Below are 57,241 nucleotides of genomic sequence, written 5' to 3'. Positions count from 1 at the left end.
CGGTCAGCGTTAGCACCGTACTGGTTATAATGGCGACGACTTTGCCATCATCGCGCGATATTTCACATCGGTAATGACTGATCGTTTTGCCGCGATGTTCCGCCTGCGCGGTAGCTAACAATCGCGAACGCCACACAGGGCGGACAAAAGAGGTCTTAATATCGATTGTTGTAAAACTTTCATCCTTTTTCATTAAGGTAGAATGCGCGGTGCCAATAGCTGCGTCTGCCAGTTCACATAATAGCCCTCCGTGGACGGTACCCTGCTGATTTCCATGGAGTGCGGGATCGGCATCCAGCGCGAGTGTAGCCGTCGCCTCACCGACATCCACAATGCTGATACCCAGCAGTCGTGAGATGGCTGTGGGATAATTCATATGTGTTGTCATTGTCTCGTCCAGCGTTCCTTGCAACTGGCGCTGCAAAAACTCCAGTACGGGGATATAAACCGATTTTTCTTTCATATTAATCCTCTGTACGCATAAATACCGTAGGGTAGAAATAGAGCAGGATATTTGTCATTCCTCCGGGAATAACCAGATGTGTTTTATGGTTATTTGCTGGTGGAAACTTTCGCTAATAGATTTATATTCTCTGTCAATGATATGTCCGTAAGTTGCAAAACGATTTGCCTCCTTATCCCTGGAGGCATTTAAAACATTATCGCAACGGCCAAAAAATACTGGCTCTGTCTGGCGGGAGGTTATTTTACTTTCGCACCGCGACTATCATTTCCAGCTCAACAGGCGCGCCTCGCGGTAATTCAGCTACACCTACCGACGTACGGGTATGTGTGCCCCTTGTGCCAAGCCTTGCGACGAGTTGATCGGATGCCCCGTTCATCACCTGGCTCTGCTGGGTAAAACCAGGAGCAGAAGCAATATACCCTACTACTTTAATCACCTGGATAATATTATCTTCGCCTCCGACCGCCTCACTCACTGCCGCAATGCAGAGGTCGGCACAAAAAGCCGCAGCCTGTTGGGCCGCAGGGAGATCAATGTCCATTCCCACTTTTCCTGCGTAAAGCAGCGTTTCACCTTTGCGCGGAAGCTGTCCGCTCACATAAGCCAGCCCGTCATGGATGATGACAGGAACATAATTCCCACCCGGCTTATTAGTTATATGTTCAGTCATAGTCTCACCTCTATTTTTCCGTTCCTGCATTCGGGATAATTTACTCACAACCTGACCAGAATATACGCTGACAGCCAAACAGGAGCCGGAATTATTTTCATATTCCGTACGCTAATATCCCTGACTCGGACAAATTCAGTCAGGTATCACGAGGGGGCCACAATTGCTGTCGGTAATAAATGTTGCCAGTAATTCGGCAGGTTCACTCTTACTGACGTTTTCGGCAAAAAGATGTAATGCGCCGGGCGGTTCGAACCATGTCTGTCCGGCTGTATAATTTGCAGCCGCACTTCCTTCCATTTGGGAGCGTAAAGTGCCTTTCAGGACAAAAGCAGACACTGAACCCGGATGACGATGGCTTGGTGTATACGCGTCTGGTGGGAAGTCAATCACCGCGACGGTAAGGGATTTGCCGGGAATGCCGGGCAAAGGCTCACAGGAAACGGGCCTGATATTTGTCTGAGGTCGCGTGGTCTCTATGGGGCCGGACATCTGCATGTTCATAGAATGCCGGTCAGAATGATGCCTGTCTGGCGTTGACGCAGCCGGATAAGAGACCGAATGGACAATATAACCCCCGATGAACAAGGCCGCGCCGACAGTAGCCATAATGCTGAGCCGCCTGAAAGGCAAGGGGCTCTTCTCCAGGGCGAAGGTTGAGTCATGTTGTGTAATCACGGGAACCTCTTTTTCTGACGAAATACCGAAACAAAAAGCATTGAATTGCGCTACAGGCGGAAATCAGCAGACCATCCCAGTGTCTGGATAGCTTTTTGGGAAGTCACAGCAAACCCGGCGTCAGCAATATTGTATATACCGTGAGCTCCTGCTTTTATGGCGAGTAGTGCGGCACAGGCTGCGGCATCAACGTGGACTGTCGGTGACGTTCCGGGCTTGTCCACACCGGTTCCCGGACCATAGAGATGACCGTAGCGCAGAACAATCCCCGTTACAGACTGAGGATGAGCTAACACGGCAGACTCAAGGGCTACAGCACCGCAAACGCTGGTAAGGCGAGGTTCGGGAGCCAGCAGATCGAGCGGCATTTCTTCATCGTAAGGTTCGTGTCCGGGCGCATAAGTCCAGGCGATACTTTGTGCAATCACGCGCTCTACGCCTGCCGCAATAGCCGCCTGCATCAGACTGGCCGTGCCTTCACGCCGCATGCGTGCGTTACGCGCTGCAAAATCTGCGGCATTTGTCGGGTCGATAGTGCGGGGCAGGTCGGTAAGTTGATGGATAACGGTATCGGGTTTTGCCAGTCTGACAGCATGAGCCAGTTTTTCGGTATCAAAAACGTCGACAACAACCGGATGGACGCCTGCTGACTCAAGGCTGCGCGCTTTTTCTTCGGAGCGTGTTGTGCCGAAAACGTTGTAACCTGCCCTCAGTAACAAGGGCACAAGACGCCGGCCAATGGCGCCCGTCGCGCCTGCCAGGAAAATTGTTGCGGACATAAAATCACCTCTTAAAGCTTGCATTCCATACCTCATCGCGTCCCGGTCAGCTAAATGCCCTCACGCAGGATATGGCTGGGGTTATCGCATCAACGGCCAGGTTGCAGAAAGTGTCTGTTCACTTTCAGACGACACCATTTGCCCCGGTGTTAAGGCTGAAATATATCGCCGCAATGACCCATGCCACAGGGCCAGGAATTAACAAAAACACCAGGACATTAACGATTAGGGAAAAGTATTAACATCGAACCCGCCTGTGCTAATGCGAATACAGACTGGCAGATGCAGGCCATCCGAGATTATTTGGTGAGTTAACGCGCTGTTCAGAAGGTGCTGGTATGAAGTGAAGATGATTTCCCCGGCAAAGGTGATTCTGGCATGACTGGCGCCAGCCCCACTGAGGAAGAAGGCGTCGCCCATGCCGGGCAGAGTCTGGCAGCGCATGCATATTTTGCGGTTTAACGCCTTCATACCAGAGCGGTAATCGGGCGTTGCCCTGCGATTAACGCGTCTGCGTCTTTTGCGCGCGGGCCGCTGCAGCGACCTGGTCCAGCGCGGCAGAAACCGTGCTTTGCTCATCGGTACTGAACTGGCTCAGGAAAAGTTCTGCGACCGCACTTTCATAAACTTTCCACATCTTCTTGCGTAGTGCTCGCCCTTCCTTCGTGATGGTGGCATATGCAGCACGGCCATCTTCTGGCGAACGCATGCGCTGGACCAGCCCTTCCTGCTCCAGGCGGTCTACCAGACGCGTGAGGTTGTACCTTTCTATCGCCAGCGCATCGGCCAGTTCATGCATTCTTCTGGTGCCGTTTTGCCCGCTTTCCAGCCCCCAAAGTACGTCGTACCAGGCATAGGCGGGCAGTTTCGCGGCTGCCAGACGGCTCTCCACTTCACGAATCATCAACCGGTGAGCGCGTACAAACGAAAACCAGAGATCCGTTTGATTCTTCTCCATACCAGGCTCCTTTCATTTTTTTTAGTTGCAATTGCAATTGTACCTGACTTAGCATGGCGAACGCCAGAATTGCATTTGCAATTCATTAATCGGGCTTAATGACTGCACATCATTCACTTGATGTTTCAGAGAGTGGCAGTTTCTCAACGCCCTATTTTTAAGGGAGATTTTCCATGAGTTTACACCCTGAACGGGTTGATATTGACCCGCTGGAAACGCGAGAGTGGCTGGAAGCGCTGGAGGCAATCATGACCATTGAAGGCCGTTCACGCGCACACTACTTGATCGACAGCCTTACCGATTTTGATGCGACCCGGAACGGTGATTTCTATGGACGCGTCACCACCCCCTATGTCAATACGATTGATAAGGATCGGCAACCCGCCTATCCCGGCAATCTCGACATTGAGCAGCGCTTAAATGCGTACATACGCTGGAATGCGATGGTCATGGTGCTGCGTGCCGGTAAACACTCCAATGTCGGCGGACATATTGCGACTTACCAGTCAGCGGCCGTGCTTTATGATGTGGGTTTCAGTCACTTTTTCCGTGGTCGCACCGGGACATTTGGCGGCGATATGATTTACATCCAGGGCCATTCCGCGCCAGGTATTTACGGGCGCGCCTATCTGGAAGGGCGTATCAGCGAATCGCAACTGGACAATTTCCGTCGTGAAGCCGGACGTGATGGGCTCTCTTCCTATCCACACCCACGTTTGATGCCTGACTTCTGGCAATTCCCTACGGTATCCATGGGACTTGGACCGTTGACTGCGGTCTATCAGGCACGGTTCATGCGCTATCTTGAGTACCGTGGAATGCTGGAGCATCAGGGACGTAAAGTGTGGGCTTTCCTGGGTGATGGCGAAATGGATCAACCGGAATCACTGGCGGCCATCTCAGTCGCAGGGCGAGAACGCCTCGACAATGTCATCTTTGTCGTCAACTGCAATCTCCAGCGCCTTGACGGCCCGGTTCGGGGTAATAGCAAGATTGTTCAGGAGCTTGAAGGTACTTTCAGGGCGGCAGGCTGGAATGTCATCAAGGTGCTGTGGGGCAGCGGCTGGGATGATCTGCTCAAGCGCGATACCAGCGGACTGTTACGCCAGCGCATGATGGAGTGCATCGATGGGGAATACCAGACCTTCAAGTCGCAAAATGGTGCCTATGTGCGCGAACATTTCTTCGGTAAATATCCCGAGCTGCTGAAGCTGGTGGCGCATCTGTCTGACGATGAGATTTGGGCGCTGACACGTGGCGGTCATGATCCGCAAAAGGTCTATGCCGCCTACGCAAAGGCGGTCAGTACAGAAGGTCGTCCCACCGTCATTCTTGCCAAGACGGTTAAAGGTTTTGGCATGGGGGAGGCTGGCGAAGGCCAGAATATCAACCATCAGTTGAAAAAGATGAGTGCGGATGCGGTGCGTGCATTCCGCGATCGCTTTTCCCTCCCGGTGCGCGACGACCAGCTTGAAGAGATGCCTTACCTCAAGCCCGAACCCGACAGCGAAGAGGCTCGTTACTTCGCGCAGCGCAGAGCGACGCTCGGCGGCTATATTCCATCGCGTTCCCGACAGGTTGCCTCGCTCCCGATCCCGCCGCTCAGTACTTTCGATTCGCAACTCAAAGGGAGTGGTGAGCGTGAAATCTCAACGACTATCTCTTTCGTACGCATTTTGACCACGCTGCTCAAAGATCCCACCCTGGGCAAGCTCGTCATCCCCATTGTGCCAGACGAATCTCGGACCTTTGGCATGGAGGGGCTGTTTCGCCAGATAGGCATCCACTCTTTTATGGGGCAACTTTATACCCCGCAGGATGCCGGACAGCTGAGCTACTACAAAGAGGCGAAGGACGGTCAAATTCTGCAGGAAGGTATCAATGAATCCGGCGCAATGGCGTCATGGATCGCGGCCGGAACGGCTTATAGTAATCACGGCCTGCCGACAATTCCTTTTTATATCTTCTACTCCATGTTCGGCTTACAGCGCGTTGGTGATTTGGCCTGGGCCGCAGGCGATGCGCGCACGCGAGGCTTTCTGCTGGGAGCCACATCAGGCCGCACCACGCTGATGGGGGAAGGATTGCAGCACGATGATGGCCACAGCCATGTGCTATCGTCAGTCATCCCCAATTGTCTCTCGTATGACCCCACCTTTGCTTATGAACTGGCGGTTATCATTCAGGATGGCCTGCGTCGCATGTACGCGGATCAGGAAGATATCTACTACTACATTACCCTGCTCAACGAGAACTATCCGAACCCTGCCATGCCGCAGGGAAGTGAGGAGGGCATTCTCAGGGGACTCTACTTGTTGCGCGAGAGCCAGCAACAGCAATCCCTGTCGGGGCAGAGCACCACACCACATCTGCAACTGCTCGGCAGTGGCGCGATCCTGCGAGAAGTCATTGCCGCCAGTGAGCTTCTGGCACAGGATTTCGGTATTTCAAGTGATGTATGGAGTGCGACAAGCCTTACTGAATTGCGCCGTGACGGGCTGGCGGCGGAGCGCTGGAATATGCTGCACTCCGAACAGGAACCACGTATCCCGTATGTTCAGCAATGCTTGCAAGACCATGCAGGCCCGGTCGTTGTGGCGACCGACTATATGAAGATCTTTGGCGACCAGATACGTCCTTTTATTAATGATCGACGATTTATCAGCCTCGGTACAGATGGCTTCGGGCGTTCAGATACACGCCAGTCGCTGCGCGAATTTTTTGAAGTTGATCGCCATTTTATTGCTCTTGCCGCGATAAAAGCGCTGGCTGATGAAGGATACCTGCCTCGCCAAAAAATCCAGGAAGCGATGCTTCGTTACAACATCGATCCGGAAAAAATTGACCCGACAGCTATCCAGGTGCCCGGTCGATGACAAAAGAAAACGTGTTGAGAACTATCGATTCTCCCGCAGACCTGAGACGCCTGCATCGTAGTGAATTACCGCAACTTACCCGCGAGTTGCGTACGTTCCTGCTTGATAGCGTTTCCCGGACGGGAGGGCATCTGTCTTCAAACCTGGGCGTGGTTGAACTGACCGTTGCTTTGCATTACGTATTCGACACGCCTGCGGACAGGATTGTCTGGGATGTGGGCCATCAGGCCTACCCACACAAGATCCTGACAGGTCGGAGAGAGCGGATGCGAACATTGCGACAGAACGGGGGGATTTCCGGCTTTCCCGTTCGAACTGAGTCACAGTACGACGCGTTTGGCACCGCTCACTCAAGCACGTCCATCTCGGCCGCACTGGGCATGGCTGTCGCCGCGAAACTACAAAAAGTGAAACGCTATTCGATTGCCGTCATCGGCGATGGTGCGATGAGCGCGGGAATGGCATTCGAAGCGATGAATAATGTTGGCGCTGCGGAAAACATGCCATTCCTTGTCATTTTAAATGACAACGGAATGTCGATTTCGCCACCCGTCGGTGCGTTGAACGCCTGTCTTGCCCGCCTCACCTCAGGCCGCGATTTTGCACAGACATCGACAGAGGCAGAATACGCATGCGCCAGCACATCTGAGGCACACGCAAAAGGGCCGAATGTCCCTGATACCTTATTCGGGGAGTTTGGATTTCACTATATCGGGCCAATAGACGGCCATAACCTGAACGCGCTCATTAGCGCTTTAAAAGAGATAAAGCAGCAACCCGGGCCCCATTTTCTGCATGTCGTGACAAAAAAGGGCAAAGGGTATTCCTTCGCCGAGCAAGATCCCGTGCGTTATCACCACAGCAAAGAAGCATTCGGTCTGAAAGAAGGTATAAAACCATCGTCAGCGCCCCCTGGGAAATCCTATTCGCAGGTTTTCGGAGAATGGCTGTGTGATGCTGCGGAACTGGACTCGCGGGTCGTGGGCATTACGCCTGCAATGGGTGAAGGGTCGGGAATGGTGAGGTTTGCAGAGCTCTTCCCTCATCGCTACTTTGATGTGGGTATCGGAGAACAGCATGCCGTGACCTTTGCTGCCGGTCTTGCGGCCGATGGCCTTAAGCCCGTTGTCGCTATCTATTCAACCTTCCTGCAGCGCGCATACGATCAGCTTATCCATGATGTTGCGCTACAGAATCTGCCTGTCATCTTTGCTATTGATCGGGCTGGGGTTGTGGGTGGCGATGGCGCAACACATCTTGGTAGCTATGACCTGGCATTCCTGCGTTGTATTCCCAATATGATCGTTATGGCGGCGTCGAATGAAAACGAGTGCCGGCAAATGCTTTACACCGCCCTGCAACAAACATCGCCCACCGCGGTGCGCTATCCCCGGGGCGGGGGGACAGGTGTCGAAACGGAGAGAAAGATGACAGCGATTCCCATTGGCAAAGGGGAAGTGCTCCGACATGCTACCGGCGTGTCAAAGATACGCATCGCGATTCTCGCGTTTGGCTCTATGGTCGCGCCGGCACTGGGTGCGGCGAATTTAATCGACGCAACGGTAGCAAACATGCGTTTCATCAAGCCACTCGATACCGATCTGATTTACCGCTTAGCCACAACACATGATGCCATCGTGACGGTTGAGGAAGGGTGCGTGATGGGAGGTGCGGGCTCCGCATGCGCAGAGGCTTTATCGGCGTTGTGTGTGAGCTTACCTGTCTTACATCTCGGCTTACCGGATCACCTTATCGACCACGGCGACCCTGTAAAACTACTGGCCGATTGCGGACTTGATATACCCGGTATCGCGGCATCGATTCGAACGCGTTTTCAGCTTCCCTTATCTGAGACGCAGTGAAATCCTCAGCTGCGACAGCGCCCCGTATCAGGTGTTGGCAAGCCGGGCTGGTTATCCTCCTTCATGTCATGGATGGCAACCTCCTGTAATGTAATAAGTGAATGTTAAACGCTAACCCGCTGCAATTGCGCTTGACAGGATGTCAGTAATCAGTAATCTCATTTGTGGGAATAAATTCTCTAATATGAGATTTGCCATGAACAATGAAGATTACAGAGTACGATTAGCAGCACGTCTGGCTGCGCTGCGCTTACAACAGAACTGGTCGCTTGAGGAGCTTTCCGCAGCATCAGGCATCAGCAGGGCATCCTTGTCACGAATTGAACGCAGTGAAGTCAGCCCGACAGCGGAGGTTCTTAACCAACTTTGTATTGTATACGGAATGACCATGTCCCGGCTTATTAGTGAAATTGAACAGGCCGCGGATAATCTGTTCAGGGCTGATCAACACGCCTTATGGCAGGATGAGGTTAATGGATTTGATCGACGTATCTTAATACCACCTTCTAATCAGTTCAGATGCGAGATGGTGGAGGGAAAATTACGTCCGGGTGCTTTCATTGAATATTCAAATCCTCCCGTCCAGGGACTTGAACAATATATATGGTTATATTCCGGCGAATTAACCATAACGATGAACAGTGAGAAATGGACATTGAAAGAAGGTGACAGTCTGCGTTTCCATTTATCAGGTTCTTCATCCTTTAGCGCTCATGAGAGCCTCGGTGCACATTATATTTTGGTGGTATGTAAATCATGATTGAATATGAAATTCTCAGTGCCACACAGGCGCATCAGTGCTTACCCGAATTGGGGGACGTGTTACAGTCTTGTGTAATGGATGGGGCAAGCGTAGGCTTTACTGATCCCAATGATCGTCGGGCAATAGATAACTTCTGGAAAGATAAAATTTATAGCCTTGCCAGTCACGATTGCGAATTATTAATAGCCCGCGATAATGGTTTTTTGGCCGCTACCGTTATAATAAATTATTGCAGGACGCCTAATGGCCGCCATCGTGCTGAAATATCCAAACTGCTCGTTCATCCGCAGGCGCGTCGTCAGGGGATTGCCAGAGAGTTAATGAACCGGGCAGAGGATATGGCCTGGGAAAAAGGGCTCTCTTTGCTTGTGCTTGATACACGCAGTGGAGATGTCGCCAGCGATTTATATCTCTCCCTGGGCTGGCAGATTGCCGGGACAATTCCCTGTTACGCAAGGTCTATCGATAATACACTTCATACCACAACATTTATGTACAAAATTAAGAATCCACATCACTGATTACCGCTACAAATAAAATTCATGGGCAATGACATTGTCTGTATCAGCAGGCGGGCATCATTGCTCGCTCGCGCAATGCCTTACGCCATTGCGTTGGCGTCGTTTTAAATCGCCGTCTGAAATGATGGCGCAGCGTTTCAGGTGAGCCGAACCCGGCCTGCTCTGCAACATCATCGATGCTGAGCCTTTCGCTTTCCAGGAGAGTACAGGCTTTTTCAAGACGAATGCTGAGCATCCACTCTCCCGGTGAGGTGCCGGTGGCTTCATAAAATCGACGTATAAAGGTTCGACGGCTCATGCCCACTTTGCGAGCCAACTGTTCAATCACCATTGGCGTATGGAGGTGATTGCGCAAATCGTCCAGCAATGGCGCGAGGCTTTTGGTCTGACGTTGCGGAACGGGTTGTTGGATTAACTGCGCCTGGTTGCCTTCCCGCAGGTGCGGGGTAATCATTCGGCGTGCGCAGCGATTGGCAACTTCAATACCGTAATCGCGCCGGATAAGATGCAGGCATAAATCGACACCCGCAGCGCCGCCAGCCGAGGTTACGATGCTACCTTCATCGACATAGATCATGCTATGTTCCACCTGCACCTCAGGAAACCTCTGCGCAAGAATTTCTGTGCTGTTCCAGTGGGCAGTCGCGCGTTTGCCGTTCAGTAATCCCGTCTCTGCGAGTATAAAACTTCCGGCACAAATCGCGACAAGCCGTGTGCCTTTCTGGTAGGCCTTTTGTAATGCTGCGATCAGCTTTTCCGGGGCCGCTTCATAGACATTGCGCCAGCCGGGAATGACAATGGTTCCGGCATCTTCCAGTAGTTCCAGCCCGCCATCAACCACCATTCGAACACCACCCTGAGCGCCAAAAACACCGTCTTCTAACGACGCCACTCGCAGGTCATAAAGGGGGTGGCCAAGTACCTCATCAACGCGCCCAAACGCTTCGGCGGCGATACCAAATTCAAAAGTGCAGAGGCATTCATAGGCCAGCAGCACCATGCGCCGATTTTTAGGCGTAAAAGAAGGGCTGTTAAGAGGGGTGGTTATCTGCATAAAAACCTTGTTGCTGAAAATGGCACGATCTTGACGATAACTGACACGGGCATGGATTTCTACTGCCACGCAAATCTTTCATGCTGGCACCCTGTTAACGTTTCACAGGAACTGAGTATGAAGAACATATTAGCGCTGATGGCGGTGTGTCTGGCCGCATTAATGTCGGGACTGGAAATATCCAGTGTTCCGGTTATTTTGCCCGTGCTGGAAAAGCAGATGCAGGCCAATTTTCGCGAGCTGCAGTGGATTATGAATGCCTATACCCTCTCATGCACGGCGGTATTAATGGCGACCGGCACATTAGCGGATAGATATGGGCGTAAACGCATTTTTATTATCAGCATCATTGGCTTTGGCCTGACCTCGGTAATATGTGGCATAGCCGAGAGCGCATTCTGGCTTATCGTTGGGCGTTTCTTGCAGGGATTAAGCGGCGGCGCGATGTTAACCAGCCTGATCGCCATACTGTCATTCCAGTTTCCACAAGGGAAAGCACGTAGCCGGGCGTTTGCCGCCTGGGGGATCACCTTTGGATTTGGGCTTGGATTCGGCCCCATTATTGGCGGGATGTTAGTGGCGTGGTTTAGCTGGCAATGGGTATTTTTGGTGCATGGTGTTATTGCTTTGCTCACCCTGGTTCTGGCGCTGAATAATGTCGTGGAATCACGTGATAACACTACAAAAAAACTCGATGTTGCTGGCTTAAGTACCCTGACGATGAGCGTTGTTGGTGTCACCTGGCTTATTACTCAGGGCGGGAGTATCGGCTGGAGTAGCCTGGAAGTCCGATTAATTTTTCTTGCGACCTTAATCAGTTCTGCACTCTTTGTCATTATTGAGACACGGCATTCACACCCCATGTTTGATTTCTCTGTGTTTCGCATAAGGCCTTTTTCCGGTGCGCTTATGGGGGCGATTGGTATGAATTTCAGCTTCTGGCCGCTGATGATTTATCTACCGGTTTATTATCAGAGCGGGCTTGGGTACAACAGTGTGGCGACCGGCATGGCGCTTCTGGCCTACACGTTGCCGACATTATTAATGCCACCATTGGGGGAAAAATTAGCGCTGCGATTCAACGCTTCGCGCGTCATTCCGCTGGGATTATTTTCTATAGGCCTGGGATTTGCGCTGATGGCGCTGGCAGTCACATATCAGTTCAGTTTGCTGCCTGGAGCACTGCTCTCAGGGATCGCTTTGGGACTGACCAATACGCCAGTCACTAACGCCACTACAGGGTCCGTCGAGCCTGACCGTGTTGGAATGGCATCCGGGATTGATATCAGCGCGCGCTTCATCACGCTTTCCATCAATATTGCCCTCATGGGGAGTCTACTGGTCTCGGGAATAGCAGAAAGTTTGCAAAACCATATGAACACCGTGAGCGACAAGTATGTACTGGCAGAACGCATAGCCGGTGGGGCAGAGGTTTCGCTGAGCCGCGATATCATCTCAGCGGTGCTTACCGAAGGCTTTGCCGGCGTGCTGATATACGGGGCTGTAGGGGTAGGTTGCTTGTCCCTGGCGAGCTATTTACTGTTTAACCTGAAAACGAAAGCGGCGTGCGGACGAGTAACATCGTGCCCTGAGTAATATTCCTTTTACCCGTTCACGTATTCGAAGGTTCCATTTCGCTATGAACGTAAAGGGAACGGAGCCCATCTCCTGGGCCGCTTATTTCCCCTCTTCCTGTAGGGAAGAGGGGAGAGTTATCGCGCATATATTTTAAAAATGTAGTACGGATAAGGTGCCTGCATCGCCATCCGGGAAAACAAGGATGGAGTACCCTTAGCGACTACCGTCTATCCGCGCTGGTGCAGGGTTGGCAGTAATTTTAATGTAATGTTGCAATGCCAGCGGGCGCGAAACGCCGCGTGGATCGCCGGTAAAAGGCAGTCTCACAAAGGGGGCGGTAGGTATTTCAACCCGCCATGTTGTCTCACCAATAAAGCTGAACTCAACGGCATTCGCCGCTACATGCAGGTCTGCAAACGACCCGGTGAGATAAGCACCGCCCAGCGTCAGTATCTCTTTTACCCCATCATTCAGATCAATCAACGCAATATTAAGCATTTCCTCATAGGGAATATCATCAGTGAGAAATAATAACAGCCGTGTTTCATCCACCTGAACAGCAGCCTCCAGTATCTGAACCGGAACGGCAATACCCGTCCCGTTTTCTGCAATCAGAACCTCGTATTTTCCCATCGTTTTTGTTGTTGGCTCTTCTCTGATTCGAAGCGTAACGTTGTCGAGCTGCCTGAACATAGTTAATCCTGATATCCGCTTATTTGCTGTATTACTATTGCGCCGCCAGCATATGCGCCTGTCGCCTCATTATGCAAACACAATGCTACGTTGACATCATTATGCGTCAGGAATAAAACAACGCCGTTTCACCACACCCATTTCCCGGGAGGCTGAGCATAAGGCTGGAGGTAGTGTATTTGTTGCTGAGGTCGGCGGTAATATCACGCACGTTGCGCTGTCATGAACCGGGGCACGCAAATAAAACGATTGCTGCATACATCCTGTATTCTCCTGCTCGCTAGTTCAATTATGTTATTTCACTCTATGGTTAACAGAATGCTTAAATGTGAGCGATATCGCAAAAATAATATGTTAACGTAGTCAGTGCGCTGGAATTAATGCCGGGTTTGTTGGGGATGTTCATCCAATGCAGGTATTCGTCGCGAATTGCCAGTCACCATCGGGGTTGCGCGGCTTGTATAAGTCCTTTGCTCTAATGATCACAGTAGTAAAAAAACATAATTACTTAATACAAAAACGTAATGGATTTTGCGGGCTTACCTGTGTCAGAAAGTATTCCTCATTTATAAAAGAAACCGGAGATGTGATTAAAATGAGTGAAAACTTAATACACAATCGGCATGATGAGTATCATAAGTTAACTCGTGTGGAACGCATTGGTTATGGGATGGGCGACTTTGCCCAAAACCTTGTTTTTGGTACGATAGGTGGTTTCCTTGCGCTTCACATGTTAACTGTGAATACGATCAGTACAGCAACCGCAGGGTTTATATTTCTTTTTGTCCGCATCATCAATGTCATTTGGGACCCGATGGTCGGAACGTATGTTGACAAAAGAAGTTCAAAGGCTGGCAAATATCGTCCCTGGCTTTTAAGAGCAGGCATTCCTCTGGTTATTCTTTCTGCTTTACTTTTTGCCCCAATTCCCGGTGTCAGAGGTTCCGTTCCCTTTGCTTTTATTATTTACCTTGCCCTGGATTTAGTCTATTCAGTTGTAAATATTCCTTATGGTTCTCTTAATGCTTCATTGACAAGAGATCCTGAATCAATTGATAAGCTTACAAGTACACGCATGATGCTGGCAAATAGTGCCAATTTGCTTGTCTACACATTATTTCCCATGTTTGTACAAATGGCTGCGCCAAAAGATCGGAGCCTCAAGGATACTGGTTTTTTCGGTCTTAAGCTCAATATGGGGAATTATACCGATCCCTCAGCGAACTATGCCTGGTTTGGCGTTTACTCAATTTATATGATAATAGGTGCGGTTGCTCTTTTCTTCTGCTACAAATTAACTAAGGAGCGGGTGGTCGCAACTCAAGAACAAACGGCAAATGTAAAAACGACTGACCTCTTCCTTGAACTCAAAAATAACCGTCCGCTTGTTATTCTTGGATTGTTTTTCATGCTGGCCTTTACGTTCATGTTTGTCATGAATACGGCTAATGGCTTTTTCAATCAGTTTGTTGTCGGCCACTCCGAATGGATGGGTGCCATTGGGCTTGTTGCCTCCATCCCGGGTATTTTATTCCCGGTATTTTGGCCAAAACTCAAGAAAATTTTTGGTAAAAAAGGTTTTTTCCATCTCTTCCTGGGAATGTTTATTGTCGGTGAATTTCTGACTTACATTTGGTCACTCGACGGAATGCATGATGCCCTCTGGCTTGCTTATATCGCAACCTTTATTAAACAATGGGGCTTAACGTCTGCTACCGGATTTATGTGGGCGCTTGTTCCCGAAGTTATTGCCTACGGTGAATTAAAATCAGGCAAGCGCAATGCCGCAATTATCAATGCGATTATGGGTATTTTCTTCAAGATAGGTTTTACTATTGGTGGTGCACTTCCATTGTGGTTGCTGGCCGGTTATGGCTTTAACGAGACGAGTGTATATCAGCACGCAAATGCTATTGCCGGAATAAACATGACAGCGATTTGGATTCCGGTAGTGTTAGCGCTTATGTCGATGGTTGCTATTCACTTCTATCCAATTTCAGATGACAATGTTAATGATATCAACCGTCAGCTTGATGAAATACGCGTATAGTTCAATAAACGAGAAATGATAATAAATATAAAATGGAAAATTTAAAAAGGTAAATTATATGTCAGTTATTCAAAACCCTATACTGCCTGGATTTAACCCAGACCCAAGTATTATCCGTGTAGACGACACGTACTATATTGCAAATTCCACCTTTGAGTGGTTCCCTGGCGTTCGTCTACATGAATCAAAAGATCTGGAACACTGGAATCTTCTGCCGGCGCCACTGTCAACAACCACGTTGTTAGATATGAAAGGGAACCCTTCCTCTGGCGGGATTTGGGCACCGGATCTCTCGTATGCTGATGGCAAATTCTGGTTAGTGTATACGGATGTCAAAGTCACAGAAGGTGCCTTTAAAGACATGACAAACTACCTGACCACTGCAACCGATATTCGTGGTCCCTGGACAGATCCCATCAAACTGAATGGCGTCGGTTTTGATGCGTCACTTTTCCATGACGACGATGGCCGTAAATATTTAGTTCAACAAACCTGGGACCATCGGGAATACCATCACCCCTTTGACGGCATCACGTTGACCGAGTTTGATACCCGCACCCTAAAATTAAAACCAGAAACCGCGCGTACGCTTTATCGGGGTACTGCCGTGGCACTTGTTGAGGGGCCACATCTCTACAAAATAAACGGATATTATTATCTTTTCGCCGCTCAGGGGGGCACGGTTTTTACCCACCAGGAGGTCGTTGCGCGTTCGAAAACCCTGGAGGCTCATAGTTTCGAAACAGAGCCTGGCGACGTTTTTTTAACGAATGTCGATACCCCAGACAGCTATATCCAGAAACAGGGGCATGGCGCGTTGGTGTCAACGCCCAAAGGCGAATGGTATTACGCCTCGCTCTGTGCCCGTCCATGGAATCGTGCCGGCGAGTCCGCTTATGATCCTCGCGGTTGGTCTACCCTGGGCAGGGAAACGTCTATCCAGAAAGTGTACTGGGATGAAGATGGCTGGCCACGTATTGAAGGCGGCCACGGCGGAAAAACGTTTGTTGAAGGCCCTGTAGATGCTGTTTACACCGAAAGCGCAAAAGACCACAGCCAGTATGACGATTTTAAAACCGCAACGCTCGATCCCAACTGGAATACCCTGCGTGTCCCGTTCAGCGAAAAAATGGGCACCACGGGGGATGGGAAATTAACGCTGGTCGGGCAAGGTTCTTTGGCAAATACGCATGATCTCTCGTTGATTGCGCGGCGCTGGCAAGCTTTCTATTTTGATGCTCAGGTTAAAGTTAAATTTAACCCTTTTAATTACCAACAGATGGCTGGGTTGACGAATTACTATAATGATCGTCACTGGAGCTTTGTTTTCATCACCTGGAATGAAATTAATGGGTCCGTTATCGAAATAGGTGAGAATAATCGTGGGAAATATACCTCGTATTTGAAAGATGGGGCCATCAAGATCCCCGAAGGGGTTGAGTTTGTCTGGTTCCGCACGAAAGTGCGCAAAGAAAGTTATACCTATGAATACAGTTTTGATGGGGTGAAATTCACTGAAATCCCGGTCAAACTGGATGCCGCCATTCTCTCTGACGATTATGTACTGCAAAGTTATGGTGGGTTCTTTACCGGGGCATTCGTGGGGCTGGCAGTAGTGGATTACTCTGGCTATGGTGCACGCGCAGAGTTTTACCATTTCGCTTATCAGGAACTGGGGGATTCGTTAGTTGCAAGCGACACTTATAGCTGGAAAGCAAGTGAATCACGCTTTGGGTAATGATTAAACACCGATTCAGTTAAATTCCTGCAAGATTTCTGCGGGGTAAAAAAGCAGTAGCGATGACCTTAAAAGGATTACTGGCCGGTAGGGGGCCGGTAATCCTTTTTTTTATCCCGGTCGTCAGACACTAATACAACAGGCTGTGGATAATGCTACGTACCGCGATCCCAACGATCACGCCGGGGATGACATAGCGAAAAAGCCTGACAAATCGGCTGGCGATCCCAAGGAAGATCCCGATACCTGGCAGATCGAATGTCTGGATCAGAAAGCCTGCCGAGGCGTTCACCTGTTCTGGCGTCACCAGCCCTTTTCGCAGAAGCTCTGACATCACCCCGAAGTAGGCTGTCCCTCCCGCCAGACATTTGGTCAGCGTTGGCAGCACATATACATCGGGAAGGCTGAAATAAGCCATTAACGGCGAGAGGAGCCGGGTCAAAACATCTATCGCTCCCGCTTCTTTAAGAATGCCGACGATGGTCAGCGAGAGAAGCAACATGGGTAGCGATCCCAGCGCCAGACGTATCGCATCTGCGCCCGCACCGTTAATGATGCCGATCAGGCTGGATGACGACTTATCGTTAAACGCATCGGCAGGCGCTGCGTTCTGGACGGCGGTGGAGAGCTTTTTACCGAACAGGTGATACGTAACTGCCGCTGCGACCAGCCCACCTAAAATCGAAATGATGATGGCGTTTCCCCAGTGCAGCCCGTAAGGAATCAAAGGGTAAAAGACATTGCCCTGTCCCATCGCAAATAACATCGCCAGCGCTGCAGCAAGCTGGCGCTCTGAGGTGCCTCTTTTTTCCATAATGGCCAGGGCGGCAATGGGCGCGGCAAAGCTGACGAAATTGAGTTGTATCAGGGCGAAGATGGCGATCCCGGAAATACCGAACGGTTTGAGCACTGGCGCGGTCAGCCGAACAACAGCATCGACAACACCTTTTGCTTCCAGGTATTTCATCACGATGAGCATGACAACCATGACGGGAATAAGCGTGTAAAGCGCAACATCAACAGACGCCTTTCCTGCTGACATAATGACATCAATAATATTCATTAAGCTATCCAGTGAAGATCCACTCAAGGCAATCTACACCTCCGGGACAGTAAGTAAAATCCATGTCGTGCTTTTATAATTTAGTCAGATGGAAGTGACTCGCTGTCCCCTGGCTGCCATAAGGACAATGTCTGACGCATTGGGAAATATCATGCCAAATGAGGTAAATGAGTAGATTATTATTTTTGTTATCCCGCTTTGCTTGAAATTTTAATCGTTTAATCCCCTTTAGTGTACTACGTTCAATAGTATCACTCTGATGAGGAGAGCGGATGAAACGACTATCTCTCTTGATGTTTACAAGCCTGACATTAGCGGGATGTGGGGCGAATAATACGCCACCGAAAACTCCCGTTCCTGGTGAAAAAACCTCTGCCCAAATGCGTACCCTTGAAACCGGGGCGCAACTGATTCAGTCCCGTCCGCCAGTCGACGCGATCAGCGCCTACCTTGACGGGTTCCATTTCTATAATGGCGATAAAAATGGTCAGATGGAAGCCCATCACTATGTGACAGTGCTTAACGATGATGTCATGCAGGCAGTGATTTATGACAGTAACACCAAAGATGCCCGGCTGATGGGCGTTGAGTACATCATTAGCGAACGTTTATTTAAAACCCTGCCGCCAGAGGAAAAAAAGCTCTGGCATAGCCACCAGTATGAAGTGAAATCCGGAAGTCTCATTGCCTCTGGTTTACCCGCAGTGGCGGATAAGTCCCTGATGAAAAAGATTGTTAACACGTACGGGAAGACATGGCATACCTGGCATACCGATCGTGATAAGACCTTGCCGCTGGGTATTCCGGCGCTAATGATGGGGTTTACCGGGGAAGGGCAGCTTGATCCCGCGCTACTGGCAGACAGAGATCGTCGGTTTAACGTGCATACGCAGGCCATCAAAGGTGAGCGTGAAGATTTGGTGGCCCATCCTGTTGTTGATGGCGCTAACGCATGGCAACGCGGCGAGGTGATTCAACTCAAGCGGACAACCGGGGGCGGTGAGCATGCACACGGCGAAACCGCCCATTTTGGCTCATCCGAGCAAACCCGGCAGGCAAAGTGACGGCGATCCGGAGGCCTGATGAAAATTCACCACCTCAACTGTGGTTGTATGTGCCCGTTTGGCGGCGCGTTCTATGATGGATTCAGTAAAGGGCTCCATGCCCATCTGGTCTGCCACTGTCTGCTGATTGAAACAGACAGGGACGGGCTGATTCTGGTTGATACGGGGTTTGGTCGTGACGACTTGCGCCACCCCGGCCAGCGTCTGTCGGGCTTTTTCCGCTTCTTAAATAATATTCAACGGCGACAGGAACTGACGGCGCTTGCACGCATAGAAGCGCTCGGTTTCAGCGCGGCGGATGTCCGGCATATTATTTTGACTCATCTGGATTTTGACCATGCGGGGGGACTTACCGATTTCCCTCGTGCCCGCATACATTTGCTACAACAAGAGATTGATACCGCGCAGCAGCGGCATAGCTGGCTTGCGCGTGAACGTTATCGGCCCGGACAGTGGGGCGGTACTTCCGGCTGGGTTGGTTATCAGCCAAAAGGGGAAAACTGGTATGGCTTTGAGGCGGTTACCGCGCTTGAAGGTTTGCCGCCAGATATCCTGCTGGTCCCGCTGGCGGGCCATACGCTGGGGCACGCGGGAATTGCCATCAGCCAGCCGCAAGGGTGGCTGCTGCATGGCGGCGACGCATGGTTTTATCGTGGCGAAATGCGCCAGCCAACGCGCCACTGTACACCGGGGCTGCGTTTTTATCAGTGGATGATGGCAATGGATAATGGCGCCAGACGTCATAACCAGCAGCGGCTTCGGGCGCTTTCCTGTCGACATGGCGAGGAAATTTCTTTTTTCTGCAGCCATGATGCACAGGAGTTGCGGATGTTCGCTGCGCCCGAATAAGAGCGTCGGTGTTGTCGCGACCCCGCTCGGGTCGCGATATCTGGCAGGAAAGGAGAGGTTAAATCAGGTTGAAACGCTTATCCGGTACAGGCAATGGAGGAAGTGGGCTTTGCCCGGTGATATCCATCAGATTGCGCTCGATCGAGGTACAGATAGCGTTCAGCGCCAGGTTATTAGGATGCGTGCCAAACGGATGCTCCATCTCTTCAGCAATAGAATCCCATGACAGGAAAGCGTAAGAGATAAACGCTGAAACAAACGGCGTCATCAGGTGCAGGTCGGACACCAGCGCCAGCGGCAGAAGTGTACAGAACAGGTAGACCGTGCGCTGCAAAATTAACGCGTAAGCAAAGGGGACCGGCGTGTTAGCGATACGCTCACAGCCACCCAGGCAACGCGACAGTTCGTTAAGATTCTCATCAATGTTCTGCCAGACAAAATCGTTGATTTTGCCTTCCCGGCGTAAGCTGGCGTACTCCTTGCCAATAAAAATCAGGATGCGATTACAGGCCGAGGTACTTTTCATCACCTCAGCCGCCGCGTCCGCAGGCAGTAAACGTTGCATATCCCGCGTGGCATCTTGTTGGCGAAGCTGGTGGTTCAGGCACCAGCTGAACGCGGTCAGGTAATGGGAAAGCTTTTGCTGGATGTCAGTATCGTCAGGCAACGCGCTGACGGTTTGTCGCATCAGACTGCGGGTGGTGATTGTCACCGACCCCCAGAGCATTCTTGCTTCGGTGTAGCGGCTGTAACTGGCGTTGTTGCGAAAACCAAGGAAGATGGCGATGGCGATACCCAGCAGGCTAAACGGGGCAACGGTCAGGTGAATATTGAGCTTTTCGTAGTACGGCCAGGCAATGATCGCCACGACAGACATGAACAGGTTCAGTCCAAGCCGGAAGATAATCATGGACAGAACGGAGCCATGCCAGTTAAAGAGCCGGACAAACCAGCTCTGGGGTGGACGTATGATCATACGGATTCCTTGACGGTCTTTTGTTTTATTTTTTGCAGGTGGCCGGGGGAAATCCGGCGCAGGAATTGTAGCCTGATCGGATTTTCCCGCAAGCGGTACGGCCGGTATGCCGCAGAGCTGATGCGATGCGAAGAGAGGAGGGAGAAATGAGGCCCCGGCGCTGCCTCAACCAGGCATTACTCCCCCGCAGACCGGGGCGATAAGTTATGCTCTCAGGTCAGGGCTGTCGGAATCTGTAGCCTATGCCACGAACGTTCAACAATACTTCTGTGATGCCAGCGGATTCGAGTTTCTTACGCAGATTATAGATATGAGTGTCCACGACACGTTCAAGAGCATCGCTTTGCGGAAGGCACTGTTCGAGTAATGAAAGGCGCGACCAGGCGCGAACGGGTGAGCGCATGAGCAGGGTTAATAATGAAAATTCGGTGGGTGTCAGTTCAAGCAAAATCGGTTTTTGATGTTCAACCGTTACCGTAGCGGTCATTGCGGTGGTATCGACTTCCAGACCTTGCCAGCGCAGGATCTCTTGCGATTGAGCCTGATGCTGACAGCGTCTCAATACTGCCTGGACCCGCACAACCACCTCTTTGGGATCGTAGGGTTTGACGATGTAATCATCCGCACCGTAGCGTAGCGCGCCAATTTTATCGGGAAGATCGCCCATGGCCGAAATCATAATCACCGGCGTAAGCCCGTCGCGACGCACTGCTGCCAGCACCTCGCTGCCGTTCATCGACGGCAGCATGATATCAAGCAAAATAAGGTCCGGTTTCCACTGCCGCGCCATCTCAAGCCCGATACGTCCGTCGCCGCAAATGGCAATGTCGAAATTTTCCCGCTTAAGGTAGGCCTCAAGAACGCCTGCCGCATCGGCATCATCTTCAATAATCAGCACCCGACGTTGATTCATCGCCTCTTCCTGTTGCCCGGAACATATTAAGCAGGATGATACCCTGGGTAACGGCTTTGCGATATCAGAGGCGCCAGTGGTTTACTCAACGGAAATCCTTGAGTTTTTTCAATTGTCGGCCCAGACCGTCGAAATTATTCTCCCTCAGCCAGGCTTTAATCGGGATCTCTAAATCGTGCCATTCACTGGCGATGATTGAGAACAGAGCGAGATCTTCCGAATGGCCTTTGGTCACTTTTTTGTCCCGCAACACCCCTTCTTTGCGAAAGCCGATGCGCTCAGCGGCTTTGATCGCGCCGTCATTAAAAATGTTTGTCCGCCATTCGCATCGACGGTAGTGGAGCGCGTCGATAAAATAAGACAACACTAAATAGATCGCTTCGGTGCTGATCCGTGTCTTTTTTAACGCTGGCGTCCAGTTGATATCCGTAAGCTCGAACGTGCCGTGTACAGGGTTAATCCTTGTGATGCAAAAAATACCTTTTACGGTGCCGTCATTTTTATCAATAACCGACATGTGCATACCATTTTTGGCGGCGATAAGCGCGCGAAAATAGTTATAACATTCCTCTTTTGTGGCTGGGCGTTTTCCCGGTAAATAGGTCCAGTCCCGGTCATCGTCAATACTTTGCCATGCATGAAATAAATCTTCTGCATGATCGACGGACAGTGGCGTAACCATACAGTAATTTCCGCTAAGGGAGAATTTTTCAGGGGTGCTTCTGGCCGTCCAGTCTTGCATTTCCTGCCCCAGACACTGGCCGTAGCTGTTTCTGTATTGCATAATGCTCCCCCTTAAATGAATGTAATTCTTACTGAATTAAAGGCCATTTCATCGTAATACTAATTATATCGGGAGTTTCTTACAGATAATACGATCATGATCGTATTTCCCGGTGCTGGAATAATTTCACGACGCAGCAATTTATTATTATGTTCCGGTTCATTCACGCCATCCGGTATTTTTTTAACTATAAGAAAAACAACAGACAATAGAAATTTGGAGATTTGTACGGATAAATATTCTCCTTTAAATCGGTTTTATCACAATTAATGCGTCAGTGTAGTGCCTGTTAACAATGTCGAAAGGGGAGATAAAAGTCTGATCTCAGCGGCTTTCACCGCCGGGATTGAAGAGAGGTATTACTGGCTGGTTAAATTCTGGCATTCCGCGGCGGCATACTGTGCAGCGCTGAGCGGCACATTATCCAGCGCCTTTTTAATGGCAGAAGAGGAGGAGAACTGGCTTACTGCGTCCCTTTGCATAATTTCGAAACTTTTTTGAATATTCGCGGTGATATCGTCGCAATTTGCCCCCTGGTTGAGGCCGCCAATCACAACGTTATTGAGGCGTTCGGACATTTCGGCCCCCATTTTCTGGCCCATTTTGGCCGGGTCCGCTTTGCCTTCTTCCGGCATGGCGCCGGTAAGCAGCGCAGATTTATACAGCGCCTGGCCCAGGGTGACTTTCGCTGCCGCGACCGTCTCTTCGTTCGATGTTGATGCCAGCGCGGATGTTGACGCTGCAAGCAAAAATAAGGTGCTAATGACTGCCAGTCTCATTGAGGAGCTCTTTGTTTATTACAGGTATCACCCAATTAGCCCTGTGCCGGAAAAGGCGGCAACTGGCGGAATGTGTTGACCAGACCTTCCGACCAGGCTTTGCGGATACCGGTAAAATAGGGATCGTTTTCCGTGATGCGCCGCTGTTCGCTGGCATCATAGGTATTCGCGCGATAAATCATGACATCCAGCGGCATACCGACGGAGAGATTACTGCGTAACGTCGAATCGATGGAGATCAAGGCGCAGCACATAGCGTGCTCCAGAGGGGTATCGACCGTCAACACCCTGTCGATAATCGGCTTGCCGTATTTGCTCTCGCCAATCTGAAAGTAGGGGGTGTCATTCGTCGCTTCAATGAAATTGCCTTCGGGATAGATATGAAACAGACGCGGGACCTCATTGCCAATCTGCCCGCCGAGCAGCATATTGCAGCCAAAAATAGTGCTGCTGTTTTGCTGCGCCGCGCTGTCGCGGTGAATCACTTCGCGCACCGTCTCCCCGACCAGCGTGGCGGCGTCATACATCGTCCCCATCTGCATTAGGTTTGGCGTATGCTGGCCTTGTATCCGTTCGTTAAGCAGGCTGACAATGCTCTGTGTTGTGGCCAGGTTCCCCGCAGACTGGATCACCAGCACCCGTTCCCCCTCCTTGCTGAATACATGGAGTTTTTTAAACGTTGCGATGTGATCGACTCCCGCATTGGTGCGGGAGTCGGAAGCAAAAACCAGCCCGTCGGAAAGACGCATGGCCACACAGTAAGTCATTAAAATACCTTTATTGATTCATTGTTGCTGCTGGATCTGTTGTTGTCGCTCAAACAGGCTTACCTCAGCAGCGGAAAACATCTCTTCACAGCCGCCGCCAAAACGGCTACCCCGCACCGGGCAGGCATCCAGATAATCCATCCCGATCGCCAGGCGAAGATGCTGGTTCAGGTCGCGCGTATTATTAGTGATATCGAAATTCTGCCAGCGTCCATCAAGCCAGGCCTCTGCCCAGGCATGCATCGCCACATGCTCGGTATCCTTGCTATAAACATAACCGCTCACGTAACGCGCCGGAATGCGCAGGCTACGGCAACAGGCCAAAAATACGTGGGTATGATCCTGGCACACCCCTTTTCCTTTGGCAAAAGCGACGGCGGCAGTGTCATGTACCTGGGTGGCGCCAGGCGTATACGGCATTTTCAGGCGTAATTCCGCCATCAACTCTTCCAGGCTGCCAGGTGCATCTTCTTCCCGGTAATAACGCCGGGCAAATTCGCGAATCGGCGTGTCCGGGTCGGTTAACGGGGTCGTGCGCAGGAACACCAGTGGAGAGAGCGATTCGCTGGTCTCTTCCTCTTCTTCTGCATTATCGGCGATCTCAACCACACCTTGAGCATGAATGATTATCTCTTGATGAGGGTGATCCAGGGTTAAGACATGCATCAGATTACCGTACGCATCGGTTGTCGCTACCGCCGAGGCGGGCAGCAGCAGATTCCATTCCTTAATATACTGGCGGCCGGAGGTTTGCGGCGTCAGACGCAGATACTGCGTGCTGAATTTCACCTCTTCATCATAGTGATAATGCGTCAGGTGATTAATGGTTAGTTTCATAACGCCTCCAGATAGGTCTGGCGGATACTATCGGCCAGTTCGTTGATTTTGGTGAGAAAACGGTTTAACCACTCCTGAAGGTCGTCGGCCAGCGCATCATCAAGCGAGCCGAAACGCAGCTCCACATGCAACTGGTGGGCAAGACGCAACGGAACGCGTGCCCGCTCGCTGCCAATCATCTCCAGCTGCTGTACCAGGTCGCCGACGCAGGCATGCAGCGAGCGCGGCACGTCATTGCGAAACACCAGTAATTCGGTGACGGTTTCCCGGCTGATCGGCTGGCGATAAATGCTGTGGTAGGCCTCGCGGGCGCTCACCGCACGCAACAGTGTGTCGAGGCGGTAATATTCGCGTACCGGATCCGGATCGTTACTGAGTTGCTGATCTTTTAACGCCAGCAACTGCGCGGTGGCAAACGCGCATTCAATCAGCGTGCCGATACGGATAAAGTATTGGGCGTCGTTACGCAGCAGTGTGCCGAACATGGCGCCACGGAACAGATGCGCGCGCTCTTTCACCCAGTCGAAAAAGGCGTCGATACCAATCTTATCCACCCCCGTCTGGCGCAGATTGCGGATATCGATACGGGTGGTATTGATGCACTCCCACACCTCGGATGAAAGACTACCGCGAACGGCATGGGCGTTATTCCAGGCCATTTCAATACAACTATAGATACTGCTCGGGTTCTGCCCATCAAGGGCAAAGAAATTCAGCAGGTTATTCATACTGAACCGGGCATAACGCTCCTGAAACAGTTCATGCCCGAATGTCAGATTAAGCGGCAGGGCTAAATCATGTTGTTGCTGGCTGTGGCGCGGCATCATTGATAATTTGTAGGTCACATCAAGGACGCGGGCAAAGCTCTCTGCCCGTTCCAGGTAACGGGCCATCCAGTACAGTTCACTGGCGGTGCGGCTTAACATTATTCATCCTCCTCCATTACCCAGGTGTCTTTTGTGCCACCCCCTTGCGAGGAGTTCACCACCAGCGATCCTTCGGTCAGCGCCACGCGGGTCAGCCCGCCTGGCACCAGCCTTATCTCTTCGCCGTAGAGCGCAAACGGGCGCAGGTCAATGTGGCGCGGGGCCAGCCCTTCCTCGACAAAAGTCGGGCAGGTGGAGAGCGCCAGGGTGTTTTGCGCAATGTAATTACCGGGGTTTGCCAGCAGGCGCTGACGGAAGGCATCAATTTGCGCCCGGGTCGAGCGGGGACCGACCAGCATGCCGTAGCCGCCCGCGCCGTGGACCTCTTTCACCACCATCTCATCCAGATGGGCCAGTACGTAACTCAAATCTTCGGCTTTACGGCACTGCCAGGTGGGAATATTGCCGAGGATAGGCTCCTCAGAAAGATAAAAACGGATCATATCCGGCACGTACGGGTAGATGGATTTGTCATCTGCCACGCCGGTGCCAATCGCATTGGCCAGCACCACGCCACCTGAACGATAGACCGACAACAGCCCCGGTACACCCAGCATAGAGTCCGAACGAAACGCCAGCGGGTCGAGGAAGGCATCGTCAATACGGCGATAGATAACATCGACCCGGCACGGGCCTTCGGTGGTGCGCATATAGACACTGCCCTCTTTGACGAACAGGTCGGCGCTTTCTACCAGCTCCACCCCCATCTGCTGAGCAAGAAAACTGTGTTCAAAATAGGCGCTGTTAAAGCGTCCGGGCGTCAGCACTACTACACAGGGGTCATCAACATAAGTGCTTTCACGCAGGGTTTGTAGCAGGTAACTGGGGTAGCGCTCGACCGGTGCGATATGCGAACTGGCGAACAGATCCGGGTAGAGGCGCATCATCATCTTGCGGTTTTCCAGCATATAAGAGACGCCGGATGGGGTGCGCAGATTATCTTCCAGCACATAGTATCCGCCGTCACTGTCGCGGACCATATCGATGCCGGTGATATGGGCATAGATATTATTATGCAGATCGACGCCCTGCATACAGGGTTGATATTGTTCGTTGGCGAGCACTTGCTCACGGGGGACAATACCGGCATTGAGAATATGCTGGTGGTGGTAGATATCGTATAAGAAGGCGTTGAGCGCTTTTACCCGCTGGCGTATGCCTGCGTCAAGCATCCGCCATTCGTGGGCCGGAATGATGCGCGGCACGCTGTCGAATGGAATTAAACGCTCTGTTCCTCCCTCTTCACCGTAAACATTAAACGTAATGCCGACGCGGTGAAACAGCAGTTCTGCCTGCTCTTTCTTCTGGTGAATGGCATGCTGGTCAGTCTGCTGTAACCAGTGCCACCAGGCGTCATAATGCTGGCGTTGCCGACCTTCTGCGGTGAGCATTTCATCGTAGTAAGGCGCGCTCGGAAGCGTCATTTTTATCATTGTCATCCCCTGCATTCCGCTTGATGAAGATAAAGGTAAAATGCAGAAAACATGCCAGCGCACCAAAAGCGCGGCTTATCACGCAATAGCGAGGCGAGGTGCACCTTTATGAGGAGCGGCCGGCGTAAAAACGCACCACGATGACGTTCAGGCGGCAGAAAAAGAGGGAAGTTGGTGCAAGTGTAAAGATGGCTGCACCAGCCGGAAAAGCGGTAATAGCTGTTCGCCTGTCCCTTTTAAAAGGGTAAACTAAATGCGTCTTTGAAGGGGGCCATGATGACGGGAAAACGCATTAGCCGTGAAAAACTGACCATTCGCCATATGATTGCGCTTTACCGGCAGCACTGTCCGCAGGCTGTGGCGGATGAAGCGCACTATCAGGCGTTGAATGATTTCGCGGATAAGCGGCTGGATAAATGTATATTTGGTGAAGAAAAACCAGCCTGTAAACAATGCCCTGTGCACTGCTACCCGCCTGCCAGACGTGAAGAGATGAAACAGATTATGCGTTGGGCAGGGCCGAGGATGCTGTGGCGACACCCTGTTTTGACCCTCCGCCATCTGATGGATGACAAACGTCCTGTTCCCGAACTGCCGGAAAAATACCGCCCTAAAAAATAACGCCGTGGCGGGCACGGCGTTACGTTTCCTCAGGCCCGGGTGGCAATAAGAATGGATGATGCTTTAATCAGGGCAATGACGCGTTTCCCCGGTGCAAGTTGTAGCGCTTCGCAGCTTTCGTTGGTCACCACCGCCACTATTTCAAAACCGGCGTCAGTGGCGACATGTACGGTCGCGTTTATGGCCCCTTCGGTCACGACGCTTACCGCACCGGCAAACTGATTGCGCGCAGAGAATTTCAGCCCGCACTCTTCGGTTGCAAGCGTAACCCACGGCGCTTTGATCAGCGCGATAGCTTCTGTACCTGGGGTCAATCCCAGTGCTTCCTTACTGCTGGATGTGACGATAGCGACAAGCTTCGCGCCGCCGGCGAGGGTTAATTCCACTTCATCGTTAACGGCACCGTGCGCAGTTGCGCTGACTTTACCGACGAGTTGGTTACGAGCTGAAACGGCCATGTTGCCTCCGGGGTGATGAGAAAGAGTCAGTTATCTCAGGTCATTGCCTGTTGATCCATACCCATTTTCTTATCATGGGTATAGATGTGCAGACCAATGCTGGCAACATGGCGTTTTCACGCAGACAAAACGTCAGCAAATCCGGGGCAGGGGCTCGGCGTGAGGTAAGTCGAGAATGCGTTTCACGCCATATAAGCCTGCCAGTCGCACCCCTTTACGCTCTACCACTTCACCGATGATCGCGGCATCCTGGCCCAGCGGGTGAGCGCGTAACTGAGCAAGCACCCGCTCGGCCGACTGGCGCTGTACGGCAATTACCAGTTTGCCTTCATTGGCGAAATTCAGCGCTTCCAGCCCCAGGAGCTCGCACACGCCGCGCACGGCGGTTTTCACCGGCAGGTCGCGTTCGTTAAGTTCGATACCATAACCGCAGGCGGCGGCGAATTCATGCACCACGGCATTGACGCCGCCGCGCGTCGCATCACGCAACGCTTTCACGCCAGGAATATCACGCAACTGCTGAATCAACGGGGTTAACACCGCGCAGTCGCTGGTCAGTTCTCCGTCCAGCCCCAGTTGTTCGCGCAAATTGAGGATGGTCGCTCCGTGATCGCCAAGCGTGCCGCTGACCAGCAGCACGTCCCCGGCTTCAAGGGTGCTGGCGCCCCAGCGAATATTGGCTGGAATGGCGCCAATACCTGCCGTATTGATAAACAGCTTATCTGCCGCCCCGCGCTGTACCACCTTGGTATCACCGGTAACAATGGCGATATCCGCACGGCGGGCCGTTTCCGCCATGCTGGTGACCACGGCTTTCAGGGTCTCCATCGGCAGACCTTCTTCGAGAATAAAACCGCAGGAGAGATAGCGGGGAATCGCGCCGCTTACCGCAACATCGTTCGCCGTGCCGCAAACAGAGAGTTTGCCGATATCGCCTCCCGGGAAGAACAGCGGGTCGATAACGTAGCTGTCAGTGGAAAAGGCCAGTCGATCACCGCTGGCGGCGAGGGTCGCAAGATCGAGACGTGCCTGATCTTCCTGTTCACTGAGCCACGGATTAGCGAAGGCGTCGATAAAAAGCTGGCTGATGAGCTGTTGCATCGCCTGACCGCCGCTGCCGTGCGCCAGTTGGACTTCATTCATACTTCGCACTCCTGAGCACGATATTGATACCAGGCGGCGCAGGCGCCCTCAGAGGAGACCATCAGTGCGCCAAACGCGGTTTGTGGATTGCAGGTATTGCCAAATAGCGGACACTGATGGGGCTTACATTTGCCGGTCAGTACCTCGCCGCAGCGTGCGCGCGGGTCGTCACAGGCTTGTTGGGGGACAGGGTTAAAATGGGCTTCGGCATCAAAGCGCTGGTAGGGCGCGGTTAAGCGCACACCGGAATCGCCAATTATCCCCAGCCCGCGCCACTCGCTGTCGCCCTGCACCGCAAACACCTCGCTAATGGCCTGCTGCGCCAGACGATTGCCTTCGTCCGGCACCACGCGACGGTACTGGTTTTCTACCTGATGACGGGCGCTGATTTTCTGCTCCACCAGCATTAATACGCCTTGCAGCAGATCCAGGGGTTCAAACCCAGCGACCACCAGCGGTCGCTGGAATTCCCCGGCGATAAAACCATAGGCATCGGTGCCGATTACCATGCTGACATGGCCGGGCGCAAGAAACGCGTCGATACCGTTATCCGGTTCTTCCAGCAGGCTGCGCAGGGTCGGAATGATGGTGATGTGCTGGCAGAAAAAGAAAAAGTTACTCACATCCTGCAATTTTGCCTGTTGCAGTGTGATGGCGGTGGCGGGCATCGTAGTTTCAAAGCCAAGGCCAAAAAAGACCACTTTGCGCTGTGGATTCTGCTTCGCCAGGCTCAGCGCATCCAGCGGGGAATAGACGATACGCACATCCGCCCCACGCGCTTTCGCCTGTAACAGAGAACCGTTTTTTCCTGGTACACGCATCGCATCACCGAAGGTGCAGAAGATCACCTCAGGATGGCTGGCGATCTCCACGCACGTATCAATGCGTCCCATCGGCAGGACACACACCGGGCAGCCCGGCCCGTGGATAAACTCGATATTATCCGGCAATAACTGGTCGAGACCGAACTTAAAGATGGCATGGGTATGGCCGCCACAAACCTCCATTACGCGTAGAGGGCGCTGCGCGGTATATGTGAGCAGTGCGGCACGCTCACTCAGATGCGCGATAAGCTGCATAACCTGCTCCGGCGCGCGGTATTCATCCACAAAACGCATTATCCCTCCTCACCAAACAGCAGCGCGCCCACATCTGGCTCGACGTCGTACATATTTTGCAGGGCCGCCAGCGTTTCGCGGGCCTCTTCTTCGTTTATCACGCTCATGGCGAAGCCCACGTGCACCAGCACCCATTGTCCCAGGCGAGAATGCCCCGTTTCATCCGTACTGCCCACCAGCGTTAAGTCGACGTCGCGCTGAATACCACAGACATCGACTTTCGCCTGATTGCCATCAATGGCGCTAATTTGTCCCGGAACGCCTATGCACATCGTTGGGTCTCCAGCCAGTCCAGCCATCTGTCCATGCCTTCACCGCTGGTGGCCGAAACCAGGAAAATTTCAATCGACGGGTTCACTTCACGGGCATACGCGAGGCATTTCTCTACATCAAATTTGAGGTAAGGCAGCAGGTCGATTTTATTGAGAAGCATGATGGAGGCCGCAGCAAACATATGTGGATATTTCAGCGGCTTGTCTTCGCCTTCGGTCACCGACAGCACGGCGACTTTGTGACGTTCGCCAAGATCAAAACTGGCCGGGCAAACCAGGTTGCCGACGTTTTCGATAAACAGAATGCCATTGTCCGCCAGCGGCAGACGAGGTGCGGCGTCGGCAATCATTTGCGCATCCAGATGACACCCCTTGCCGGTGTTCACCTGAATCGCCGGGGTTCCGGTCTCGCGGATACGCGCGGCATCGTTAACGGTTTGCTGATCCCCTTCGATAACCGCACAGGGCACGCGGGTGTTCAGACGGGTCAGGGTTTCGGTCAGCAGGGTGGTTTTACCGGAACCGGGGCTGGAGACCAGGTTCAGCACCAGCTGGTGTCTGGCGGCGAAGCGGGCGCGGTTATGCGCGGCGATGCGATTGTTTTTATCTAACACATCGATTTCCACTTCCAGCATCCGCCGCTGGCTCATGCCCGGCGCGTGGGTTCCGGCTGCGCCGTGGCCGTAATGTAAATCACCATTTTCTGCCGCCGTCGGGCTGAAATTGTCGGTCTTGACGCCTGTGATTTTCATTGCCGGACGGGCAGCGGGAGCAAATGGCGCGCTGCGAAACGCGGAATGGGGATTATGCTCGTCGCCCTCGATATAGAGGTTACCTTCCTGACAACCACATGTCGTACACATTGCTCACTCCTCGATTTCCAGCCGCTGAATCTGCATGCCGTCGTCGGCGACGATTTGCAAATTGTCACTGCTGCATTGCGGGCAGCGACGCACGTGCTGGCTTAGTAAGGTCACGTATTGCTGGCAGCTTTCGCACCAACATTCCGCCTGTTGTTCTTCGATGTGCAGTGTACAGCCCTCTGCCAGGGTGCCACGGCAGACCAGATCAAAACAAAACGTCAATGCGGCAGGTTCCACACAGGAAAATGCGCCAACTTTGATCCAGACCTCAGTTACGCGTCGGGCGGCGTGCTGTTTCGCCTGTTGTTCAATAATTTCCAGCGCACGCTGGCACAGGGTAATTTCATGCATACAGCCTCCTCATTAATCAGGCGCGTGTTGCAATAACAATGCCAGGGTTCTTCGCTTTATTGCGGCAAGGATCAAGGCGTTAATACCTTGTTTTCCGGCAAAATGGCCGCCGCTGATGGTTCCTGACATTTCATTGATGACGAAAATGACGATCGCGAATTTACCGAACGTCAAAAATGACCAGGCGACAATTTATTTACCGGGAAATACCACCAGTGGGTGGCGAGGAGAGAAGGTGACGGACGTATTGCTCTGTGTGGGTAACAGCATGATGGGTGACGATGGCGCAGGCCCGCTGCTGGCGGAGATGTGCACGGCGAATCCAACCGGAAACTGGCAGGTGATTGATGGTGGTAGCGCACCCGAAAACGACGTGGTGGCGATCCGCGAACTTCGCCCCGACAGGCTTTTGATTGTCGATGCGACAGATATGGGGCTGAACCCTGGTGAAATTCGTATTGTCGATCCGGACGATATTGCCGAGATGTTCCTGATGACTACCCATAACATGCCGCTCAATTATCTGATTGATCAGTTAAAAGAGGATGTGGGCGAGGTGATTTTTCTGGGCATTCAGCCGGATATCGTCGGCTTTTATTACCCGATGACGCCCCCGGTGAAAGAGGCGGTGGAGACGATCTATGCGCGCCTGGCCACCTGGCAGGGTAACGGTGGATTTGCGCTGCTGGAGGCGGGGGAAGAGGAGTAGTTGACCGTCCCGGATGGCGGCGCAAGCGCCTCATCCGGGCTGTGAGCAAGCGGCGAACTCTCCCCTGCGGTGAAAACCCCGGCGATTAAGCCAAATCTTCTCCGTTGCTGGCAATCACCTTCTTATACCACCAGAACGATTTTTTGCGCTTGCGCTCCAGCGTACCGTTACCCGCGTCATCCCGGTCGACATAGATAAACCCGTAGCGCTTGCTCATCTCACCGGTGGATGCCGCCACCAGATCGATACAGCCCCAGGTGGTGTAACCCATTACCGGAATACCGTCGGCAATGGCATCGCCCATGGCGCGGATATGCTCGCGCAGATAGCTGATACGGTAATCGTCTTCGATTTCACCCTGGGCATTAAATTCATCTTTCGCACCCAGCCCGTTCTCCACTAAAAACAGCGGCTTCTGATAGCGATCGTACATCATATTCATAGTGATGCGCAGGCCAAGCGGGTCTATCCCCCAACCCCATTCGCTTACCTGGATATGCGGGTTACGCAGAGATTTCACGATGTTGGCCGCCGAGGTATTTTGCGCGTTCATTTCGGCTGAGGCACAGCGCGAGGCGTAATAGCTGAACGACACAAAATCGACGGTATTTCTCAGGATCTCGTCGTCGCCCGCTTCTTTCTTGATGGTGACGCCTTTTTCGCGGAACACTCGGGCCGCGTAGGCCGGATAGCTACCGCGCGCCTGAACATCAATAAAGAACAGGTTTTCCCGGTCTTTTTCCAGCGCCGTCCACACATCTTCTGGCTTGCAGGAGTACGGATAGAAATTGCCGCCTGCCAGCATACAGCCCACCTGATTCTCCGGGTTCACTTCATGGGCGATTTTGGTCGCCAGTGCGCTGGCAATCAGTTCGTGGTGCGCCGCCTGGTATTTCACCTGATCCTGATTTTCGCCCTCTTCAAACACCAGCCCGGCACCGGAATAGGGGCTGTGCAGCATAATGTTGATTTCATTAAAGGTCAGCCAGTATTTCACCAGACCGTCAAAGGCCTCAAAACAGGTGCGGGCGTAGCGGGTGAAAAATTCCACCATCTTGCGGTTACGCCAGGAGCCATATTCGGTGACCAGATGCATCGGCACATCAAAGTGGCACAGTGTCACCAGCGGTTCGATGCCATACTTTTTGCACTCTGCGAACATGTCGCGATAAAACGCGATACCCTCGGCGTTCGGCGTCAGCTCGTCACCCTGCGGGTAGAGGCGGCTCCATGCAATAGAGGTGCGAAAAACGGTGAAGCCCATCTCTGCCATCAGCGCGATATCTTCCTTGTAACGATGGTAGAAATCGATCGCCTGATGGCTGGGGTAGTATTCGTCTTCACGCAGGGTGAAACGTTTTTCCAGGCCGAGTTTCACCGGCAGACGGTTCGCGCCGTGAGGAATAGTATCGACGGTGGTTAACCCTTTACCGCCTTCCAGATACGCCCCTTCGGCCTGGTTGGCGGCAATGGCGCCGCCCCATAAAAATCCTTTCGGAAATACAGACATGCGTTACCTCGCTTATTGAGCCCGGGCTTCATGAACAACGGCTGTTTTTGCCGCCTGCGGTTTCTGCGCCTCTGCTTCTACCGGAATATCTTCAAAACCGAGAAGCAGCGTCAGAATAAAGGAGAGCACCACCGCCAGCGCCATCACGCCAAACACCCAGACAATGGTCATTGGATTCGCCGGATCGAAGAACTGTACGCTGGTGAACAGACCCGGCGCCGCCATTGAGTGGCTGGCAAGCCCGGCAATTCCCGCTACGGCACCGCAGATAAAGCCGCTTATCAGGCTTGCAATCAGCGGGCGTTTCAGGCGAACGGCCACGCCGTACAGCGCGGGTTCAGAGATACCGGCCAGGATAGCAGAAGCCGCGGCCGCAAGGGCAGTCTGGCGCAGTTCCGGGTTTTTGGTTTTCCACGCCACCGCCAGCGATGAGCCGCCAAGCGACAGGTTGGCGCCAATTTCTGACGGCATCACCATGCCCTCTTTGCCGGTTTCGGCAATGGTCTGAATAATCGTTGGGGTAAACACGCGGTGCATCCCGGTCATTACCAGCAGCGGCCACAGGGCACCCATAATGGCAACGGACAGCCAGCCCAGATAGCCATGAATGGTGTATACCAGCGCAGAGATGGCGCTACCGATCCAGATCCCCAACGGACCAATCAGCACGATGGCCAGCGGCGCGGCAATCAGCACAATCAGCATCGGTTTAAGGAAGTTTTTCGTCACCGCCGGGGTAATTTTGTCCACCCAACGTTCGATCCAGGACAGAAACCAGGTCATCACCAGCGCGGGGATAACGGTGTAGGTGTATTTCACCGCCGTCACCGGAACCAGCGCGAATTCCACATGTTCACCCTGGGCGGCTTTCGCCATCAGGTCGATAAAGCTCGGATGTACCAGCACGCCTGCAATGGCAATCGCCAGCGACATATTGGTTTTAAACTTCACGGCGGCGGACGCGGCTACCATCAGCGGCAGGAAGAAGAACGCGCCGTCGCCAATCACCGTCAGAATGGTCAGTGTTGAAGAGCCTTTTGGCAGCAGGCCGGACATTTCCAGCACCATCGCCAGCAGTTTGACCATTGAGCCGCCGATGATCGCCGGGATCAGCGGTGACATCGTGCCGATCAGCGCGTCGAGAATACCTGCGCCAATACGCTTAAGCGTCAGCTTCTGTTTACCGACCGGTTGGGCAGGCTGCATATCACCGGGCAGCAATGCCACCACTTCACGGTAGGCATGCGACACCGTATTGCCGATGATCACCTGGCACTGGCTGTCGTTGCGTACCACGCCCATAACGCCGCTAATGCCTTTCAGCGTCGCACTGTCAATTTTGGCGTCGTCTTTCACCACGAAGCGCAGACGCGTCATGCAATGGGTGACGGCAGCGATGTTATCAACACCGCCCAGTGCGTTCACCACCGAGCCGGCAAGCGCCGCATAATTCTTCGACATCGGGTTATATCCTGTTTTATCAATAGAGTACGGCTTCATTACCCGACTTGAGACGGATAATGAAACATCAGATAGGAAACCGGTTCCACAAAAGCATGATGAGTTTCATGTTTCCAGACAAGATCAAAAATTCATCTTTATTTAGTTTTGTGATGACGATCGCTTAATATTTTTTGACCCGTTTTATCCCGTTGCGACATTCTTGAAAGGGTGAAGTACACTGCATGGCATCGAAATCAAACGGATAAGCAACATGACCACAATGCTTGAGGTGGCAAAGCGGGCAGGAGTGTCAAAGGCGACAGTCTCCCGTGTGCTATCGGGCAACGGCTACGTCAGCCAGGAGACCAAAGACCGGGTGTTTCAGGCGATTGAAGAGAGCGGGTATCGCCCAAACTTACTGGCGCGCAGTCTGGCGACGAACAAAACGCAAACGCTGGGGCTGGTGGTGACCAACACGTTGTATCACGGCGTCTATTTTAGCGAGCTGCTGTTTCATGCCGCGCGGATGACAGAAGATCAGGGGCGGCGTTTAATTCTGGCAGACGGTAAACACAGTGCGGAAGAAGAGCGTGAAGCGATTCAATATCTGCTCGATTTAAAATGCGATGCGATCATTATTTATCCGCGTTTTTTAAGTGTCGATGAAATGGATACCATCGTTAAAAGCCACAGCCAGCCAATTATGGTGCTTAATCGTCGTTTACGTAAAAACAGCAGCCACTGTGTCTGGTGTGACCAAAAAACCTCAAGCTTTAACGCAGTGGCGACATTAATTGCCATGGGCCATCGGGATATTGCGTTTATTACCGGCTCACTGGATTCTCCGACCGGTATTGAACGACTTTCTGGCTATAAAGATGCTCTGGCGCAGCACGGCATTACGTTACGTAACGACTTAATTGTGCAAGGAAAGTGGTCGCCGGAAAGCGGGGCAGCAGGTGTTGAAACGCTGCTGGCGAAGGGCGTCAGTTTTAGTGCGCTGGTGGCGAGCAACGATGATATGGCCATTGGCGCCATGAAGAGACTGGATGAGCGGGGAATAGCCGTACCCACTCAGGTTTCGGTTATTGGTTTTGATGACATTGCTATTGCCCCGTATGTGATTCCCGCCCTTTCCAGCGTTAAAATTCCGGTCACAGAGATGATTAAAGAAACCATCGAACGATTAATTTTTATGCTTGATGGCGGTGAGTTTAATTACCACCAGCCCTTCCTCGGCGAATTAATGTTACGTGATTCACTTATTCCCGGCCCCACGCGTTAACCTCGTCAGCTGTCATCGTCACTTCTGTCGATGACAGTATCTTATCTAAGAAAAACGCATAAATAACAATTACATAATAACTGGCATGAAACGTGTATATCCGGCGTGATGAAACTCATTGCTGGAGAAGACGATGAACCGTTTTATTATGGCGGATGCCAGTAAATGTATTGGCTGTCGCACCTGTGAAGTTGCCTGCGTTGTCTCACATCAGGAACAACAGGACTGTGCCGCCCTTACCCCTGAAACCTTTTTACCCCGCATTCATGTTATCAAAGGCGTCAACGTATCGACGGCAACCCTCTGCCGCCAGTGCGAAGACGCACCCTGCGCCAATGTCTGTCCGAATGGCGCTATCAGCCGCGACAAAGGGTTTGTCCATGTCATGCAGGAACGCTGCATTGGTTGCAAAACCTGCGTGGTGGCCTGCCCCTATGGTGCCATGGAGGTTGTGGTGCGCCCGGTGGTTCGCCATAACGGCATCGGCCTCAAGATGTCAGGGCAGAAGGCCGAAGCCAACAAATGCGATTTATGCTACCAGCGCGAAAGTGGCCCGGCCTGTATTTCGGTATGTCCGACTAAAGCGCTGTTCTGCGTTGACCGGGAAGTACTTGAACACATGAGCGAAGAGAAACGTCGTCGCACTGCGCTGGAAAGCGCCGTGTCACTGGGTTTTTAAAAATACCCGTCATTCTTCAGGTTGCATGTACGTTGGCTGCGTTCGCTCACCCGAATCACTTGACTCTGGCAAGCTCATCGGGATTCGTTCACTTGCCGCCTCCCTGTAACCCGAATTATTCAGGGTAAAACTTTCACTTTTAACAGGTCTGTTACTGATGAAAAAAATCACGAGCGTATGTCCCTATTGCGGCGCTGGCTGCAAACTGAAACTGGTTGTGGATAATGGCAAAATTATCCGCGCCGAAGCGGCGGACGGGGAAACCAACCAGAACGAACTCTGCCTGAAAGGCTACTACGGCTGGGATTTTCTTAACGATACGAAACTGCTGACGCCTCGCCTGACACAGCCGATGATCCGCTATGAACGTGGCGGTAAACTCACCCCGGTGAGCTGGCAGGAGGCCATCCGTTATACGGCGAAACGGCTTAGCGACATCAAAGCCAGGTTTGGCTCCCGCGCTATTATGACCACCGGTTCATCTCGTGGTACCGGCAATGAGACCAACTACGTGATGCAGAAATTTGCCCGTGGGGTCTTACATACCAATAATGTCGACTGCTGCGCACGTGTTTGTCACGGTCCTTCCGTTGCCGGGTTACAGCAAACCCTGGGCAACGGCGCAATGAGTAACTCCATCGGTGATATCGAAAACTCCCGCTGCCTGCTTGTCTTTGGCTACAACTGTGCCGATTCCCACCCGATTGTGGCAAGAAGGGTGGTCAAAGCAAAACAGAACGGGGCGAAGATTATCGTCTGCGATCCGCGCCGCATCGAAACCGCACGCATTGCCGACCAGCATTTACAGCTCAAAAACGGCTGCAATATGGCGCTGGTGAACGCCTTTGGTTATGTTCTGCTGGAAGAAAAGCTCTACGATCAGCGCTACGTCACGAACTTCACCACCGGGCTGGATGCCTATCGTGAAATCGTAAAAGACTATGCGCCGGAAGCGGTTGAACATCTCACGGGCGTACCGGCCCACCAGGTGCGCGAAGCAATGCGTACTTACGCCGCCGCGCCGACGGCCACCATCATGTGGGGGATGGGCGTGACGCAATTTGGTCAGGCGGTGGATGTGGTGAAAGGGCTCTCAAGCCTCGCGCTGCTGACCGGCAACCTTGGGCGTGAGAACGTCGGCGTAGGCCCGGTGCGTGGACAGAATAATGTGCAGGGCGCCTGCGACATGGGGGTGATTCCGAACCAGTTCCCGGGCTACCAGGATGTGGTTGATCCGAATGTCCGCGCCAAATTTGCTAAAGCCTGGGGTATCGATCCGGCGGTCATGGATGACAAAGTCGGCGTGCGTATCACCGAGGTGCCGCATCTGGCGCTGGAAGGCAAGGTCAAAGCCTATTACATCATGGGTGAAGATCCGTTGCAGACCGAAGCCGATCTCAGCCTGGTGCGCAAAGGCTTTGAGGCGCTGGATTTTGTGGTCGTGCAGGACATCTTTATGACCAAAACCGCCGAACAGGCGGATGTGCTGCTGCCTGCCACCTCATGGGGCGAGCACGGTGGCGTCTTTACCTGCGCGGATCGCGGATTCCAGCGTTTTGAAAAAGCCATCGAACCGCAATATGACGTCAAGCGTGACTGGGAAATTATCAGCCTTATCGCCACGGAAATGGGCTACCCGATGCATTACGACAATAACCAGCAAATCTGGGACGAAATGCGCGAACTTTGCCCGCTGTTCTACGGCGTAACCTATGAAAAAATGGGTGATATGGGGCACGTTCAATGGCCTTGTCCGACCCTGGATCATCCGGGAACGCGTTATCTGTATAAAGACAACAAGTTCGATACTCCGGACGGGAAAGGTCTGCTGTTTGCAGCGCCATGGCGTGCCCCTGCCGAAGTGCCGGACGCGGCGTTCCCGCTGGTGCTCAGCACCGTGCGCGAAGTGGGTCATTACTCCTGTCGCTCAATGACCGGTAACTGTGCGGCATTGCAAACGCTCGCGGATGAACCGGGTTTTGTGCAGATAAATCCGCACGATGCCGCGCGGTTGGGGATTAACAACCGGCAACTGGTGTGGGTGGAGTCGCGCAGGGGGAAAGTTATCAGCCGTGCCGATGTGAATGAACGTGTTAATACCGGCTGCGTGTACATGACTTATCAGTGGTGGATTGGCGCGTGTAATGAGCTGACGCAGGATAACCTTGATCCCATCTCTAAAACACCGGAAACCAAATATTGCGCGGTGCGGGTGAGTGCGATCAACGATCAGGCCTGGGCTGAGGAGTACACTCAGTCAACCTACCAGCAGATGAAGACTCGCTTGCGGCATGCAGCGTTGCAATAAATAAACGATGACCCACAACGGCGTTTGTATTCGCGTCTACGGAAAAGTACAGGGGGTGGGCTTCCGCCCCTTTGTCTGGCAACTGGCGCAACAGCTCAATCTTACCGGTGATGTCTGTAATGACGCCCAGGGCGTTGAAATACGCTTATGGGGTGATGAACGCCATTTTCTCCCGTTGTTATATCAGCAATGCCCGCCACTGGCGCGTATCGACGAGACGAAGGTTACGCCGTATCAGTGGTCAAAGGCGCCGCTCAGTTTTACCATCCGCGAAAGCGCGGGGGGCACGATGAATACGCAAATAGTGCCCGATGCCGCCACCTGTCCCGCCTGTCTGGCGGAGATGAATGACCCGGCAGAGCGCCGCTATCGCTATCCATTTATCAACTGTACCCACTGCGGCCCGCGGTTCACCATTATTCACGCCATGCCTTATGACCGCCCCTGCACCGTGATGGCGGCGTTTCCCCTGTGTCCTGCCTGTGAGGCGGAGTATCGCCATCCCGCCGATCGCCGTTTTCACGCCCAGCCCGTTGCCTGCCCTGAGTGCGGCCCACAGCTTGAGTGGCGAAGCGGTAAAGAGCAATTGGCCGGAGAGGCGGCGCTGCAGGCAGCTATTGCGCTGCTCAAAGCAGGCGGAATTGTCGCGGTGAAAGGTATCGGTGGTTTTCATCTGGCGTGTGACGCGCGCCGGCAGACGACGGTGCAGCATCTGCGCGCCCGTAAGCATCGCCCGGCGAAACCGCTGGCGGTGATGCTGCCTTCTGCTGACGGGCTGAGCGAGGCGGCCACCCGATTATTGGCCACGCCCGCTGCGCCGATCGTGCTGGTGGCGAAAACGTTGCTGCCAGAACTGTGTCCGGCTATTGCGCCAGGGCTCGATGAGGTGGGGGTGATGCTGCCTGCGAATCCATTACAACATCTGTTAGCCCAGGCGTTGCAGCGCCCGCTGGTGATGACATCCGGTAACCTGAGCGGTAGGCCGCCTGCGCTGACAAATGGTCAGGCGCTGGACGATCTGGCGGAGATAGCGGACGGGTTTCTGCTGCACAACCGCGATATCGTACAGCGTATGGACGATTCGGTGGTGCGCGAGAGCGGCGAAATGTTACGTCGCTCGCGCGGTTATGTGCCGGATGCCGTGCAATTGCCGCCCGGATTTCACAACATCCCGCCCACGTTATGTCTGGGGGCGGATATGAAAAATACCTTCTGTCTGGTGCGGGATGACAGCGCAGTATTAAGCCAGCATTTCGGTGATTTAACCGATGAGGGCGTAGAGACACAGTGGCGTAACGCGCTGCGTCTGATGCAGACGATCTATGACTTCACCCCACAGCAGGTGGTCGCCGATGCGCATACGGGCTATCGCGCCACCCACTGGGCACAGGAGACCGGGCTTTCACAGCAAACCGTGTTGCACCACCATGCCCATATTGCGGCCACGCTCGCAGAACATGACTGGCCGCGCGATGGGGGGGATGTGATTGCCCTGGCGCTGGACGGTATCGGCATGGGGGAGAACGGGGCGCTGTGGGGGGGCGAATGCCTGCGCGTCAATTATCGCGAGGTTGAGCATCTGGGTGGGTTGCCTGCCGTGGCGCTCCCCGGCGGCGATCTGGCGGCAACCCAGCCGTGGCGCAACCTGCTGGCACAGATGCTGGCGTTTGTCCCTGACTGGCAGCAGTTCCCCGAAACCGCTGTGCTGCAACGGCAGAACTGGCCGGTGCTTGCACGGGCAATGGCGCGCAATATCAATGCGCCGCTGGCATCTTCTGCCGGGCGACTGTTTGATGCTGTCGCCTGTGCGCTGGAATGCGCGCCACTGCAGTTAAGTTATGAAGGGGAGGCGGCCTGTCGGCTGGAAGCGCTGGCTACGCGCAATGGGCATATCACGCATCCGGTCACTCTGCCGCTTAATGGCGAACAGCTTGATTTAGCCACCTTCTGGCAACAGTGGCTGGCGTGGCAGGCTCCGTCAGAGCAGCGCGCCTGGGCTTTCCATGACGCGCTGGCCTGCGGACTGGCGCAGCTTGTCCGTAAGCAGGCGGACGCACGGCAGATTACCACGCTCGCTTTTGGCGGCGGTGTGTTGCATAACCGTCTGCTAAAAGCCCGTTTATCGGCTTACCTTGCGGATTACACGTTACTCTTCCCGCAGCGCTTTCCTGCGGGCGATGGCGCAATCGCGTTGGGGCAGGGCGTTATCGCCGCCGCGCGGAGTCTGGCGCAGGGGTGAGGCATCGTCCCCGGTGGCGTTGCGCTAACCGGGGCTACGGACGATCGCCGCTTCTCAAACTGGCGGCGTTTTCAACAGCGGGAACGCCACCTTCATCTGATCTTCGCTCACCACAATGGCACGCCACTTCGGCTGGCGAAACGTCCGGGATGGAAAAATTAAATAATTCCGGCCTGATAAAAGGCCTGCAGGTTAATCGCGCCAACCAGTTTACCGCTGTCATCCACCACCGGGGCGGCGGAGATTTTGCGTTTCATCAGCAGCTCTTTGGCATCGATAGCGCGGCTCCCGGCGTTAAGGGTGATACCCCCTTTCGTCATCGCTTCACTGATGTTCGCATCCAGTACACCGCCTGCAACCAGCCAGCGTCGCAGGTCGCCATCGGAGAAGATACCCAGAATTTCCTGTGCGTCACCGCAGACGGCCACCATCCCCATTCCCGTATGGCTCAGTTCCAGCATCGCGTCCATCACCGTGGCGTCAATGCGTACATGCGGGATATCCTCTTTACGCATCAGATGATGGACCTTGTTGAGCAGACGGGCACCCAGCGCACCTGCCGGGTGTGAGCGGGCAAAATCTTCCTCGTTAAAACCGCGCGCCTGCATCACGGCCATCGCCAGCGCGTCACCGAGCATTAGCGTATTGACCGTGCTGGAGGTGGGGGCCAGTAACATCGGGCAGGCTTCACGTTCAACGGAAATATCCAGCACTGCGTCTGCCGCCAGCGCCAGCGGTGACAGGGATTTACCGGTCATTGCCAGCACCGTCACCGACCGTTCCTTTAACTGCGGCAGGATCAGATCCAGCTCTTTGGCCGAGCCGGAGTAGGAGATAAAGAGCAGCACATCGCGGCTTTCTATCATCCCCAAATCACCGTGCAGGGCTTCTGCCGCATGGACAAAAAAGGCAGGGGTGCCGGTACTGGCGAGGGTGGCGGCAATTTTTTTGCCGATATGCCCGGATTTACCAATGCCCGAGATAACCACTTTGCCCTGGCAATGAATAATGGCATCAGCGGCGCGTAAAAACGCCTCGCCCAGACGCTCTGGCAGGCGGCTTGCTTCCTGCAGCTCCAGCAGCAGTGTTTGACGCGCGGTATTCAGTAAAAGCTCACTCATGTTTTTCTCCGGCTACGATCACTTCTATCCCTTTTTCTTCCAGTGCGGCACGAAATTCTGCCGGGATCCCGGCATCGGTGATTAATTTATCGACGCTTTCCAGGCTGCACACAATGTTCGGACTTTTGCGGCCAAACTTGGACGAATCCGCCATCAGGATCACTTCCCGCGCCGCGTTACACATGGCTTTGCTGACGGTGAAGACTTCATTAAAAGTAGTGACCCCCGCAGTCAAATCGATACCGTCGGTCCCCATAAACAGTTTGTCGAAGCTGAAATGCTCGAAGGCGTTTTCCGCCAGTTGCCCATGAAAGGAGGCGGATTTTTTGCGAAAGGTCCCTCCCGGCATCAGAATGGTTTGCTCGTTATCGAGTTCGGAAAGTGCATTGACGATATGCAGGCTATTGGTCATCACGGTGATGTTATTGAAATGGCTCAGTAAAGGGACCATTTGCAGCACGGTGCTGCCCGCATCGAGAATGATGGAATCGCCATCCTGAATAAAGCCCACGGCGGTTTCGGCAATCAGCCCTTTTTGCAGGGTGTTGATGAGAGTTTTATGGTCGATCGGGGGATCAGCTTCGTCTTTATTGAGCACGACGCCGCCATAGGTGCGGATGACCGCGCCGGAGTGTTCCAGCACCACTAAATCTTTCCGTATGGTGGTGCCCGTGGTGTCGAAGTGTGCTGCCAGCTCTTCAACAGAACATTTTCCCTGCTTTTGCAGATGTTCAAGAATGGCTGCCTGCCGCTGACGTGGTTTCATGGGCGCTTTTATCCTGCGTTAAGTTGCAAAATGATAATTTCGCAAGCTCATTGCGTTCACAACGAAATTATCCATATTTCAATTTAAGCGCCAATAATAGAGCATTCTGACAGCCTGGATCATGGGGAAAGATCACATCAGGCTCTAATTCCTGCCGTTTCAGTCCGAGCAGGGTGTCGATTTTCGCAGGTCTGGCGAAAACAGTGAGTCCGCGCATGATCAGGGTATCAACGACGCGGTCCTGTTTATCGAATGCAACCGCAAGAACAACGCGCGGTTTGAAACGTCCGCCGGAGCGCCCGACGCCAACGCGTCCTTGCTGGCAGAGAAGATCAAATGCGCGATTAAACTGGCGGATCTGCCAGCCGCCCAGAGCCAGTTGGCTGAGCCAGGCGATGACAGCAAGGGTAATCAATGCAGAAACCATCATATCTCCTTTTCCCGGATGCGGCGCAAACGCCGCATCCTGGCTACGGTTCGATAGCCCCGGTAAGCGCAGCACCACCGGGGAATATCCGGTTCAGAACATCACCTGCCCGCCGGTAATATTGATTGATTGCCCGGTGCAGTAAGAGGCTCTTGTGCTTGCGTAAAACAGCAGCACATCCAGTACATCCTGATAATCACAGCCGCGTTTGAGCGGGACCTTATCGATGTAATGCTGCTCAACCTGATCGGCGGCAATTCCCAGTTTGCTGGCATATTGCGGGATCAGAGACTGGAACATCGGTGATTTCAGCAGGTTACCCAGCATCAATGAGTGAACCGTAATCCCGTATTCCGCAAGATCCAGTGCCAGCGATTGGGTCAGACCCACACCACCAAACTTCGCCGCGCTGTAGCCGGAGTTGTGCTTGCTGCCCACCTTGCCGGACTTCGAGTTGATCTGAATAATGCGACCCTTAATACCGTCGCGGATCATCAGGCGTGAAAATTCGCGGGCACACAGGAAATATCCCACCAGATTGACCTGCAATGAGCGGTCAAAATCCCCGAGTTGCACATCGCTGATAAATGCCGCTTTAGCAATGCCCGCGCTATAAACCAGTAAATCCGTGCGGCCAAAGATCTCATCCACGCCGCGGGCGAGCGCCAGAACACTCTGCTCGCTGGTGGCATCAGCGCCAAAACCGTAGGCCGCGCCTTCGCCGAACTCCGCGTTAATTTCGTGTGCCACGGTTGCGGCCTTATCACTTTGAATATCCACTACCGCCACGCGGTAGCCCTCTGCGGCCAGCCCACGGCTGAGGAACGCCCCGAGTGTTTGTCCCCCGCCAATGACAACGGCAACCTGTTTCATACTTTTCTCCTTACGACTTAAGCGACAAATTTCAGTGTGCAACCAGGGTTAATGTTCTGCGGCACGTCACCTGCGACGTGTACCGTGCCGGGATATTCCGCCTGCGTCTGTCCATCGAAGCGCAGGGTAATATGGCCAAGCTCACGCAGATTCAGCTCCGCCACCTCACCAACAGCGGTGACCGGGTACTGCTTACCGCCCAGTTCGAAGCGGGCGCCAGGCTTAAGCTGGCCGCAAAAGTCGCCATGACAGTGGATAAAGCAAAACTCAGCCACATCGGAGGGTGCGCCTTCCCGGAAGGTAATCAGCATCCGGTCGCTAAGCGCATCCCGTGCGCACTCGCCAATCTGAGTAATGGTGGTCTGATAAATCACGCTCATGAGCAACCTCTTATTGATAAATAAAACCTGAGACAAACCAGGCAATAAGCACCGTTGGCGCGCCGGTTAAGAAGCGGCTAACCAGTACGGACGGCACACCGACGCGTACGGTGTCCTGGCGTGCTTCCGCCAGTGAAAGCCCAACGGGGATAAAGTCACATGCGGCCTGGGCGTTAATGGCGAACAGGGCAGGTAAGGCAAGGTGCGGTGGGATATTCCCCTGACCGATTTGCACGCCAATCAGCACGCCGATAACCTGGGCGATGACCGCCCCCGGGCCGAGGAAAGGCGACAGCAGCGGGAAGGAACAAATTAGCGCCAGCGTCACCAGCCCTAAGGGGTGGCTGGCTAGTGGCGCCAGGCCGTGGGCGATCCAGTCACCCAAGCCGGAGGCCATAATGATCCCGATAAGCGCCGAAACGAATGCCATAAATGGCAGGATGGTTTTCAACACCGTATCGATGGTGTCGCGCCCGGCCTGGAACAGTACGGCGACGGCAGAACCCATACCCATGCCGACTTTGGCCAGCAGGCCATCGCTCTGTTCGGTGATTTTTTTGCTGCTGTCGTAATCGCGGGCACTTGTTTCGCGTTGCGCCGGTTTACGGGTAAACTCGCCATCCTGCCAGTAGATATTTTCTTCTTTTACACCAGAGACATAGATATCTTCCACGATGTACTGCGCCAGCGGGCCTGACTTGCCGGTGGCATGGATATTAATGGTAGGAATACGCCGTTTCGGGTAAATGCCGCAGCGTAACGTACCGCCGCAGTCGATGACGGCCACGCCGATTTCTGCTTCTGCAGGTTCTCCTTCTTTAAAGCCGTCAACCGCTTCCCAGCCAGTCATTTGTGCCAGTTTGTCGACGATCGCCGGACGGGTCCCGGCCGTGATATAGACTATTTTTTTGTTCGCGACGGGATCGAGTTCCAGTGGGCCGCCCCAGCCGCCGGTACCTTTTTCAATCACAATGCGGCTCATGATGTCGCTCCTGCCAGTTGTACTTTCTGCTCAAGCTGAATGCCCATTTTTTTCTCGAAAATCGCGGTCGTCAGATCGGTAATCCAGCCACGGAAGAAGTTGGTGACCAGGCCAACCAGCAGGTAGCTGACGGCAAGTGGCCCCAGCGGCAGACCGAGGGTGGTCAGGCCGTTGGCGATGCCTAAATAGACGAACAATTCGCCGGGGTTGATATGGGGAAACAGGCCATTCATTGAGTGGCAACTGTAAGAGGCGGCCGCGTAATAACTGGGTTTGTAACGTTCCGGCATAAAGCGTCCAAGACTCAGGGTCATCGGGTTGCAGAAAACAAACGTGCCCACGCACGGCAGCAACAGATAACGGGTCACCGGGTTGCCGGCGCAGCGCTGTGCCAGCCGCTCAATACGGTGCTGACCAATGAAATTGATCAGTGCGTTCATGATAACCAGCAGACTTATCAGCAGCGGCAGAATACCGGTCACCATTCCGGTAAACACAACCCCGCCTTTCTGAAACAGCCCGATGAACCATTCGGCACCATGTGTAATGGTTTCGATCATTGTTCTCTCCTGTAGGGTTTTCTCGTTGTTGCAAAACTGGGGCTTATAATAATCACTATGAAAGGTTAAAAAGTGTTATTTAGATCTCAATATGAAAGATAAATTGATCATTGTGAAAGTTTTTGCCGGTTGTACGGTATGAAGTGAAAATAAACGCGCCATTTCAGATAAGAGGAGAGAGAAGAAACATGGAAGCCGCTTCCTTGTGGAAGCCTGCATGCTTTACCATAATTCCTCCTGGTTGAATGAATTGTTAAATGGATGTCTCATGTTTAAGCGTCGTTACGCAGCGCTCCTCCCTGCGCTCGTTTTACTTGCCGCCTGCAGCAGCAAACCTCATCAAACCGCAGCATCCTCCGACGGTGTAATTACCGGTCAACCTGCGGAACCCTCTGGCGGTTTCCTGCTCAAGCCGCAGCATAATGTGATGGCGATGGGCGGCGACTTTGCCAATAATCCGGCGGCGGAGCAGTTCATCAATGAAATGGTGAGCAAGCACGGCTTTGACCGTCAGCAGCTACACGAAATTCTCTCTCAGGCGAAGCGACTCGATTACGTGCTGCGCCTGATGGATCGCCAGGCACCTACTGGTCCGGCACCGGTTGGACCGAATGGCGCATGGCTGCGTTACCGCAGCCAGTTCATCACCCCTGATAACGTGCAAAACGGCGTAGCGTTCTGGAATCAATATGAAGACGCGTTAAATCGTGCCTGGATGGTGTACGGTGTACCGCCGGAAATTATCGTAGGCATTATCGGCGTGGAAACCCGCTGGGGGCGCGTGATGGGCAAGACGCGCATCCTTGATGCGCTGGCGACGCTCTCCTTCGACTATCCACGCCGCGCTGCTTACTTTTCCAGTGAACTGGAAACATTCCTGCTGATGGCGCGAGATGAAAGTGATGATCCGCTCGATTTGAAAGGTTCGTTCGCTGGAGCTATGGGCTACGGCCAGTTTATGCCCTCGTCTTACAAACAGTATGCCGTTGATTTTAATGGCGACGGACATATCAATCTGTGGGACCCGGTAGATGCTATCGGCAGCGTGGCAAACTACTTCAAAGAACACGGTTGGGTAAAAGGTGATCTGGTTGCAGTACCCGCTAATGGCCAGGCTCCGGGGCTGGCGAATGGCTTCAAAACCAACTATAGCGTGGCGCAGCTGGCGTCTGCGGGCTTAACGCCACAGCAACCGTTGGGGAACCACCAACAGGCCAGCCTGCTGCGCCTGGATGTTGGCACCAGTTATGAGTACTGGTACGGCTTACCCAACTTCTACACCATTACCCGTTACAACAGCAGCACGCACTATGCGATGGCAGTCTGGCAGCTTGGTCAGGCGGTTGCACTGGCGCGCGTTCGCTAATTGTCTGCCCCTCTTTCGGGAGGGGCAGAAACATTTCGATGCACTCCCCCATTAAATAGTCATTTACTTCACCGCCATAGCTGATTATTGTTATGTTATAACATATTGAAGGTTCAGCAATGATGGATGTAACCCTTTTCTCCTGCGCCAGCATAGTCCGGCTTGGACTGGCTGCGGCGTTGTTAGTCGTGCTGTGGTTGCTTACGGCATGGTCGGTGGCACTGGCATGATTGAGCTTGATCATCTGGTGGCGGGCTACGGCTCATGCGCCATTACCCCCTCCCTGTGCGGTGTAGTTGAAGCCGGAAGCATGACTGCGATTGTGGGGGCTAATGGCTGTGGCAAATCGACACTACTAAAAACGCTGGCCGGCCTACTGCCGCCGGTCAGTGGCACGCTGCACTGGTCTCCTTCACGCCCGGTTATTGGCTGGCTGGCACAGCGGCAGACGCTGGACCTGCATTTTCCCATTACGGTGCAGGATGTGGTCAGTATGGGGGCCTGGCCGCGTATCTCGTTGTTTCGCGGCCTCAATCGTCAGGCCAGAGCACGTGTCTTTGAAGCGCTGGAGCGAGTGGGGATGCTGAATATGGCCAAAACCACCGTTGAAGCCCTCTCCGGTGGCCAGTTTCAGCGCATGCTTTTTGCCCGCATGTGGTTGCAGCAGGCACCGCTCGTCATGCTTGATGAACCCTTTACCGGCATCGATGAGACCACAAGCCATGTGCTGATGGAACAGATTGTGGATATGCATCAGCAGGGGCAAACCATTCTTGCCGTATTGCACGACAGCGAACGCGTTAAACGCTACTTCCCCCAGACGCTGCGCCTGGACACGGAAAGCGCCCATTGGGGAGCGACCGAATTAACCCCGGCGCAGAACAGCGGAGCGTGCCTGGTATGATATGGCATCTCTTTTTCCAGCCGTTTATTGAGTTTGGTTTTATGCGCCGCGCGCTGGTGGTCTGCCTGGCCTTATCCGTCAGCACCACGGCGTTGGGGGTATTTCTGCAACTGCGGCGTATGAGCCTGATGGGTGATGCGCTTTCGCACGCGATATTACCCGGTGTGGCGGCAGGTTATCTACTCAACGGCATGTCACTACTGGCCATGAGTCTGGGCGGTTTTTTCGCCGGGATTATCGTGGCGCTGGTGGCCGGAATTATCAGCCGACGTACGCCCTTGAAAGAAGATGCCAGCTTTGCCGGCTTGTATCTTGCGTCGCTGGCGCTGGGCGTGACGCTGGTATCGCTGCGTGGCTCAAGCGTTGATCTGCTGCATTTACTGTTTGGCTCAGTCCTGGCGGTTGATCGGAATGCGGCGCTGTTTGTCGCGGGCGTCGCCAGCCTGACCCTCCTGTGCCTCGCGCTGTTTTATCGCGGACTGGTGAGTGAAGCCTTCGACAGCAGTTTTTTACAGATTAACGCCCCCCGGCTCCCCGCCCTGTTCCATAGCCTGTTTCTGGCACTGCTGGTGCTAAACCTTGTCGCCGGCTTCCAGGTACTGGGCACGTTAATGGCGGTGGGGGTGATGATTTTACCGGCGGTAGCGGCACGCTGCTGGGCGCGGACATTACCTGGGCTGCTGTTATTTGCAGGTGTTAGCGGCGCGTTGTGCGCATGGTTTGGTCTGAGCCTTTCGTGGATGGCGGGGTTGCCGGCAGGGCCCTCTATCGTTCTTACCGCGAGCGTCGTTTTTATTTTTTCCATCTTATTCGGCGTGCGCAGCACTTTACGCGCACAAAAAACAGGCAAGGAGACATGATGAAAAAGGCAGGTGTGGTTCTGGCATTAGCGCTTGGGCTGATGACGCAAAGTGTAATGGCGAAAACATTGAACGTGGTTGCCAGTTTCTCGGTACTGGGGGATATTGCCGCCAAAACGGGGGGCGATCATGTGAAAGTCACCACGCTGGTCGGGCCGGATGGTGACCCGCATACCTTCGAGCCAAGCGCCAAAGACAGCGCGCTGCTCAATAAGGCCGATGTGGTGGTGGTCAACGGTCTGGGGCTGGAAGGCTGGCTGGACCGACTGGTGAACGCGTCCGGCTTTAAGGGGGTTGTGGTTGTCGCCTCTGAGGGCGTTTCAACGCATACGCTGGAAGAAGACGGCAAAACCGTGACCGACCCGCACGCCTGGAACAGTGCGGCCAACGGTGCGCTCTATGCAAAAAACATTCTTGCGGCATACGTCAAAGCTGATCCCCAGGATGAAGCGGCGCTCAAAGCCACCGGTCAGCGGTATATTGACCAGGTTCAGCAACTGGATAGCTGGGCAAAAACACAGTTTGCCGGGGTACCGCAAGAGAAACGCAAAGTGCTTACCAGCCATGACGCGTTTGGTTACTTTGGCCGGGCGTACGGCGTAACTTTCCTGGCCCCGCAGGGTATCTCTTCGGAAAGTGAAGCCAGCGCGCAGCAGGTGGCTGAGTTGATTAAGCAGATCAAAGCCGATGGCGTACATACCTGGTTTATGGAAAACCAGCTTGATCCGCGCCTTGTCAAACAGATTGCCAGCGCGACCGGCGCACAGCCTGGGGGAGAGCTCTACCCTGAGGCGCTGAGCAAGAAAGGGGGCGTGGCGGACTCATACGTCAAAGCGTTTCGCCACAATGTTGAAACCATCGCCAACAGCATGAAATAACCTCTCTAAGCCAGCGAAAGCTGGCTTTTTTCTGAAGCCTCCTCGTAAATTCGTCACCGCATCCCCACCTTTATGCTTAAAGTGGTATCTTTTCCGCCACGATTTTTGCACGGCAGGGGACACTATGACTGACAGCGAATTAATGCAACTAAGTGAGCGTGTTGGGCTTGCGCTCAAGGCGCGCGGGGCGAGCGTCACCACGGCGGAGTCCTGTACGGGGGGCTGGGTGGCAAAAGCCATTACCGATATCGCCGGTAGTTCCGCCTGGTTTGAGCGTGGGTTTGTCACCTACAGTAATGAGGCCAAGTCGCAGATGATTGGCGTCAAGGCGGAAACGCTCGCAGCACACGGCGCAGTGAGTGAACCCGTAGTGGTGGAGATGGCGATCGGCGCGCTAAAAGCCGCACGGGCGGATTACGCTATCTCAATAAGCGGCATCGCCGGGCCGGACGGGGGCAGCGACAGCAAGCCCGTCGGAACAGTCTGGTTTGGTTTTGCCAGCGTAAGCGGGCAGGGCATTACCCGTCGTGAGTGCTTCGATGGCGACCGCGAAGCGGTGCGTCGCCAGGCGACGGTGTATGCGTTGCAAACACTGTGGCAACATTTTCTACAAAATACTTGATACTGTATGACCATACAGTATAATTGCGACAACAGAACAGAAATTCACGGCGGAGCATAGTCGCTTCACCTTGCATGACAGGAGTAATAATGGCTATCGACGAAAACAAACAAAAGGCGCTTGCGGCCGCACTGGGTCAGATCGAAAAGCAATTCGGTAAAGGCTCCATCATGCGTCTGGGTGAAGACCGTTCTATGGATGTCGAAACGATCTCCACCGGGTCACTTTCGCTGGATATCGCACTGGGTGCGGGCGGTCTGCCAATGGGCCGTATTGTTGAAATTTACGGGCCAGAATCTTCCGGCAAAACGACACTGACCCTGCAGGTTATCGCCGCAGCGCAGCGCGAAGGTAAAACGTGTGCGTTTATCGACGCCGAACACGCGCTGGACCCTGTTTATGCACGTAAGCTGGGCGTTGATATCGACAATTTGCTGTGTTCTCAGCCGGATACCGGTGAACAGGCGCTGGAAATCTGTGATGCGCTGGCACGCTCTGGCGCTGTTGACGTCATCGTCGTCGACTCCGTCGCGGCGCTGACACCGAAAGCAGAAATCGAAGGCGAAATCGGCGACTCTCACATGGGCCTCGCGGCACGTATGATGAGCCAGGCGATGCGTAAACTGGCGGGTAACCTTAAACAGTCCAACACGCTGCTGATCTTTATCAACCAGATCCGTATGAAAATTGGTGTGATGTTCGGTAACCCGGAAACCACAACCGGCGGTAACGCCCTTAAATTCTACGCTTCTGTTCGTCTGGATATTCGTCGCGTTGGTGCGGTGAAAGAGGGCGACAACGTGGTGGGTAGCGAAACCCGCGTGAAAGTGGTGAAAAACAAAATCGCTGCACCGTTCAAACAGGCTGAATTCCAGATCCTCTACGGCGAAGGTATCAACTTCTACGGCGAGCTGGTTGACCTGGGCGTGAAAGAGAAGCTGATTGAAAAAGCGGGCGCCTGGTACAGCTACAACGGCGAGAAAATCGGCCAGGGTAAAGCGAATGCAACAAACTGGCTGAAAGAAAACCCGGCAACGGCGAAAGAAATCGAGAAGAAAGTACGTGAGATTCTGCTCAGCAATCCTTCTTCCGGTGCCGATTTCTCGGTGGACGAGAGCGGTGAAGGTGTCGAAGAAACCAACGAAGATTTCTGATAATCTGAGTGACAATCAAGGGCTGCGGATGCAGCCCTTTTGTTTTTCAGAGTCTGCCAGGATTTAGCCATGTCTGACAACACACCCCGACGCTCCGCCTACGCCCGCCTGCTTGACCGCGCTTTACGCATTTTGGCCATGCGTGACCATGCGGAACAGGAACTCCGCAGAAAGCTTACCGCCCCTGTAATGGGGAAAAATGGTCTGGAAAAAACGGACGCCACGCCGGAAGATGTCGACAAAGTCATTGCCTGGTGCATGGAAAATAGCTACCTCGACGATGTGCGCTTTGCCCGCCAGTTCATTGCCAGCCGCAGTCGCAAAGGCTATGGTCCCGCACGTATTCGTCAGGAGATGGGCCAGAAAGGGCTGGCGCGGGATGTCAGCGAAAGTGCGATGCGAGAATGCGATATCGACTGGTGCGAACTTGCCCGTGAGCAGGCGCAACGTAAATTTGGCGAGCCGTTACCCATGACCTTTGCGGAAAAAGTAAAAGTGCAACGCTTTTTACTCTATCGCGGATATTTACTGGAAGATATTCAGGAAATCTGGCGAAATTTTGCCGGTTGACCGCATACGGGATTTTACTTCGTAGTAAAGAAAACTTATCTTATTCCCACTTTTTCCAGTAGCGGGTTGCTGTCTGTCAAAGGGCAGTAATCCGTTACGACATTTCGTTAGCTTGATTTCAGGATAATTATGAGCAAGAGCACCGCTGAGATCCGTCAGGCGTTTCTCGATTTTTTCCATAGCAAGGGCCATCAGGTAGTTGCGAGCAGCTCCCTTGTGCCGAATAACGACCCGACTCTGCTGTTTACCAACGCCGGGATGAACCAGTTCAAGGATGTCTTCCTTGGGCTCGACAAGCGTAATTATTCCCGTGCAACTACCGCGCAGCGCTGCGTGCGTGCGGGGGGTAAACACAACGACCTGGAAAACGTCGGTTACACCGCACGTCACCATACCTTCTTCGAAATGCTGGGCAACTTCAGCTTCGGCGACTACTTCAAACACGATGCTATTCAGTACGCATGGGAGCTGTTGACCGGTGATAACTGGTTCAAACTGCCGAAAGAGCGTCTGTGGGTGACGGTGTACGAGACCGACGACGAAGCCTACGAAATCTGGGAAAAAGAAGTCGGGATTCCGCGCGAGCGCATTATCCGTATCGGAGACAACAAAGGCGCACCTTATGCTTCCGATAACTTCTGGCAGATGGGCGATACCGGTCCGTGCGGCCCTTGTACCGAGATTTTCTACGACCACGGCGACCACATCTGGGGTGGCCCTCCGGGAAGTCCTGAAGAAGACGGTGATCGCTACATTGAGATCTGGAATATCGTCTTTATGCAGTTCAACCGTCAGGCTGACGGTACCATGGAGCCGCTGCCGAAACCGTCCGTTGATACGGGCATGGGTCTCGAACGTATCACCGCAGTGCTGCAACATGTGAATTCTAACTATGAAATCGACCTGTTCAGCAAACTTATCAAAGCGGTAGCCGACGTTACCGGCGCAACCGATTTGAGTAACAAATCCTTGCGTGTAATCGCGGATCATATTCGTTCCTGCGCCTTCCTGATTGCTGACGGCGTAATCCCGTCGAATGAAAACCGTGGCTATGTGCTGCGTCGCATCATTCGTCGTGCAATCCGTCACGGTAACATGCTGGGTGCGAAAGAGACGTTCTTCTACAAACTGGTTGGCCCGCTGCTCGAGGTTATGGGATCGGCTGGTGAAGAACTGAAACGCCAGCAAACGCAGGTTGAGCAGGTTCTGAAAACCGAAGAAGAACAGTTTGCCCGTACGCTGGAGCGCGGGCTGGCGCTACTGGATGAAGAGCTGGCGAAACTCAAAGGCGACACGCTGGATGGCGAAACCGCTTTCCGCCTGTACGATACCTATGGTTTCCCGGTGGATCTGACGGCAGACGTATGTCGCGAGCGTAACCTGAAAGTTGACGAAAAAGGCTTTGAAGCCGCAATGGAAGAACAGCGCCGTCGTGCGCGTGAATCCAGCGGTTTCGGCGCTGACTATAATGCGATGATTCGCGTCGACGGCAGCTCAGAATTTAAAGGCTATGACCATCTGGAACTGACCGGCAAAGTGACCGCGCTGTTTGTGGATGGAAAAGCCGTTAATGCGGTTAGCGCCGGTCAGGAAGCTGTTGTGATTCTGGATCAGACCCCGTTCTATGCAGAGTCCGGCGGTCAGGTGGGTGACAAAGGTGAACTCAAAGGCAACGGCTTTACCTTCACCGTCAATGACACGCAGAAATACGGCCAGGCGATTGGCCATCTGGGTCGTGTTGCCGCAGGTTCGCTGAAAGTCGGCGACGGTGTGAAAGCTGAGGTGGATGAGGCTCGCCGTTTGCGTATTCGTCTGAACCACTCTGCGACGCACCTGATGCATGCCGCGCTTCGTGATGTGCTGGGTACTCATGTCACGCAGAAAGGCTCACTGGTGAATGATAAGGCGCTGCGCTTCGACTTCTCCCATTTTGAAGCGATGAAACCGTCTGAAATCCGTGCGGTAGAAGATCTGGTGAACGCGCAAATTCGTCGCAACCTGCCTATCGAAACCAACATTATGGATATCGACGCGGCAAAAGCATCTGGCGCAATGGCGCTGTTTGGTGAGAAATATGATGACCGCGTGCGCGTTCTGCGCATGGGGGACTTCTCCACTGAACTGTGTGGTGGTACTCACGCGTCACGTACGGGCGATATCGGTCTGTTCCGCATTGTTTCTGAGTCCGGCACCGCTGCGGGTGTTCGTCGTATTGAGGCGGTCACTGGCGAAGGCGCAATTGCTGCACTGCATGCGCAAAGCGACCAGTTGCACGATATCGCACAGTTGCTGAAAGGCGATAGTACTAATCTCGGCGACAAAGTTCGTTCCGCGCTGGAGCGTACCCGTCAGCTTGAGAAAGAGTTGCAACAGCTTAAAGAACAACAGGCCGCTCAGGAAAGCGCAAGCTTGACCGGGAAGGCTGAGGATATCAACGGCGTTAAACTTCTTGTCAGCGTGCTGGAGGGGGTTGAACCGAAGATGCTGCGTACCATGGTCGACGATCTCAAGAACCAATTAGGTTCCGCCGTTATCGTGCTGGCCACAGTGGCAGAAGGTAAGGTTTCTCTGATTGCGGGTGTGTCTAAGGATGTGACCGACCGCGTCAAAGCAGGGGAACTGATTGGGATGGTTGCCCAGCAAGTGGGCGGTAAAGGTGGCGGGCGTCCGGATATGGCGCAAGCCGGCGGCACGGACGTGGCAGCGCTTCCTGCAGCAATGGCCAGCGTAAAAGGCTGGGTAGGCGCGAAACTGTAAAAACTACAAAGCGAATAGCAGTCGCCATGGTCTTACAGCCATGGCGTTCTTGCCACTACGCTATTGAAAACGATAAAGTCAGGTTGAAGTTGTGTATATCGGCTAAACTTACGTCTAACAGAATGTGATGCCGTGACTGCTTACACTTTACGTGTTTGTCATCGCTTACTTTTTGGCGTTATATGATGGAGAATGCCGGGATACAGAGAGACCCGACTCTTTTAATCTTTCAAGGAGCAAAGAATGCTGATTCTGACTCGTCGAGTTGGTGAGACCCTCATGATTGGGGATGAGGTCACTGTGACTGTTTTAGGGGTTAAAGGTAACCAAGTGCGTATTGGCGTTAACGCTCCTAAAGAAGTATCTGTTCATCGTGAAGAAATCTACCAGCGTATCCAGGCTGAAAAATCACAGCAGTCCAGTTATTGATATTACCGCGTCTCGCCCTCCCGGCGAGACGCAACATTTTTCCCCGATTCTCTCTTAGTCGCGTTACCTTTTTATTTCACACCCTCTATTGTCGCTCCTCTTTTTCTCGCTTTTGTCTGTACTGGTGTCCGGTGCGTAACATGTAATTTCTGCTGATAAAACATCCTTTTTGCGTTTTTATCCGGCTAATTGCCTGCGAAGTGTGCAAACGATTCAGGGGCTGGAAAAATTGTTTGACTTATAAGTCTCAGAAAGTAATATGTGCGCCACGCAGCGACGATGAGCAGAAACAAGTTCTTCGAAGCACTCGTAAGAGGCGTGTGGTGAGGTGGCCGAGAGGCTGAAGGCGCTCCCCTGCTAAGGGAGTATGCGGTCAAAAGCTGCATCCGGGGTTCGAATCCCCGCCTCACCGCCATTTGCATCCATAGCTCAGCTGGATAGAGTACTCGGCTACGAACCGAGCGGTCGGAGGTTCGAATCCTCCTGGATGCACCATCTTTATCAGTGTTGCGGTTT

Annotated in this window: 55 protein-coding genes and 2 tRNA genes (1 of these 57 cut by a window edge); 26 read left to right on the top strand and 31 right to left on the bottom strand. The window is 53.3% G+C overall.

Annotation, left to right across the window (positions count from 1 at the left end):
* From AAIG39_RS20605 to AAIG39_RS20585, 5 genes are all read right to left on the bottom strand, one after another.
* Positions 1-463 carry the 5' portion of a PaaI family thioesterase gene (locus AAIG39_RS20605; RefSeq protein WP_343194610.1) on the bottom strand. It extends 23 nt beyond the left edge of the window, so the window shows 463 of its 486 coding nt (coding positions 1-463); it begins with the start codon at positions 461-463; its stop codon lies beyond the left edge, outside the window.
* Between the two features lie 244 nt (positions 464-707).
* Entirely contained in the window at positions 708-1,136 is a 429-nt protein-coding gene (locus AAIG39_RS20600) for a RidA family protein (RefSeq protein ID WP_090088264.1), read from the bottom strand.
* 135 nt (positions 1,137-1,271) lie between these two features.
* Entirely contained in the window at positions 1,272-1,814 is a 543-nt protein-coding gene (locus AAIG39_RS20595; RefSeq protein ID WP_343194609.1) for a cupin domain-containing protein, read from the bottom strand.
* A 50-nt stretch (positions 1,815-1,864) separates the two neighbouring features.
* Positions 1,865-2,593, bottom strand: coding sequence for an NAD-dependent epimerase/dehydratase family protein (locus tag AAIG39_RS20590; RefSeq protein WP_343194608.1), 729 nt, complete (start codon positions 2,591-2,593; stop codon positions 1,865-1,867).
* 502 nt (positions 2,594-3,095) lie between these two features.
* Positions 3,096-3,551: a MarR family winged helix-turn-helix transcriptional regulator gene (locus AAIG39_RS20585; RefSeq protein ID WP_090088272.1), complete on the bottom strand. Its 456-nt coding sequence runs from the start codon at positions 3,549-3,551 to the stop codon at positions 3,096-3,098.
* 173 nt (positions 3,552-3,724) lie between these two features.
* On the opposite strand from AAIG39_RS20585, the gene aceE reads away from it, so the two are divergent.
* The 4 genes from aceE (at position 3,725) to AAIG39_RS20565 (ending at position 9,573) form a co-directional block, all read left to right on the top strand.
* Positions 3,725-6,427, top strand: coding sequence for a pyruvate dehydrogenase (acetyl-transferring), homodimeric type (gene aceE / locus AAIG39_RS20580; RefSeq protein ID WP_343194607.1), 2,703 nt, complete (start codon positions 3,725-3,727; stop codon positions 6,425-6,427).
* A complete protein-coding gene (gene dxs, locus AAIG39_RS20575; protein WP_343194606.1) occupies positions 6,424-8,289 on the top strand; it encodes a 1-deoxy-D-xylulose-5-phosphate synthase in 1,866 nt (621 codons plus the stop codon). Before aceE ends, dxs begins: the two co-directional genes overlap by 4 nt.
* Positions 8,290-8,485: 196 nt before the next feature.
* Positions 8,486-9,049 (top strand): helix-turn-helix domain-containing protein, encoded by a 564-nt coding sequence (locus AAIG39_RS20570; protein ID WP_090088277.1) that lies wholly within the window; start codon positions 8,486-8,488, stop codon positions 9,047-9,049.
* On the top strand, positions 9,046-9,573 hold the full coding sequence (locus tag AAIG39_RS20565; protein WP_343194605.1) for a GNAT family N-acetyltransferase: 528 nt from the start codon (positions 9,046-9,048) through the stop codon (positions 9,571-9,573). The genes AAIG39_RS20570 and AAIG39_RS20565 overlap by 4 nt, the downstream gene beginning before the upstream one ends.
* A gap of 43 nt (positions 9,574-9,616) precedes the next feature.
* Here the strand turns inward: AAIG39_RS20565 and AAIG39_RS20560 are convergent, their stop codons facing one another.
* Complete coding sequence (locus AAIG39_RS20560) at positions 9,617-10,627, bottom strand: helix-turn-helix domain-containing protein (RefSeq protein WP_343194633.1); 1,011 nt, start codon at positions 10,625-10,627, stop codon at positions 9,617-9,619.
* Positions 10,628-10,744: 117 nt separating this feature from the next.
* On the opposite strand from AAIG39_RS20560, the gene AAIG39_RS20555 reads away from it, so the two are divergent.
* The gene (locus tag AAIG39_RS20555) at positions 10,745-12,223 is read left to right on the top strand and encodes an MFS transporter (protein ID WP_343194604.1); all 1,479 of its coding nucleotides are present in this window, start codon (positions 10,745-10,747) and stop codon (positions 12,221-12,223) included.
* 195 nt (positions 12,224-12,418) lie between these two features.
* Here AAIG39_RS20555 and AAIG39_RS20550 read toward each other — a convergent pair whose 3' ends face one another.
* On the bottom strand, positions 12,419-12,898 hold the full coding sequence (locus AAIG39_RS20550) for a hypothetical protein (protein WP_343194603.1): 480 nt from the start codon (positions 12,896-12,898) through the stop codon (positions 12,419-12,421).
* Between the two features lie 610 nt (positions 12,899-13,508).
* Between AAIG39_RS20550 and AAIG39_RS20545 the strand changes: the two genes are divergently transcribed.
* The gene (locus AAIG39_RS20545) at positions 13,509-14,948 is read left to right on the top strand and encodes an MFS transporter (RefSeq protein ID WP_343194632.1); all 1,440 of its coding nucleotides are present in this window, start codon (positions 13,509-13,511) and stop codon (positions 14,946-14,948) included.
* A 58-nt stretch (positions 14,949-15,006) separates the two neighbouring features.
* Positions 15,007-16,686 (top strand): glycoside hydrolase family 43 protein, encoded by a 1,680-nt coding sequence (locus AAIG39_RS20540; RefSeq protein ID WP_343194602.1) that lies wholly within the window; start codon positions 15,007-15,009, stop codon positions 16,684-16,686.
* Positions 16,687-16,816: 130 nt separating this feature from the next.
* Here AAIG39_RS20540 and AAIG39_RS20535 read toward each other — a convergent pair whose 3' ends face one another.
* On the bottom strand, positions 16,817-17,749 hold the full coding sequence (locus AAIG39_RS20535) for a nucleoside recognition domain-containing protein (protein WP_090088297.1): 933 nt from the start codon (positions 17,747-17,749) through the stop codon (positions 16,817-16,819).
* Positions 17,750-18,021: 272 nt separating this feature from the next.
* On the opposite strand from AAIG39_RS20535, the gene AAIG39_RS20530 reads away from it, so the two are divergent.
* Together AAIG39_RS20530 and AAIG39_RS20525 are read left to right on the top strand one after the other, a co-directional pair.
* Entirely contained in the window at positions 18,022-18,813 is a 792-nt protein-coding gene (locus tag AAIG39_RS20530; RefSeq protein ID WP_343194601.1) for an OBAP family protein, read from the top strand.
* Positions 18,814-18,831: 18 nt separating this feature from the next.
* Positions 18,832-19,662, top strand: coding sequence for an MBL fold metallo-hydrolase (locus tag AAIG39_RS20525; protein ID WP_343194600.1), 831 nt, complete (start codon positions 18,832-18,834; stop codon positions 19,660-19,662).
* A gap of 58 nt (positions 19,663-19,720) precedes the next feature.
* On the opposite strand, the gene AAIG39_RS20520 is transcribed toward AAIG39_RS20525, so the two are convergent.
* The 8 genes from AAIG39_RS20520 to AAIG39_RS20485 form a co-directional block, all read right to left on the bottom strand.
* Positions 19,721-20,638, bottom strand: coding sequence for a bestrophin family protein (locus tag AAIG39_RS20520; RefSeq protein ID WP_343194599.1), 918 nt, complete (start codon positions 20,636-20,638; stop codon positions 19,721-19,723).
* 217 nt (positions 20,639-20,855) lie between these two features.
* The gene (locus tag AAIG39_RS20515) at positions 20,856-21,551 is read right to left on the bottom strand and encodes a response regulator (protein WP_090088306.1); all 696 of its coding nucleotides are present in this window, start codon (positions 21,549-21,551) and stop codon (positions 20,856-20,858) included.
* An 85-nt stretch (positions 21,552-21,636) separates the two neighbouring features.
* A complete protein-coding gene (locus AAIG39_RS20510) occupies positions 21,637-22,335 on the bottom strand; it encodes a GNAT family N-acetyltransferase (RefSeq protein ID WP_090088308.1) in 699 nt (232 codons plus the stop codon).
* A gap of 359 nt (positions 22,336-22,694) precedes the next feature.
* Complete coding sequence (locus tag AAIG39_RS20505; protein ID WP_090088310.1) at positions 22,695-23,114, bottom strand: hypothetical protein; 420 nt, start codon at positions 23,112-23,114, stop codon at positions 22,695-22,697.
* A gap of 35 nt (positions 23,115-23,149) precedes the next feature.
* Positions 23,150-23,881 carry a proteasome-type protease gene (locus AAIG39_RS20500; protein ID WP_090088312.1) on the bottom strand — a complete coding sequence of 244 codons (732 nt, stop codon included), beginning with the start codon at positions 23,879-23,881 and terminating at the stop codon, positions 23,150-23,152.
* 18 nt (positions 23,882-23,899) lie between these two features.
* Positions 23,900-24,718 carry a transglutaminase family protein gene (locus tag AAIG39_RS20495; RefSeq protein WP_090088314.1) on the bottom strand — a complete coding sequence of 273 codons (819 nt, stop codon included), beginning with the start codon at positions 24,716-24,718 and terminating at the stop codon, positions 23,900-23,902.
* On the bottom strand, positions 24,715-25,644 hold the full coding sequence (locus AAIG39_RS20490) for an alpha-E domain-containing protein (protein ID WP_343194598.1): 930 nt from the start codon (positions 25,642-25,644) through the stop codon (positions 24,715-24,717). Before AAIG39_RS20490 ends, AAIG39_RS20495 begins: the two co-directional genes overlap by 4 nt.
* A complete protein-coding gene (locus AAIG39_RS20485) occupies positions 25,644-27,077 on the bottom strand; it encodes a circularly permuted type 2 ATP-grasp protein (RefSeq protein ID WP_090088318.1) in 1,434 nt (477 codons plus the stop codon). Before AAIG39_RS20485 ends, AAIG39_RS20490 begins: the two co-directional genes overlap by 1 nt.
* Before the next feature lie 276 nt (positions 27,078-27,353).
* On the opposite strand from AAIG39_RS20485, the gene AAIG39_RS20480 reads away from it, so the two are divergent.
* Positions 27,354-27,698 carry a nitrous oxide-stimulated promoter family protein gene (locus tag AAIG39_RS20480; protein WP_090088320.1) on the top strand — a complete coding sequence of 115 codons (345 nt, stop codon included), beginning with the start codon at positions 27,354-27,356 and terminating at the stop codon, positions 27,696-27,698.
* A gap of 29 nt (positions 27,699-27,727) precedes the next feature.
* Here the strand turns inward: AAIG39_RS20480 and AAIG39_RS20475 are convergent, their stop codons facing one another.
* The 6 genes from AAIG39_RS20475 to hypA all read right to left on the bottom strand — a co-directional run bounded on the left by AAIG39_RS20475 (position 27,728) and on the right by hypA (position 31,903).
* On the bottom strand, positions 27,728-28,156 hold the full coding sequence (locus AAIG39_RS20475; RefSeq protein ID WP_090088323.1) for a TOBE domain-containing protein: 429 nt from the start codon (positions 28,154-28,156) through the stop codon (positions 27,728-27,730).
* 132 nt (positions 28,157-28,288) lie between these two features.
* On the bottom strand, positions 28,289-29,299 hold the full coding sequence (gene hypE / locus AAIG39_RS20470; protein ID WP_343194597.1) for a hydrogenase expression/formation protein HypE: 1,011 nt from the start codon (positions 29,297-29,299) through the stop codon (positions 28,289-28,291).
* Positions 29,296-30,417 (bottom strand): hydrogenase formation protein HypD, encoded by a 1,122-nt coding sequence (hypD, locus tag AAIG39_RS20465; protein ID WP_249572759.1) that lies wholly within the window; start codon positions 30,415-30,417, stop codon positions 29,296-29,298. Before hypD ends, hypE begins: the two co-directional genes overlap by 4 nt.
* A complete protein-coding gene (locus tag AAIG39_RS20460) occupies positions 30,417-30,689 on the bottom strand; it encodes a HypC/HybG/HupF family hydrogenase formation chaperone (protein ID WP_090088330.1) in 273 nt (90 codons plus the stop codon). The genes hypD and AAIG39_RS20460 overlap by 1 nt, the downstream gene beginning before the upstream one ends.
* Positions 30,680-31,552, bottom strand: a complete 873-nt coding sequence (gene hypB / locus AAIG39_RS20455; protein WP_343194596.1) for a hydrogenase nickel incorporation protein HypB — start codon at positions 31,550-31,552, stop codon at positions 30,680-30,682. The genes AAIG39_RS20460 and hypB overlap by 10 nt, the downstream gene beginning before the upstream one ends.
* Before the next feature lie 3 nt (positions 31,553-31,555).
* Positions 31,556-31,903: a hydrogenase maturation nickel metallochaperone HypA gene (gene hypA, locus AAIG39_RS20450; RefSeq protein WP_090088334.1), complete on the bottom strand. Its 348-nt coding sequence runs from the start codon at positions 31,901-31,903 to the stop codon at positions 31,556-31,558.
* A gap of 235 nt (positions 31,904-32,138) precedes the next feature.
* On the opposite strand from hypA, the gene hycI reads away from it, so the two are divergent.
* Entirely contained in the window at positions 32,139-32,612 is a 474-nt protein-coding gene (hycI, locus tag AAIG39_RS20445; protein WP_090088382.1) for a hydrogenase maturation peptidase HycI, read from the top strand.
* 85 nt (positions 32,613-32,697) lie between these two features.
* On the opposite strand, the gene AAIG39_RS20440 is transcribed toward hycI, so the two are convergent.
* Positions 32,698-34,122 carry a 6-phospho-beta-glucosidase gene (locus AAIG39_RS20440; RefSeq protein WP_249572757.1) on the bottom strand — a complete coding sequence of 475 codons (1,425 nt, stop codon included), beginning with the start codon at positions 34,120-34,122 and terminating at the stop codon, positions 32,698-32,700.
* 12 nt (positions 34,123-34,134) lie between these two features.
* A complete protein-coding gene (gene ascF / locus AAIG39_RS20435; RefSeq protein ID WP_343194595.1) occupies positions 34,135-35,583 on the bottom strand; it encodes a PTS cellobiose/arbutin/salicin transporter subunit IIBC in 1,449 nt (482 codons plus the stop codon).
* Positions 35,584-35,836: 253 nt separating this feature from the next.
* Between ascF and AAIG39_RS20430 the strand changes: the two genes are divergently transcribed.
* The 4 genes from AAIG39_RS20430 to hypF all read left to right on the top strand — a co-directional run bounded on the left by AAIG39_RS20430 (position 35,837) and on the right by hypF (position 42,076).
* Positions 35,837-36,850 carry a LacI family DNA-binding transcriptional regulator gene (locus tag AAIG39_RS20430; RefSeq protein WP_343194594.1) on the top strand — a complete coding sequence of 338 codons (1,014 nt, stop codon included), beginning with the start codon at positions 35,837-35,839 and terminating at the stop codon, positions 36,848-36,850.
* A 133-nt stretch (positions 36,851-36,983) separates the two neighbouring features.
* Entirely contained in the window at positions 36,984-37,529 is a 546-nt protein-coding gene (gene hydN, locus AAIG39_RS20425; RefSeq protein WP_343194593.1) for an electron transport protein HydN, read from the top strand.
* Between the two features lie 157 nt (positions 37,530-37,686).
* A complete protein-coding gene (gene fdhF, locus AAIG39_RS20420) occupies positions 37,687-39,837 on the top strand; it encodes a formate dehydrogenase subunit alpha (protein WP_343194592.1) in 2,151 nt (716 codons plus the stop codon).
* 7 nt (positions 39,838-39,844) lie between these two features.
* Positions 39,845-42,076, top strand: coding sequence for a carbamoyltransferase HypF (gene hypF / locus AAIG39_RS20415; protein ID WP_343194591.1), 2,232 nt, complete (start codon positions 39,845-39,847; stop codon positions 42,074-42,076).
* Between the two features lie 158 nt (positions 42,077-42,234).
* On the opposite strand, the gene gutQ is transcribed toward hypF, so the two are convergent.
* From gutQ to srlA, 7 genes are all read right to left on the bottom strand, one after another.
* Positions 42,235-43,197: an arabinose-5-phosphate isomerase GutQ gene (gutQ, locus tag AAIG39_RS20410; RefSeq protein WP_249572752.1), complete on the bottom strand. Its 963-nt coding sequence runs from the start codon at positions 43,195-43,197 to the stop codon at positions 42,235-42,237.
* A complete protein-coding gene (gene srlR / locus AAIG39_RS20405) occupies positions 43,190-43,963 on the bottom strand; it encodes a glucitol operon DNA-binding transcriptional repressor SrlR (RefSeq protein WP_090088350.1) in 774 nt (257 codons plus the stop codon). Before srlR ends, gutQ begins: the two co-directional genes overlap by 8 nt.
* Before the next feature lie 67 nt (positions 43,964-44,030).
* Positions 44,031-44,390 carry a transcriptional regulator GutM gene (gene gutM / locus AAIG39_RS20400; RefSeq protein WP_343194631.1) on the bottom strand — a complete coding sequence of 120 codons (360 nt, stop codon included), beginning with the start codon at positions 44,388-44,390 and terminating at the stop codon, positions 44,031-44,033.
* Positions 44,391-44,483: 93 nt separating this feature from the next.
* On the bottom strand, positions 44,484-45,263 hold the full coding sequence (gene srlD, locus AAIG39_RS20395; protein WP_090088351.1) for a sorbitol-6-phosphate dehydrogenase: 780 nt from the start codon (positions 45,261-45,263) through the stop codon (positions 44,484-44,486).
* Positions 45,264-45,280: 17 nt separating this feature from the next.
* A complete protein-coding gene (gene srlB / locus AAIG39_RS20390) occupies positions 45,281-45,643 on the bottom strand; it encodes a PTS glucitol/sorbitol transporter subunit IIA (RefSeq protein ID WP_343194590.1) in 363 nt (120 codons plus the stop codon).
* A gap of 10 nt (positions 45,644-45,653) precedes the next feature.
* The gene (srlE, locus tag AAIG39_RS20385; protein WP_090088353.1) at positions 45,654-46,625 is read right to left on the bottom strand and encodes a PTS glucitol/sorbitol transporter subunit IIB; all 972 of its coding nucleotides are present in this window, start codon (positions 46,623-46,625) and stop codon (positions 45,654-45,656) included.
* Complete coding sequence (gene srlA, locus AAIG39_RS20380) at positions 46,622-47,185, bottom strand: PTS glucitol/sorbitol transporter subunit IIC (protein ID WP_039077628.1); 564 nt, start codon at positions 47,183-47,185, stop codon at positions 46,622-46,624. Before srlA ends, srlE begins: the two co-directional genes overlap by 4 nt.
* A gap of 268 nt (positions 47,186-47,453) precedes the next feature.
* Between srlA and mltB the strand changes: the two genes are divergently transcribed.
* The 11 genes from mltB to AAIG39_RS20325 all read left to right on the top strand — a co-directional run bounded on the left by mltB (position 47,454) and on the right by AAIG39_RS20325 (position 57,220).
* A complete protein-coding gene (gene mltB, locus AAIG39_RS20375) occupies positions 47,454-48,551 on the top strand; it encodes a lytic murein transglycosylase B (protein ID WP_249572750.1) in 1,098 nt (365 codons plus the stop codon).
* Positions 48,552-48,777: 226 nt separating this feature from the next.
* The gene (locus AAIG39_RS20370; protein ID WP_343194589.1) at positions 48,778-49,455 is read left to right on the top strand and encodes a metal ABC transporter ATP-binding protein; all 678 of its coding nucleotides are present in this window, start codon (positions 48,778-48,780) and stop codon (positions 49,453-49,455) included.
* Positions 49,452-50,315: a metal ABC transporter permease gene (locus AAIG39_RS20365; RefSeq protein WP_090088360.1), complete on the top strand. Its 864-nt coding sequence runs from the start codon at positions 49,452-49,454 to the stop codon at positions 50,313-50,315. Before AAIG39_RS20370 ends, AAIG39_RS20365 begins: the two co-directional genes overlap by 4 nt.
* On the top strand, positions 50,315-51,193 hold the full coding sequence (locus tag AAIG39_RS20360) for a metal ABC transporter substrate-binding protein (protein WP_090088362.1): 879 nt from the start codon (positions 50,315-50,317) through the stop codon (positions 51,191-51,193). The genes AAIG39_RS20365 and AAIG39_RS20360 overlap by 1 nt, the downstream gene beginning before the upstream one ends.
* 124 nt (positions 51,194-51,317) lie before the next feature.
* A complete protein-coding gene (gene pncC, locus AAIG39_RS20355) occupies positions 51,318-51,815 on the top strand; it encodes a nicotinamide-nucleotide amidase (RefSeq protein ID WP_090088364.1) in 498 nt (165 codons plus the stop codon).
* Positions 51,816-51,904: 89 nt separating this feature from the next.
* Positions 51,905-52,969 carry a recombinase RecA gene (gene recA / locus AAIG39_RS20350; RefSeq protein WP_090088365.1) on the top strand — a complete coding sequence of 355 codons (1,065 nt, stop codon included), beginning with the start codon at positions 51,905-51,907 and terminating at the stop codon, positions 52,967-52,969.
* A gap of 69 nt (positions 52,970-53,038) precedes the next feature.
* Positions 53,039-53,539: a recombination regulator RecX gene (gene recX / locus AAIG39_RS20345; RefSeq protein ID WP_343194588.1), complete on the top strand. Its 501-nt coding sequence runs from the start codon at positions 53,039-53,041 to the stop codon at positions 53,537-53,539.
* A 129-nt stretch (positions 53,540-53,668) separates the two neighbouring features.
* Positions 53,669-56,296: an alanine--tRNA ligase gene (alaS, locus tag AAIG39_RS20340; protein WP_090088367.1), complete on the top strand. Its 2,628-nt coding sequence runs from the start codon at positions 53,669-53,671 to the stop codon at positions 56,294-56,296.
* A gap of 243 nt (positions 56,297-56,539) precedes the next feature.
* Positions 56,540-56,725, top strand: a complete 186-nt coding sequence (gene csrA, locus AAIG39_RS20335; RefSeq protein WP_000906486.1) for a carbon storage regulator CsrA — start codon at positions 56,540-56,542, stop codon at positions 56,723-56,725.
* A gap of 322 nt (positions 56,726-57,047) precedes the next feature.
* Positions 57,048-57,140: transfer RNA gene (locus AAIG39_RS20330), tRNA-Ser, on the top strand.
* 3 nt (positions 57,141-57,143) lie between these two features.
* Positions 57,144-57,220, top strand: a tRNA-Arg gene (locus tag AAIG39_RS20325).
* The last annotated feature ends 21 nt before the right edge of the window (positions 57,221-57,241 follow it).

The sequence above is a fragment of the Phytobacter palmae genome, from assembly GCF_039409775.1.
Classification (GTDB): Bacteria; Pseudomonadota; Gammaproteobacteria; order Enterobacterales; family Enterobacteriaceae; genus Phytobacter; species Phytobacter palmae.
Note: the sequence above shows the minus strand (reverse complement) of the source record. Positions and strands in the feature narration are given on the sequence as shown.

Bases quoted from the DNA above. Each gene is read 5' to 3' on its own strand.
- srlR (WP_090088350.1), bottom strand. From the start codon at position 43,963: ATGAAACCACGTCAGCGGCAGGCAGCCATTCTTGAACATCTGCAAAAG.
- AAIG39_RS20500 (WP_090088312.1), bottom strand. From the start codon at position 23,881: ATGACTTACTGTGTGGCCATGCGTCTTTCCGACGGGCTGGTTTTTGCT.
- AAIG39_RS20555 (WP_343194604.1), top strand. From the start codon at position 10,745: ATGAAGAACATATTAGCGCTGATGGCGGTGTGTCTGGCCGCATTAATG.
- recA (WP_090088365.1), top strand. From the start codon at position 51,905: ATGGCTATCGACGAAAACAAACAAAAGGCGCTTGCGGCCGCACTGGGT.
- AAIG39_RS20485 (WP_090088318.1), bottom strand. From the start codon at position 27,077: ATGATAAAAATGACGCTTCCGAGCGCGCCTTACTACGATGAAATGCTC.
- AAIG39_RS20540 (WP_343194602.1), top strand. From the start codon at position 15,007: ATGTCAGTTATTCAAAACCCTATACTGCCTGGATTTAACCCAGACCCA.
- recX (WP_343194588.1), top strand. From the start codon at position 53,039: ATGTCTGACAACACACCCCGACGCTCCGCCTACGCCCGCCTGCTTGAC.
- AAIG39_RS20585 (WP_090088272.1), bottom strand. From the start codon at position 3,551: ATGGAGAAGAATCAAACGGATCTCTGGTTTTCGTTTGTACGCGCTCAC.
- hypD (WP_249572759.1), bottom strand. From the start codon at position 30,417: ATGCGTTTTGTGGATGAATACCGCGCGCCGGAGCAGGTTATGCAGCTT.
- AAIG39_RS20520 (WP_343194599.1), bottom strand. From the start codon at position 20,638: ATGATCATACGTCCACCCCAGAGCTGGTTTGTCCGGCTCTTTAACTGG.
- hypB (WP_343194596.1), bottom strand. From the start codon at position 31,552: ATGTGTACGACATGTGGTTGTCAGGAAGGTAACCTCTATATCGAGGGC.
- srlD (WP_090088351.1), bottom strand. From the start codon at position 45,263: ATGAAACAGGTTGCCGTTGTCATTGGCGGGGGACAAACACTCGGGGCG.
- AAIG39_RS20530 (WP_343194601.1), top strand. From the start codon at position 18,022: ATGAAACGACTATCTCTCTTGATGTTTACAAGCCTGACATTAGCGGGA.
- srlE (WP_090088353.1), bottom strand. From the start codon at position 46,625: ATGAGCCGCATTGTGATTGAAAAAGGTACCGGCGGCTGGGGCGGCCCA.
- AAIG39_RS20515 (WP_090088306.1), bottom strand. From the start codon at position 21,551: ATGAATCAACGTCGGGTGCTGATTATTGAAGATGATGCCGATGCGGCA.
- AAIG39_RS20475 (WP_090088323.1), bottom strand. From the start codon at position 28,156: ATGGCCGTTTCAGCTCGTAACCAACTCGTCGGTAAAGTCAGCGCAACT.
- AAIG39_RS20490 (WP_343194598.1), bottom strand. From the start codon at position 25,644: ATGTTAAGCCGCACCGCCAGTGAACTGTACTGGATGGCCCGTTACCTG.
- csrA (WP_000906486.1), top strand. From the start codon at position 56,540: ATGCTGATTCTGACTCGTCGAGTTGGTGAGACCCTCATGATTGGGGAT.
- alaS (WP_090088367.1), top strand. From the start codon at position 53,669: ATGAGCAAGAGCACCGCTGAGATCCGTCAGGCGTTTCTCGATTTTTTC.
- AAIG39_RS20505 (WP_090088310.1), bottom strand. From the start codon at position 23,114: ATGAGACTGGCAGTCATTAGCACCTTATTTTTGCTTGCAGCGTCAACA.
- AAIG39_RS20480 (WP_090088320.1), top strand. From the start codon at position 27,354: ATGACGGGAAAACGCATTAGCCGTGAAAAACTGACCATTCGCCATATG.
- aceE (WP_343194607.1), top strand. From the start codon at position 3,725: ATGAGTTTACACCCTGAACGGGTTGATATTGACCCGCTGGAAACGCGA.
- AAIG39_RS20570 (WP_090088277.1), top strand. From the start codon at position 8,486: ATGAACAATGAAGATTACAGAGTACGATTAGCAGCACGTCTGGCTGCG.
- AAIG39_RS20365 (WP_090088360.1), top strand. From the start codon at position 49,452: ATGATATGGCATCTCTTTTTCCAGCCGTTTATTGAGTTTGGTTTTATG.
- srlA (WP_039077628.1), bottom strand. From the start codon at position 47,185: ATGATCGAAACCATTACACATGGTGCCGAATGGTTCATCGGGCTGTTT.
- hydN (WP_343194593.1), top strand. From the start codon at position 36,984: ATGAACCGTTTTATTATGGCGGATGCCAGTAAATGTATTGGCTGTCGC.
- AAIG39_RS20440 (WP_249572757.1), bottom strand. From the start codon at position 34,122: ATGTCTGTATTTCCGAAAGGATTTTTATGGGGCGGCGCCATTGCCGCC.
- AAIG39_RS20535 (WP_090088297.1), bottom strand. From the start codon at position 17,749: ATGAATATTATTGATGTCATTATGTCAGCAGGAAAGGCGTCTGTTGAT.
- AAIG39_RS20360 (WP_090088362.1), top strand. From the start codon at position 50,315: ATGAAAAAGGCAGGTGTGGTTCTGGCATTAGCGCTTGGGCTGATGACG.
- AAIG39_RS20590 (WP_343194608.1), bottom strand. From the start codon at position 2,593: ATGTCCGCAACAATTTTCCTGGCAGGCGCGACGGGCGCCATTGGCCGG.
- dxs (WP_343194606.1), top strand. From the start codon at position 6,424: ATGACAAAAGAAAACGTGTTGAGAACTATCGATTCTCCCGCAGACCTG.
- AAIG39_RS20565 (WP_343194605.1), top strand. From the start codon at position 9,046: ATGATTGAATATGAAATTCTCAGTGCCACACAGGCGCATCAGTGCTTA.
- AAIG39_RS20495 (WP_090088314.1), bottom strand. From the start codon at position 24,718: ATGAAACTAACCATTAATCACCTGACGCATTATCACTATGATGAAGAG.
- hypE (WP_343194597.1), bottom strand. From the start codon at position 29,299: ATGAATGAAGTCCAACTGGCGCACGGCAGCGGCGGTCAGGCGATGCAA.
- mltB (WP_249572750.1), top strand. From the start codon at position 47,454: ATGTTTAAGCGTCGTTACGCAGCGCTCCTCCCTGCGCTCGTTTTACTT.
- AAIG39_RS20550 (WP_343194603.1), bottom strand. From the start codon at position 12,898: ATGTTCAGGCAGCTCGACAACGTTACGCTTCGAATCAGAGAAGAGCCA.
- hypF (WP_343194591.1), top strand. From the start codon at position 39,845: ATGACCCACAACGGCGTTTGTATTCGCGTCTACGGAAAAGTACAGGGG.
- AAIG39_RS20525 (WP_343194600.1), top strand. From the start codon at position 18,832: ATGAAAATTCACCACCTCAACTGTGGTTGTATGTGCCCGTTTGGCGGC.
- hypA (WP_090088334.1), bottom strand. From the start codon at position 31,903: ATGCATGAAATTACCCTGTGCCAGCGTGCGCTGGAAATTATTGAACAA.
- gutM (WP_343194631.1), bottom strand. From the start codon at position 44,390: ATGGTTTCTGCATTGATTACCCTTGCTGTCATCGCCTGGCTCAGCCAA.
- gutQ (WP_249572752.1), bottom strand. From the start codon at position 43,197: ATGAGTGAGCTTTTACTGAATACCGCGCGTCAAACACTGCTGCTGGAG.
- fdhF (WP_343194592.1), top strand. From the start codon at position 37,687: ATGAAAAAAATCACGAGCGTATGTCCCTATTGCGGCGCTGGCTGCAAA.
- AAIG39_RS20370 (WP_343194589.1), top strand. From the start codon at position 48,778: ATGATTGAGCTTGATCATCTGGTGGCGGGCTACGGCTCATGCGCCATT.
- AAIG39_RS20510 (WP_090088308.1), bottom strand. From the start codon at position 22,335: ATGCAATACAGAAACAGCTACGGCCAGTGTCTGGGGCAGGAAATGCAA.
- pncC (WP_090088364.1), top strand. From the start codon at position 51,318: ATGACTGACAGCGAATTAATGCAACTAAGTGAGCGTGTTGGGCTTGCG.
- srlB (WP_343194590.1), bottom strand. From the start codon at position 45,643: ATGAGCGTGATTTATCAGACCACCATTACTCAGATTGGCGAGTGCGCA.
- AAIG39_RS20460 (WP_090088330.1), bottom strand. From the start codon at position 30,689: ATGTGCATAGGCGTTCCGGGACAAATTAGCGCCATTGATGGCAATCAG.
- AAIG39_RS20430 (WP_343194594.1), top strand. From the start codon at position 35,837: ATGACCACAATGCTTGAGGTGGCAAAGCGGGCAGGAGTGTCAAAGGCG.
- AAIG39_RS20560 (WP_343194633.1), bottom strand. From the start codon at position 10,627: ATGCAGATAACCACCCCTCTTAACAGCCCTTCTTTTACGCCTAAAAAT.
- ascF (WP_343194595.1), bottom strand. From the start codon at position 35,583: ATGTCGAAGAATTATGCGGCGCTTGCCGGCTCGGTGGTGAACGCACTG.
- AAIG39_RS20600 (WP_090088264.1), bottom strand. From the start codon at position 1,136: ATGACTGAACATATAACTAATAAGCCGGGTGGGAATTATGTTCCTGTC.